Annotated in this window: 49 protein-coding genes and 2 tRNA genes (1 of these 51 running past the window's edge); 28 read left to right on the top strand and 23 right to left on the bottom strand. The window is 63.1% G+C overall.

Annotated features, from left to right (window positions below; all coding sequences use genetic code 11):
* Together carB and greA are read left to right on the top strand one after the other, a co-directional pair.
* Positions 1-1285, top strand: the end of a protein-coding gene (gene carB / locus IEX85_RS22335) for a carbamoyl-phosphate synthase large subunit (protein WP_188862852.1). 1937 nt of this gene lie to the left of the window's left edge; 1285 of the gene's 3222 nt are visible here — the last part of the coding sequence; its start codon lies beyond the left edge, outside the window; it ends in the stop codon at positions 1283-1285.
* A complete protein-coding gene (greA, locus tag IEX85_RS22330; protein ID WP_188862851.1) occupies positions 1282-1758 on the top strand; it encodes a transcription elongation factor GreA in 477 nt (158 codons plus the stop codon). The genes carB and greA overlap by 4 nt, the downstream gene beginning before the upstream one ends.
* A gap of 166 nt (positions 1759-1924) precedes the next feature.
* Here the strand turns inward: greA and IEX85_RS22325 are convergent, their stop codons facing one another.
* Positions 1925-2227, bottom strand: coding sequence for a YhbY family RNA-binding protein (locus IEX85_RS22325; protein ID WP_188862850.1), 303 nt, complete (start codon positions 2225-2227; stop codon positions 1925-1927).
* 138 nt (positions 2228-2365) lie between these two features.
* On the opposite strand from IEX85_RS22325, the gene rlmE reads away from it, so the two are divergent.
* The 15 genes from rlmE (at position 2366) to pnp (ending at position 18035) form a co-directional block, all read left to right on the top strand.
* Positions 2366-2989: a 23S rRNA (uridine(2552)-2'-O)-methyltransferase RlmE gene (gene rlmE / locus IEX85_RS22320; protein ID WP_188862849.1), complete on the top strand. Its 624-nt coding sequence runs from the start codon at positions 2366-2368 to the stop codon at positions 2987-2989.
* 119 nt (positions 2990-3108) lie between these two features.
* Positions 3109-5109, top strand: a complete 2001-nt coding sequence (gene ftsH, locus IEX85_RS22315) for an ATP-dependent zinc metalloprotease FtsH (protein WP_229722066.1) — start codon at positions 3109-3111, stop codon at positions 5107-5109.
* A gap of 208 nt (positions 5110-5317) precedes the next feature.
* Positions 5318-6130, top strand: coding sequence for a dihydropteroate synthase (folP, locus tag IEX85_RS22310; protein ID WP_188862858.1), 813 nt, complete (start codon positions 5318-5320; stop codon positions 6128-6130).
* 100 nt (positions 6131-6230) lie between these two features.
* Complete coding sequence (gene glmM / locus IEX85_RS22305) at positions 6231-7580, top strand: phosphoglucosamine mutase (protein WP_188862848.1); 1350 nt, start codon at positions 6231-6233, stop codon at positions 7578-7580.
* A gap of 45 nt (positions 7581-7625) precedes the next feature.
* Positions 7626-8396, top strand: a complete 771-nt coding sequence (gene tpiA, locus IEX85_RS22300; protein ID WP_188862847.1) for a triose-phosphate isomerase — start codon at positions 7626-7628, stop codon at positions 8394-8396.
* A gap of 4 nt (positions 8397-8400) precedes the next feature.
* A complete protein-coding gene (gene secG / locus IEX85_RS22295; protein WP_188862846.1) occupies positions 8401-8769 on the top strand; it encodes a preprotein translocase subunit SecG in 369 nt (122 codons plus the stop codon).
* A gap of 18 nt (positions 8770-8787) precedes the next feature.
* Positions 8788-8873, top strand: a tRNA-Leu gene (locus IEX85_RS22290).
* Between the two features lie 47 nt (positions 8874-8920).
* Positions 8921-8997: transfer RNA gene (locus IEX85_RS22285), tRNA-Met, on the top strand.
* 310 nt (positions 8998-9307) lie between these two features.
* Entirely contained in the window at positions 9308-9763 is a 456-nt protein-coding gene (rimP, locus tag IEX85_RS22280; protein ID WP_188862845.1) for a ribosome maturation factor RimP, read from the top strand.
* A 31-nt stretch (positions 9764-9794) separates the two neighbouring features.
* Positions 9795-11285 carry a transcription termination factor NusA gene (nusA, locus tag IEX85_RS22275; RefSeq protein ID WP_188862844.1) on the top strand — a complete coding sequence of 497 codons (1491 nt, stop codon included), beginning with the start codon at positions 9795-9797 and terminating at the stop codon, positions 11283-11285.
* Positions 11286-11309: 24 nt separating this feature from the next.
* Positions 11310-13829, top strand: a complete 2520-nt coding sequence (infB, locus tag IEX85_RS22270; RefSeq protein ID WP_188862843.1) for a translation initiation factor IF-2 — start codon at positions 11310-11312, stop codon at positions 13827-13829.
* A gap of 11 nt (positions 13830-13840) precedes the next feature.
* Entirely contained in the window at positions 13841-14236 is a 396-nt protein-coding gene (rbfA, locus tag IEX85_RS22265) for a 30S ribosome-binding factor RbfA (RefSeq protein ID WP_188862842.1), read from the top strand.
* Positions 14237-14239: 3 nt separating this feature from the next.
* Positions 14240-15190, top strand: a complete 951-nt coding sequence (gene truB / locus IEX85_RS22260; RefSeq protein WP_188862841.1) for a tRNA pseudouridine(55) synthase TruB — start codon at positions 14240-14242, stop codon at positions 15188-15190.
* A 138-nt stretch (positions 15191-15328) separates the two neighbouring features.
* On the top strand, positions 15329-15598 hold the full coding sequence (gene rpsO, locus IEX85_RS22255) for a 30S ribosomal protein S15 (RefSeq protein ID WP_188862840.1): 270 nt from the start codon (positions 15329-15331) through the stop codon (positions 15596-15598).
* Positions 15599-15932: 334 nt separating this feature from the next.
* On the top strand, positions 15933-18035 hold the full coding sequence (pnp, locus tag IEX85_RS22250) for a polyribonucleotide nucleotidyltransferase (RefSeq protein WP_188862839.1): 2103 nt from the start codon (positions 15933-15935) through the stop codon (positions 18033-18035).
* A 597-nt stretch (positions 18036-18632) separates the two neighbouring features.
* Here pnp and IEX85_RS22245 read toward each other — a convergent pair.
* From IEX85_RS22245 to rsuA, 3 genes are read right to left on the bottom strand one after another with little or no spacing between them, the layout of a single operon-like run.
* The gene (locus IEX85_RS22245) at positions 18633-19325 is read right to left on the bottom strand and encodes a YciC family protein (RefSeq protein ID WP_188862838.1); all 693 of its coding nucleotides are present in this window, start codon (positions 19323-19325) and stop codon (positions 18633-18635) included.
* Positions 19326-19335: 10 nt separating this feature from the next.
* Complete coding sequence (locus tag IEX85_RS22240; protein WP_188862837.1) at positions 19336-20373, bottom strand: class I SAM-dependent methyltransferase; 1038 nt, start codon at positions 20371-20373, stop codon at positions 19336-19338.
* Positions 20370-21068, bottom strand: a complete 699-nt coding sequence (gene rsuA / locus IEX85_RS22235; RefSeq protein ID WP_188862836.1) for a 16S rRNA pseudouridine(516) synthase RsuA — start codon at positions 21066-21068, stop codon at positions 20370-20372. Before rsuA ends, IEX85_RS22240 begins: the two co-directional genes overlap by 4 nt.
* A gap of 140 nt (positions 21069-21208) precedes the next feature.
* Here rsuA and IEX85_RS22230 point away from each other — a divergent pair, with 140 nt between their 5' ends.
* Entirely contained in the window at positions 21209-22045 is an 837-nt protein-coding gene (locus IEX85_RS22230) for a 6-carboxytetrahydropterin synthase (RefSeq protein ID WP_188862835.1), read from the top strand.
* Positions 22046-22114: 69 nt separating this feature from the next.
* Here the strand turns inward: IEX85_RS22230 and IEX85_RS22225 are convergent, their stop codons facing one another.
* The 11 genes from IEX85_RS22225 to dksA all read right to left on the bottom strand — a co-directional run bounded on the left by IEX85_RS22225 (position 22115) and on the right by dksA (position 37299).
* Complete coding sequence (locus IEX85_RS22225) at positions 22115-24283, bottom strand: DUF6351 family protein (protein WP_188862834.1); 2169 nt, start codon at positions 24281-24283, stop codon at positions 22115-22117.
* Between the two features lie 126 nt (positions 24284-24409).
* The gene (locus IEX85_RS22220) at positions 24410-25591 is read right to left on the bottom strand and encodes an acetyl-CoA C-acetyltransferase (RefSeq protein ID WP_188862833.1); all 1182 of its coding nucleotides are present in this window, start codon (positions 25589-25591) and stop codon (positions 24410-24412) included.
* Positions 25592-26078: 487 nt separating this feature from the next.
* Positions 26079-26927 carry a pantoate--beta-alanine ligase gene (gene panC / locus IEX85_RS22215; RefSeq protein WP_188862832.1) on the bottom strand — a complete coding sequence of 283 codons (849 nt, stop codon included), beginning with the start codon at positions 26925-26927 and terminating at the stop codon, positions 26079-26081.
* A gap of 2 nt (positions 26928-26929) precedes the next feature.
* Positions 26930-27724, bottom strand: a complete 795-nt coding sequence (panB, locus tag IEX85_RS22210) for a 3-methyl-2-oxobutanoate hydroxymethyltransferase (protein ID WP_188862831.1) — start codon at positions 27722-27724, stop codon at positions 26930-26932.
* Positions 27725-27761: 37 nt separating this feature from the next.
* Positions 27762-28253 (bottom strand): 2-amino-4-hydroxy-6-hydroxymethyldihydropteridine diphosphokinase, encoded by a 492-nt coding sequence (folK, locus tag IEX85_RS22205; protein ID WP_188862830.1) that lies wholly within the window; start codon positions 28251-28253, stop codon positions 27762-27764.
* Positions 28246-29676, bottom strand: a complete 1431-nt coding sequence (pcnB, locus tag IEX85_RS22200) for a polynucleotide adenylyltransferase PcnB (protein WP_188862829.1) — start codon at positions 29674-29676, stop codon at positions 28246-28248. The genes folK and pcnB overlap by 8 nt, the downstream gene beginning before the upstream one ends.
* 1721 nt (positions 29677-31397) lie before the next feature.
* Positions 31398-32804 (bottom strand): sigma-54-dependent transcriptional regulator, encoded by a 1407-nt coding sequence (locus tag IEX85_RS22195; RefSeq protein WP_188862828.1) that lies wholly within the window; start codon positions 32802-32804, stop codon positions 31398-31400.
* A 40-nt stretch (positions 32805-32844) separates the two neighbouring features.
* Complete coding sequence (locus IEX85_RS22190; RefSeq protein ID WP_188862827.1) at positions 32845-35748, bottom strand: ATP-binding protein; 2904 nt, start codon at positions 35746-35748, stop codon at positions 32845-32847.
* On the bottom strand, positions 35741-35917 hold the full coding sequence (locus tag IEX85_RS22185) for a hypothetical protein (RefSeq protein WP_188862859.1): 177 nt from the start codon (positions 35915-35917) through the stop codon (positions 35741-35743). The genes IEX85_RS22190 and IEX85_RS22185 overlap by 8 nt, the downstream gene beginning before the upstream one ends.
* Before the next feature lie 10 nt (positions 35918-35927).
* Complete coding sequence (gluQRS, locus tag IEX85_RS22180; RefSeq protein WP_188862826.1) at positions 35928-36812, bottom strand: tRNA glutamyl-Q(34) synthetase GluQRS; 885 nt, start codon at positions 36810-36812, stop codon at positions 35928-35930.
* A 58-nt stretch (positions 36813-36870) separates the two neighbouring features.
* Complete coding sequence (gene dksA, locus IEX85_RS22175) at positions 36871-37299, bottom strand: RNA polymerase-binding protein DksA (RefSeq protein ID WP_188862825.1); 429 nt, start codon at positions 37297-37299, stop codon at positions 36871-36873.
* A gap of 217 nt (positions 37300-37516) precedes the next feature.
* Between dksA and IEX85_RS22170 the strand changes: the two genes are divergently transcribed.
* Complete coding sequence (locus tag IEX85_RS22170; protein ID WP_188862824.1) at positions 37517-38683, top strand: pyridoxal phosphate-dependent aminotransferase; 1167 nt, start codon at positions 37517-37519, stop codon at positions 38681-38683.
* A gap of 2 nt (positions 38684-38685) precedes the next feature.
* On the top strand, positions 38686-39387 hold the full coding sequence (sfsA, locus tag IEX85_RS22165) for a DNA/RNA nuclease SfsA (RefSeq protein WP_188862823.1): 702 nt from the start codon (positions 38686-38688) through the stop codon (positions 39385-39387).
* Between the two features lie 232 nt (positions 39388-39619).
* Here the strand turns inward: sfsA and IEX85_RS22160 are convergent, their stop codons facing one another.
* The gene (locus IEX85_RS22160; RefSeq protein WP_188862822.1) at positions 39620-39940 is read right to left on the bottom strand and encodes a Rieske (2Fe-2S) protein; all 321 of its coding nucleotides are present in this window, start codon (positions 39938-39940) and stop codon (positions 39620-39622) included.
* 159 nt (positions 39941-40099) lie between these two features.
* On the opposite strand from IEX85_RS22160, the gene IEX85_RS22155 reads away from it, so the two are divergent.
* From IEX85_RS22155 to IEX85_RS22145, 3 genes are read left to right on the top strand one after another with little or no spacing between them, the layout of a single operon-like run.
* Positions 40100-40894 (top strand): energy transducer TonB, encoded by a 795-nt coding sequence (locus IEX85_RS22155; protein ID WP_188862821.1) that lies wholly within the window; start codon positions 40100-40102, stop codon positions 40892-40894.
* 14 nt (positions 40895-40908) lie between these two features.
* A complete protein-coding gene (locus IEX85_RS22150) occupies positions 40909-41922 on the top strand; it encodes a FecCD family ABC transporter permease (RefSeq protein ID WP_188862820.1) in 1014 nt (337 codons plus the stop codon).
* The gene (locus IEX85_RS22145; protein ID WP_229722065.1) at positions 41913-42695 is read left to right on the top strand and encodes a heme ABC transporter ATP-binding protein; all 783 of its coding nucleotides are present in this window, start codon (positions 41913-41915) and stop codon (positions 42693-42695) included. Before IEX85_RS22150 ends, IEX85_RS22145 begins: the two co-directional genes overlap by 10 nt.
* On the opposite strand, the gene IEX85_RS22140 is transcribed toward IEX85_RS22145, so the two are convergent.
* The gene (locus IEX85_RS22140) at positions 42663-44195 is read right to left on the bottom strand and encodes a bifunctional aminoglycoside phosphotransferase/ATP-binding protein (RefSeq protein ID WP_188862819.1); all 1533 of its coding nucleotides are present in this window, start codon (positions 44193-44195) and stop codon (positions 42663-42665) included. The genes IEX85_RS22145 and IEX85_RS22140 overlap by 33 nt on opposite strands.
* A gap of 45 nt (positions 44196-44240) precedes the next feature.
* Here IEX85_RS22140 and mrcB point away from each other — a divergent pair, with 45 nt between their 5' ends.
* Both mrcB and IEX85_RS22130 read left to right on the top strand, forming a co-directional pair.
* Positions 44241-46592: a penicillin-binding protein 1B gene (gene mrcB, locus IEX85_RS22135; protein WP_188862818.1), complete on the top strand. Its 2352-nt coding sequence runs from the start codon at positions 44241-44243 to the stop codon at positions 46590-46592.
* Between the two features lie 96 nt (positions 46593-46688).
* Entirely contained in the window at positions 46689-47288 is a 600-nt protein-coding gene (locus IEX85_RS22130) for a tetratricopeptide repeat protein (protein ID WP_188862817.1), read from the top strand.
* A gap of 151 nt (positions 47289-47439) precedes the next feature.
* On the opposite strand, the gene IEX85_RS22125 is transcribed toward IEX85_RS22130, so the two are convergent.
* The 4 genes from IEX85_RS22125 to IEX85_RS22110 are packed head-to-tail and all read right to left on the bottom strand — an operon-like array spanning position 47440 to position 51745.
* Positions 47440-48033 (bottom strand): hypothetical protein, encoded by a 594-nt coding sequence (locus IEX85_RS22125; RefSeq protein ID WP_188862816.1) that lies wholly within the window; start codon positions 48031-48033, stop codon positions 47440-47442.
* Positions 48033-49313, bottom strand: coding sequence for a glutamate-1-semialdehyde 2,1-aminomutase (gene hemL / locus IEX85_RS22120; protein WP_188862815.1), 1281 nt, complete (start codon positions 49311-49313; stop codon positions 48033-48035). Before hemL ends, IEX85_RS22125 begins: the two co-directional genes overlap by 1 nt.
* 21 nt (positions 49314-49334) lie before the next feature.
* Entirely contained in the window at positions 49335-49961 is a 627-nt protein-coding gene (thiE, locus tag IEX85_RS22115; protein WP_188862814.1) for a thiamine phosphate synthase, read from the bottom strand.
* A gap of 35 nt (positions 49962-49996) precedes the next feature.
* Positions 49997-51745, bottom strand: coding sequence for a chloride channel protein (locus tag IEX85_RS22110; protein ID WP_229722064.1), 1749 nt, complete (start codon positions 51743-51745; stop codon positions 49997-49999).
* 134 nt (positions 51746-51879) lie between these two features.
* Here IEX85_RS22110 and argC point away from each other — a divergent pair, with 134 nt between their 5' ends.
* Together argC and erpA are read left to right on the top strand one after the other, a co-directional pair.
* Positions 51880-52911, top strand: a complete 1032-nt coding sequence (argC, locus tag IEX85_RS22105; RefSeq protein ID WP_188862813.1) for an N-acetyl-gamma-glutamyl-phosphate reductase — start codon at positions 51880-51882, stop codon at positions 52909-52911.
* Positions 52912-52985: 74 nt separating this feature from the next.
* Positions 52986-53336, top strand: a complete 351-nt coding sequence (erpA, locus tag IEX85_RS22100; RefSeq protein WP_188862812.1) for an iron-sulfur cluster insertion protein ErpA — start codon at positions 52986-52988, stop codon at positions 53334-53336.
* Positions 53337-53412: 76 nt separating this feature from the next.
* Here erpA and IEX85_RS22095 read toward each other — a convergent pair whose 3' ends face one another.
* Both IEX85_RS22095 and IEX85_RS22090 read right to left on the bottom strand, forming a co-directional pair.
* On the bottom strand, positions 53413-54516 hold the full coding sequence (locus IEX85_RS22095) for an anhydro-N-acetylmuramic acid kinase (protein ID WP_229722063.1): 1104 nt from the start codon (positions 54514-54516) through the stop codon (positions 53413-53415).
* A 7-nt stretch (positions 54517-54523) separates the two neighbouring features.
* Positions 54524-55939: an OapA family protein gene (locus IEX85_RS22090; RefSeq protein WP_229722062.1), complete on the bottom strand. Its 1416-nt coding sequence runs from the start codon at positions 55937-55939 to the stop codon at positions 54524-54526.
* A gap of 197 nt (positions 55940-56136) precedes the next feature.
* Here IEX85_RS22090 and tyrS point away from each other — a divergent pair, with 197 nt between their 5' ends.
* Entirely contained in the window at positions 56137-57438 is a 1302-nt protein-coding gene (gene tyrS / locus IEX85_RS22085) for a tyrosine--tRNA ligase (protein ID WP_308425687.1), read from the top strand.
* The last annotated feature ends 233 nt before the right edge of the window (positions 57439-57671 follow it).

Raw genomic sequence — 57671 nt, 5'->3', positions numbered from 1 at the left:
GCTGAAACTGGCGGTGGCCCTGGAGCAGGCCGGCGTGCCGATCATCGGTACCAGCCCGGAAGCTATCGACCGCGCCGAAGACCGCGAACAGTTCCAGCAGATGCTCAAGCGTCTGGGCCTGAAACAACCGCAGAACGCCACCGTGCGCAGCCTCGAAGAGGCCGTTATCGAAGCGGAGCGCATCGGTTACCCGCTGGTCGTACGCCCGTCCTACGTGCTGGGCGGCCGTGCCATGGAGATCGTCTACAAGGAAGACGAACTGCGGCGCTACATGAACACGGCGGTGCAGGTGTCCAACGACGCCCCGGTGCTGCTCGATCACTTCCTCAATGCCGCCATCGAGGTGGACATCGATGCGGTATCCGACGGCAAGACCGTGGTGATCGGCGCCATCATGCAGCACATCGAGCAGGCCGGCGTCCATTCCGGCGACTCGGCGTGCTCGCTGCCGCCGTACAGCCTGGCGGCCGACGTTCAGGACGAGATGCGCGAGCAGGTCAAGAAAATGGCCATGGAGCTTGGTGTCGTCGGTCTGATGAACGTGCAGCTGGCCTACCAGGACGGTGAAGTCTACGTTATCGAGGTGAACCCGCGCGCCTCCCGTACCGTGCCGTTCGTCTCCAAGTGCATCGGCGTCTCGCTGGCCAAGATCGCGGCGCTGGTCATGACCGGCAGGACCCTCGAGGAGCTCGGTTTCACCGAGGAGATCGTGCCGAAGCACTTCAACGTCAAGGAAGCGGTGTTCCCGTTCAACAAGTTCCCCAGCGTCGACCCGATCCTCGGCCCGGAAATGAAGTCCACCGGCGAGGTGATGGGTGTTGGCGAAAGCTTCGGCGAAGCCTTCATGAAGGCCCAGATCGGTGCCGGCGAGAAGATGCCGAAGAAGGGCAAGGCATTCATTTCGGTCCGCGACGTCGACAAGCAGGGCGCGGTCAAGGTCGCCCGCGACCTGGTCGAACTCGGCTTCTCGCTGGTCGGCACCCGCGGCACCGTCAAGTTGCTCGGGGAGCATGGTGTCCCGGCCGTGGCGGTGAACAAGGTCATGGAAGGCCGGCCGAACATCGTCGACATGATCAAGAACGACGAAATCGTCTACGTAATCAACACCACTGAAGGCCGCAAGGCGATCGCCGACTCCGCCGAGATCCGTCGCAGCGCGCTGCAGCACAAGGTGCCCTACACCACGACTCTGGCCGGTGCCGAAGCCACCGCCATGGCGCTGCAGTTCGGCGAGGAGAAGACGGTTCGACGCCTTCAGGATTTGCATGCAGGTGAGGCAGTATGAAGCGAGTACCGATGACCGTGAACGGCGAGAAGGCTCTGCGCGCAGAGCTGGACCGCCTCAAGTCAGTCGATCGGCCGCGAGTGATCGCGTCAATCGCCGAGGCCCGTGAACACGGGGATCTGAAAGAGAACGCCGAGTACCACGCGGCGCGCGAGCAGCAGGGCTTCATCGAGGGCCGCATTCAGGAACTCGAAGGCAAGCTGTCGCAGTGCCAGGTCATCGATGTCACCAGCATCCCGCACTCGGGCAAGGTGATCTTCGGTACCACCGTGGTGATCGTCAACATCGATACCGATGAAGAGGTGCGCTACCAGATCGTCGGCGATGACGAAGCCGACATCAAGCACCGCAAGATCTCGGTCAATTCGCCGATCGCCCGCGCGCTGATCGGCAAGGAAGAGGGCGATATCGCCTGCGTCGCCACGCCGGGCGGCGAGATCGAGTACGAGATCTCCGAGGTGCTGCATCTCTGATGCATGGAGGGTCAGGTGCGGACGCACCTGACCCCTGCGCAGGTAAAAAAATACCGCCGGATGGCGGTATTTTTGTAATTGGCTGCAGTTGTCCTGCGAGCGCAGGAGGCTGCGGGGCTGCCGTGCCGGGTTTCGCGTTAGGCGTGAGCTGTGATGCGTAATCCGCTCAGCGCAGCAGGTTGGAAAGCTTCGGGTTCGGTTCCGCGGCCCTGCGGTAGATCAGTGCGATATTGCCGATCTCCTGTACCAGAGTGGCTTCGACGATGGCGCAGAGTTCCTGGATCAGCGCCCTCTTGACCTCGCGGTCGCCGACGACGAACTTGACCTTGATCAGCTCGTGATCATCGAGGGCGCGGTCGACTTCCAGCTGAATGTTTTCGGTCAGTCCCTTACCGGCGACGGTCACGATCGGGTTCAGCTTGTGGCCGATGGTCCGCATCTGCTTCTTTTGCTCGGGCGTCAGGCTCATACTAGAATACGTTGCCTCGTGATTGAGTGAGTCCGGTCGGCGCCCCGGCGCCGGTCCGCGATGAAAACAATCAGCCATTTTACCCGAGTTGCCGGAACCTGAGTAGCGCCCGGCCTCCCCATCCTGCTGGAATTCTACGTGGCAAGATCGAAAAGCAGCGGTCGCTGGTTAAAGGAACATTTTGACGACCGCTACGTCAAACAGTCGAAGTCCGATGGTCTGAGATCCCGGGCCAGTTACAAGCTGCAGGAGCTGAACGCGAAGGATCGGCTGTTCCGCCCGGGCATGACCGTGGTTGACCTCGGCGCTGCGCCCGGCGGTTGGTCGCAGGTCGCAAGTGAGCTGGTGGGAGACCACGGACGGGTAGTGGCGTCGGACATACTGGAGATGGATCCGTTGCCGGGCGTCGAGTTCGTGCAGGGCGACTTCACCGAAGAAGCGGTGCTCGAACGCATCCTGGCGGCGCTGGGGGATGCGCCGGCAGACCTTGTAATTTCGGACATGGCCCCCAATATGAGTGGTATGTCCTCGATCGATCAGCCGGCGGCCATGTACCTGGTCGAGCTGGCGCTGGATATGGCGCGCCAGGTGCTGAAACCTGGCGGCACCTTTCTGGTCAAGGTGTTCCAGGGCGAGGGGTTCGATGCCTATCTCGCTGAGATGCGGCAGAGCTTCGGCAAGGTCGTGACCCGCAAGCCGGATGCCTCTCGTGCCCGTTCACGTGAAGTGTACCTGCTCGGAACCGGCTTTAAACCCGTATAAGGCAGTGTTGGCGGGCCCTGGCCGGGTCCGCCGCTTGTAGTCAGGCCAGACAATCTGGTGTACTTTTGAGGCGCAATGTATGCGCTTAAGCGTCAACTGAGGGTAGTCCTTTGAATGATATGGCAAAGAATCTGGTCCTCTGGCTGGTTATTGCGGCGGTTCTGCTGACCGTCTTCAATAACTTCAATGCCGAGGGAGATTCACGCAGACTCACCTATTCCGACTTCGTCGCGGAGGTTCAGGCCGATCGTGTGTCCAAGGTCGTCATCGACGGCTACACCATCTACGGCCAGCGCGAAAACGGCGACCACTTCGAGACGATCCGCCCGGCGCTTCAGGACCCCAAGCTGGTTGACGATCTGCTGCAGCACAATGTCGTGATCGAAGGCAAGCAGCCGGAGCAGCAGAGCATCTGGACTCAGCTGCTGGTGGCGTCGTTCCCGATTCTGGTGATCATTGCCGTGTTCATGTTCTTCATGCGTCAGATGCAGGGCGGCGGCGGCGGCAAGGGTCCGATGTCGTTCGGCAAGTCCAAAGCGCGGATGATGAGCGAAGACCAGATAAAGACCACCTTCGAGGACGTCGCCGGCGTCGAGGAAGCGAAGGAAGAGGTCAAGGAACTGGTCGACTACCTGCGCGATCCCGGCAAGTTCCAGCGGCTGGGTGGCCATATTCCCCGTGGTGTGCTGATGTCCGGTAACCCCGGTACCGGTAAGACCCTGCTGGCGAAAGCCATCGCCGGCGAAGCCAAGGTGCCGTTCTTCAGCATTTCCGGTTCGGACTTCGTCGAGATGTTCGTCGGTGTCGGTGCGTCCCGTGTACGTGACATGTTCGAACAGGCGAAAAAGAACGCGCCCTGCATCATCTTTATCGACGAGATCGATGCCGTCGGTCGTCATCGTGGCGTCGGTCTTGGTGGCGGTAACGACGAGCGTGAGCAGACGCTGAACCAGCTGCTGGTCGAGATGGACGGTTTCGAGGGTACCGAAGGCATTATCGTCATAGCCGCCACCAACCGTCCCGATGTGCTTGACCCGGCGCTGCTGCGTCCCGGCCGTTTCGACCGCCAGGTCAATGTCGGCCTGCCGGATATCCGCGGTCGCGAACAGATTCTCAAGGTCCACATGCGCAAGGTGCCGCTGGGCGATGACGTCAAGCCCGAGCTGATCGCGCGCGGAACCCCCGGCTTCTCCGGCGCTGACCTGGCCAACCTGGTTAACGAGGCGGCGCTGTTTGCGGCCCGTGACAGCAAGCGCACCGTGGGCATGCTGCAGTTCGAGAAGGCCAAGGACAAGATCATGATGGGCGCCGAGCGCAAGTCCATGGTGATGTCCTACAAGGAACGCCTCAACACCGCCTATCACGAAGCCGGTCACGCCATCATCGGCCGCCTGATGCCGGAGCACGACCCGGTGTACAAGGTGTCGATCATTCCCCGCGGCCGCGCGCTGGGCGTAACCATGTTCCTGCCCGAGGAAGACCGTTACAGTCACAGCCGGCAGACGCTGATCTCCAATATCTGCTCGCTCTACGGCGGCCGGCTCGCCGAGGAGATGACGCTGGGCAAGGAGGGCGTGACCACCGGTGCCTCCAACGATATCCAGCGTGCCACCAGTCTGGCGCGCAACATGGTGACCAAGTGGGGTCTTACCGACGAGCTCGGCCCGCTGCTCTACGATGACGAGGACGGCGATCCCTTCACCCGCGGCTACGGCCAGCCGGCGAAGCAGACTTCGGAAGAAACCCAGCGTCAGATCGATACTGTGGTGCGCAAGATCATCGACGACTGCTACGCCAAGGCGCGCAAGCTGCTCGAGGACAATCGTGACATTCTCGATGCCATGGCCCAGGCGCTGATGAAGTACGAGACGATCGACTCCAAGCAGCTCGACGAACTGATGGCTCGCAAGCCCGTCACCCCGCCCGACGGCTGGGTGGACCCGGACGAGAGCGCCGGGCAGGCCGCCTCCGATGCGCGCCCTGAAGAGCGCGACGAGCAGGTAGTCGAACCCGAGCGCGACCAGGGTGCTGCCGGTGATGCCCCGTCCGGGGGATCCGATCAGACGGCCTCGCGTACCGATTCGGACATGAACGGTTCGACCGATCGCAAGTTGCACTGATCCGGACAGTCGGCTAGCAGCCGCCAGAAAGGCCGACCCTGAAAGTCGGCCTTTGTCGTTCTGGGAGTATGATCTGGCAGCGGTGGCGTCTCGCCGATGCCGCCGCCTTTTCCCGGCACCGCGCCGGGTGTTCAACGGGAGACTGCAAGTGAGCGCGAACAATTTGCAATGCGGCGACAGGCGTCTGGACCTGTCCCGTGTGCAGGTCATGGGAATTCTCAACGTCACGCCGGATTCCTTTTCCGATGGCGGCAGCTATCATGACGATGGCCGGCTGGTGGCGGAGAGGGCGCTGCAGCGGGCGGCGGGCATGGTCGCGGAAGGCGCCGGCATCATCGATATCGGTGGCGAGTCGACGCGCCCCGGTGCTGAACCCGTCAGCGTGCAGGAAGAGCTCGACCGGGTATTGCCCGCGGTGGAGTTGATTCGTCGTGAACTGGATGTGGTGATCTCGATCGATTCCAGCACGCCCGAGGTGTTCACAGAGGCTGCGGCGCTGGGCGCTGGGTTGCTGAACGATGTGCGCGCCCTGGCACGCGACGGTGCGGTGGCAGCGGCGGCCGCAACCGGGCTGCCGGTGTGCCTGATGCACATGCAGGGTAATACCCCGGCCGACATGCAGCTGGCGCCACATTACGACGATGTGGTGCAGGAGGTCTCGGCGTTCCTGTCACAGCGGATCGGGGCCTGCGTGGCGGCCGGTATTCCGAGAGAGCGGCTGATACTGGATCCTGGGTTTGGTTTTGGCAAGACGCTGGAGCACAATCTGCGCCTGCTCAATCGCATGGAAGAGCTGCACGAACTGGGTCTGCCGCTGCTGGTGGGTACCTCGCGCAAGACCATGGTGGGCCAGGTGCTGGACCGCCCGGTGGATCAGCGCCTGCACGGCAGCCTTGCTACCGCAGTCATCGCGGTGGGCAAGGGTGCGCGTATCATCCGGGTCCACGATGTCGCGGCGACAGTGGACGCCGTGCGCATGACCGAGGCGGTCCTGCGCGAAGCGAAGGGAGACGTAGAGTGACGAAGCGTTATTTTGGTACCGACGGCATTCGTGGACGCTGGGTTGAACAACAGTTGATGATGCCCCGGTTCGGGCTGAAGCCTGAGCGCGGAGAGCGGGTATGAGCAAACGTTATTTTGGCACCGATGGCATCCGTGGGCGGGTCGGTCAACATCCGATTACGCCGGACTTCGTGCTGAAGCTCGGTTGGGCCGCGGGCAAAGTCTTCGCGCGCTCGGGCCAGCACCGTATTCTGATTGGCAAGGATACCCGCATATCGGGCTACATGTTCGAGTCGGCGCTGGAGGCCGGTCTGTCGGCGGCCGGTGTCGATGTTCTGCTGACCGGCCCCATGCCGACCCCGGCGGTCGCCTATCTGACCAAAACCTTTCGTGCCGACGCCGGAATCGTCATCAGCGCCAGTCACAATCCGTTCTACGACAACGGCATCAAGTTCTTTTCCGCCCGCGGTACCAAGTTGCCCGACGAGATTGAGCATGCCATCGAGGCGCAGATGGACATTGCCATGAGCACGGTGGAGTCACACGAACTGGGCAAGGCGAAGCGCATAGACGATGCGGCCGGTCGCTACATCGAGTTCTGCAAGGGTACCGTCAGTGGCGCGCTGAGCCTGAAGGGGCTGAAGATCGTGCTCGATTGTGCCAACGGCGCCACCTACCATGTCGCGCCCCAGGTCTTCGAGGAGCTGGGCGCGCGGGTGGTGCGTATCGGCACCTCGCCGGACGGTATCAATATCAACGAGCGCTGCGGCGCCACCGATCCGACCCAGCTGCAGCGGCGGGTGCTCGACGAAAAGGCGGACCTCGGCATTGCGCTCGATGGCGACGGTGATCGGATCATCATGGTGGATCATAAAGGAGAGGTGGTCGACGGCGATGAAATACTCTTCATCATCGCCCGTCAGATGCAGCAGCAGGGCAGTCTCAACGGCGGAGTGGTCGGCACCCTGATGAGCAACTTCGGCCTCGAGCGCGCGCTGCGTGAGGCTGAAATCCCCTTCGTTCGCGCCAGGGTCGGCGATCGCTATGTGCTGGAGGAGCTCGACAGTCGCGACTGGCTGCTCGGTGCGGAAAACTCGGGTCACGTGGTCTGCCGCCACCTGACCACGACCGGAGACGGCATCGTTGCCGGCCTGCAGGTACTCAAGGCGATCGCCGACAGCGGTTGCAGTCTGCACGAGTTGAAAGGCGGCATGACCAAGTTGCCGCAGGAGATGATCAACGTGCGGGTGGCGAAGCGCGTCGATATCGACGGTGTCGAGGCGATCGAGCGTGCGGTCGCTCTGGTCGAGCGGCAGCTTGGGGACAGCGGCCGGGTGCTGCTGCGTCCCTCGGGTACCGAACCCGTGGTTCGGGTGATGATCGAAGGCGAGGATCCGGTGCAGGTCAAGGCACTCTGTCGCGATCTTGCAGAGGAGGTCGAAAAAGCGCTGCAAGCGCTTGTATCTTAAAATTAACTCGGTTAAGATTTGCGCCTCTTTCGAGAGGGGAGTTCGATGCGTACAGGTATCGTAGCAGGCAACTGGAAGATGAACGGCAATCTGGCAGCAAACGCCGAACTGATTGCGGGGATTCTGAAAGGCGTTTCAGAATACGATGGCATCGAAGTTCTGGTTTGCCCGCCGGCGGTTTATACCGCCCAGGTTAGCGGGTTGCTGGATGGATCCCGGGTTGCCATTGGCGCCCAGAACGCCTCGGCGTTCGAAGGCGGGGCCTACACAGGTGAGGTCGCGCTGGGCATGCTGAAGGAATTCGGTGTCCGGCACGTGATTGTCGGCCACTCCGAAAGGCGCGCGCTCTTCGCCGAGAGTGATGAGCAGGTGGCGCAGAAGGCAAAAGCCGTATGCGCGGCCGGGATGGTGCCCATTGTCTGTGTGGGCGAGACGCTCGAAGAGCGTGAAGCCGGCAAGACGGTTGAGGTGGTGTCGCACCAGCTGAAAACGGTGCTCGACAGCATTCCTGGTGACGCCTTGGCGCAGGTGGTAGTGGCGTACGAGCCGGTCTGGGCCATAGGTACAGGCAGAACGGCAACGCCGGAACAGGCGCAGGAGGTTCACGCGGCTTTGCGTGAACTGGTAGCCGGAATCGACGCCGAGGCGGCGGGCCGGATGCGCATTCTGTACGGTGGCAGCGTCAACGCGGCCAATGCAGCGCAGCTTTTCGCCAAGCCCGATATCGACGGCGGCCTGGTGGGTGGAGCTTCGCTGAAAGCGAACGAATTTATCGCGATCTGCGGTGCGGCCGCAGACGCAAAAGTGACTGGTTGAGCGAATGGAAACTTTGGTTCTGGTAGCACATGTACTGCTCGCCATCGCGGTGATCGCGCTGGTTCTGTTGCAGCAGGGCAAAGGAGCCGAGGCGGGTGCAGCCTTTGGTGGTGGTGCATCCCAGACCGTGTTCGGCAGTCAGGGAACCAGCAGCTTCCTCGGGCGGATGACCGCTGTGATGGCGGCTGGTATCTTCGCAACAAGTTTTGTGTTGGCCGTGTTCGCAAAGAACAAGGCCGAGTCGATCGGTGATGCCGGCATTCCTGCGGCTGAAGTGATCGAAAGCAGCGCGAGCCAGGAGCCCGAGCTGCCGGTACTCGAACAGCAGGCGCCAGCCGCGCCGGCCGATTCGGATGTGCCGACCGCGGAGTAAGATCCGCAGAAAGAGTTTGCCCAAGTGGTGGAATTGGTAGACACGCTATCTTGAGGGGGTAGTGTCCCTAGGACGTGCCGGTTCGAGTCCGGCCTTGGGCACCATATTGAAATAAAGCAGGTTGTCTGTATAATATGGCACCTGTTTCTGTTGCGGGGTGGAGCAGTCTGGTAGCTCGTCGGGCTCATAACCCGAAGGTCGTTGGTTCAAATCCAGCCCCCGCTACCACTTTCCTGAGTTGTTCTAAGCAGTATTCCCGGGATGATAGCCATCTCGAGAATCTTACTCAGGGTCAGGCGTTCGGTATTTGCGCGCCTGAGTTCGGGCTCACGTAAGGGGTGCCCGGCGGTTAAGGACAAGCAAGATCGTCGTATGGATCCTGCGGCCTTGGCCACCTATTCGTATATTTTCGAAAAGGCCCCTTCAAGGGGCTTTTTCGTAGGTAAATCAAGGCACGGGTGCCGTGATCAGAAATGGGTCCAGATGTGACCCATTTTTTGTTTCAGGCGGTTGCTCAGAACCTTAGTGAGGTTAGCCGGTGTCAGCGAAGCTGAAATTGCTACACGAACTGATAGAGCCCAGCGTCACCGCGCTCGGGTTCGAGCTCTGGGGCATAGAGTACGTCGCCCAGGGCGCTCACAGCGTGCTGCGTATCTACATCGACAGTGAAGACGGAATCAGCGTGGACGACTGCGCCAAGGTGAGTCATCAGGTCAGCGGCATACTCGATGTCGAGGAGCCGATCAGCGGGCAGTACAACCTGGAAGTATCGTCTCCGGGGATGGACCGGCCGTTGTTTACGCTGGAGCAGTTCGCCGCCTGGGCGGGCCATCAGGTGCAGCTGCGTCTGCGCGTTCCTTTCGAGGGCCGGCGCAAGTTCAAGGGGCTGCTGAATGGCGTCGAAGGCGACGAAGTGCTGTTGGTGGTGGATAAAGAAGAATATCTATTGCCGATCGATCTGATCGATCGTGCCAATATAGTTCCGCAGTTCTGAGGAACTGCGACGGGTTTTGCGAGGCAGTGGCATGAATAAAGAGATCCTGTTGGTAGCAGAAGCGGTATCGAACGAAAAGGACGTCCCCAAAGAGGTGATCTTTGAGGCGATCGAACTGGCGCTCGCGACCGCAACCAAGAAGCGTTACGACGAAGAGGCCGACATCCGCGTCGAGATCGACCGGGCGACCGGTGACTACGAGACCTTCCGTCGCTGGCTGGTCGTCAGCAACGAAGAAGTACCGGCACTCGGCACCGAGCTGACGCTGGAAGAAGCGCACGAGCAGGATGTCAATCTGCAGCCCGGCGACATTTACGAAGAGGCGGTGGAATCGGTCAAGTTCGGTCGTATCGCTGCCCAGACCGCGAAGCAGGTTATCGTGCAGAAGGTGCGCGAAGCCGAGCGCGCCAAAGTGGTGGCCCAGTACCAGGAGCATCAGGGCGAGCTGATTTCCGGCAGTGTCAAAAAGGTGACACGGGACAACATTATCGTGGACCTGGGCAACAATGCCGAGGCGCTGCTGCCGCGTGAGCACCTGATCGGTCGCGAGACGTTCCGCATGGGAGATCGCGTGCGCGCCATCCTGCTCGAAGTGCGTGCGGAGGGCCGCGGCCCGCAGCTGGTTCTGAGCCGCAGCTGCCCGGAAATGCTGATCGAACTGTTCCGCATCGAGGTGCCGGAGATCGCCGAGGAGGTGATCGAGATCCGTGCCGCGGCGCGTGATCCCGGCTCCCGCGCCAAGATTGCCGTCAAGACCAACGACGGCCGCATCGACCCGGTCGGTGCCTGTGTCGGTATGCGCGGCGCCCGTGTGCAGGCGGTATCGAACGAACTCAACGGCGAGCGTGTCGACATCATTCTCTGGGACGACAATCCGGCCCAGCTGGTGATCAACGCCATGTCGCCGGCGGAAGTGGCGTCCATCATCATCGATGAGGACTCCCACTCCATGGATGTGGCCGTTGCCCAGGAAGCCCTGGCAATGGCGATTGGCCGTAGTGGCCAGAACGTCCGCCTGGCCAGCGAGCTGACCAAGTGGACACTGAACGTTATGACCGAAGACGAGGCTGCCGAGAAGCAGCAGTCCGAAATCGGCTCCATCATGGAAACCTTCATGAACCACCTCGACGTCGATGAAGATGTCGCCGAGGTCCTGGTCGGTGAAGGCTTTACCTCTCTGGAAGAGGTTGCCTACGTCCCTGTCGACGAAATGCTTGAAATCGACGGGTTCGACGAAGATATCGTTGAAGAGTTGCGCTCCCGGGCCAAGGACGCCCTGCTCAACCTGGCAATCGCCAGCGAAGAGGAACTGGAGAACGCTGAACCGGCTGCAGACCTGCTGGAAATGGACGGTATGGATCGTCACACCGCCTATCTGCTGGCCGCGAAAGGGGTGATCACGATGGAGGATCTGGCCGAACAGGCTGTCGAGGATTTGCTGGATATCGAAGGTATCGACGAAGAGCGTGCCGCGCAGCTGATCATGACCGCCCGGGCCCCCTGGTTTGCGGACAATGAGTAAGGTCAACGGAATAGGAGAACCAATATGGCAGAAGTAACCGTACAGCAGCTTGCCGATGTGGTTGGTGTTTCCGTTGAGCGTTTGCTTAAGCAGATGCTGGAAGCGGGTATCAAAGGTAAAAACGAAGGCTCCAAGGTAAGCGAGGGCGAGCGTCAGGAGCTGTTGACGTACCTCAAGCGCAGCCACGGCGAGAACGCCGAGTCCGGCGAGCCGAAGAAGATCACGCTCAAGCGCAAGACCACCTCTCAGTTGAAGGTGGCGGGCGCTTCGGGCAAGAAGAAAACCATCAATATCGAGGTCCGCAAGAAGCGCACCTACGTCAAGCGCACTCCGACCGAGGACGAGGCCGTTGCTGTCGAGGCGGAAGAGGCCCAGCCGGTAGTCGAGTCGGCCGCGGCCGCTGCGGCTCCCGAAGCGGCCCCGGTCGAGGCACCGGCCGAGCAGCCCCAGGTTGTGGCGCAAGAGGCGCAGCCGGAGCCGCAGATCGAGAAGGCTGTCGAGGTCGAGACCGACGAGCCGCCGGCACCGGCGGCACCCAAGGTCGACCATCGCGAAGAAGCTCAGCGTCGCGAAAAGAAAAAGCAGCAGCAGCAGCAGCGTCGCAACGAAGACAAGAAGCCGGCCCGTGGTGGCAAGGCGGCGGCTGCCCGCACCGGTCGTGGCGGACGTGTCGACGAAGAGCGCGGCGGCGGTCGTCGCGGCGGCAAGCTCAGCCGCGGTCCAGGAAAGGGCCGTGGTCGTGGTGGCAAGCCGAACGTGCACGGTTTCAAAGAGCCGACCGCACCGGTGGTGCACGAGGTGCAGATTCCCGAGAGCATCACCGTGGCGGATCTCGCCAAGAAGATGTCCATCAAGGCGGCCGAGGTCATCAAGGTGATGTTCAAGATGGGCGCCATGGCGACCATCAACCAGGTCATCGACCAGGATACCGCTATCCTCGTCGTCGAGGAGATGGGCCACGTTGCCAAGCCGATGCAGGAGAACGCGGTCGAGGAAGAGCTGATCGAAAGCCTGGCGCAGAACCAGGGCGAGGCCAGCGGCCGCGCACCGGTGGTTACCGTCATGGGTCACGTCGACCACGGCAAGACCTCGCTGCTCGACTACATCCGTACCACCCGCGTCGCCGCGGGCGAGTCCGGCGGTATTACCCAGCATATCGGCGCCTACCACGTCGAAACCGACAACGGCATGATCACCTTCCTGGATACCCCGGGACACGCGGCCTTCACCGCCATGCGTGCCCGCGGTGCCAAGCTGACCGATATCGTCATTCTGGTCGTCGCCGCCGATGACGGCGTCATGCCACAGACCGAAGAAGCGGTACAGCACGCCAAAGCGGCCGGCGTGCCGCTGGTGGTCGCGGTCAACAAGATGGACAAGGAAGACGCCGATCCGGATCGCGTCAAGAACGAGCTGGCGCAGCGCGACGTCATCCCGGAGGACTGGGGCGGCGACGTTCAGTTCGTCAACGTCTCGGCCAAGACCGGTCAGGGCATCGAGGAACTGCTCGAGTCCGTGCTGCTGCAGGCGGAGGTACTGGAACTGACCGCAGTCGACGACGCGCCGGCACAGGGTGTCGTGGTCGAATCGCGCCTGGACAAGGGTCGCGGTTCAGTTTCCACCCTGCTGGTCCAGAACGGTACCCTGCGCAGGGGCGATATCGTGCTGGCCGGTCTGCACTATGGCCGCGTTCGCGCCATGCTGGACGAGGACGGCAACCCGATCGACGAAGCCGGTCCGTCCATTCCGGTCGAGATCCTGGGTCTCGACGGTACGCCGGATGCCGGTGACGACTTCACCGTGGTCAGCAACGAGAAGAAGGCGCGTGAAGTGGCGCTGTTCCGCCAGGGCAAGTACCGCGAGGTCAAGCTGGCGCGGCAGCAGGCATCCAAGCTGGAGAACCTGTTCGCCAACATGCAGGCCGGCGATGTGCAGTCGCTGAACATCGTCCTCAAGGCCGACGTGCGCGGCTCCCTGGAGGCGCTGACCCAGACCCTGGAAGACCTGTCCACCGACGAGGTCAAGGTCAACATCGTCTCCGGCGGTGTCGGCGGTATCTCCGAGACCGAAGCCAACCTGGCGCTGGCGTCCAGCGCCATCGTCATCGGCTTCAACGTCCGTGCCGACAACCAGGCCAAGGCCATCGTCGAACGCGAAGGTATCGAGCTGCGCTACTACAGCGTCATCTACGACATCATCGACGACGTCAAGCAGGCCATGAGCGGTCTGCTGTCGCCGGAGTACCGCGAGCAGATCGTCGGTGTCGCCGAGGTTCGTGATGTGTTCCGCTCGCCGAAGATCGGCGCGGTCGCAGGCTGCATGGTCACCGAGGGTACCATGTACCGCAACAAGCGCATTCGCGTGCTGCGTGACAACGTGGTGATCTACGAAGGCGAACTGGAGTCGCTGCGCCGCTTCAAGGATGCCGTCGCCGAAGTCCGTCAGGGCATGGAGTGCGGTATCGGCGTCAAGAACTACAATGACGTCAAGGTCGGCGACCAGATCGAGGTCTACGACACCATCGAAGTTCAGCGCACGATCTAAGGTCCTGACGAATGGCACGCGAATTCAGTCGCACACAACGGGTGGCGGACCAGATCCAGCGGGATCTGGCCCAGCTCATCCAGTTCGAAATCAAGGACCCGCGTCTGGGCATGGTTACCGTCAGTCATGTACGGGTGGCGAAAGACCTCGGCTATGCCGATGTCTACGTCACCGTCATGCCGCTGAGTGATCAGGATGAGGCGCAGACGGTCAAGGAATCGCTGGCGGTGCTGAACAAGGCCGCCGGATTCCTGCGTCACGAGCTGGCGCGCGGCATCAAGCTGCGGGTCATGCCGCAGCTGCGCTTCCACTTCGACGAAACCGTCGAGCGGGGGCGTCGCCTGCACAGTCTGATCGAGCAGGCGTATCAGCGCGAGAGCAAGGACAGCTCACCGGACGAGGACTGAGCCATGGCCCGAAAGCCCAAGGGACGCATGCTCGATGGTATCCTGCTGGTCGACAAGCCGGCAGGTCTGACCTCGAACGGCGTACTGCAGCGGGTCAAGCGACTCTATGGCGCGGCCAAGGCCGGCCATACCGGCGCGCTGGACCCGTTGGCCACCGGCATGCTGCCGATTACCTTCGGCGAAGCCACCAAGTTCTCGCAGTTTCTGCTGGATGCCGACAAGCGCTATCTGACCACCGCCAAGCTCGGCGTCCGCACGACCACCAGCGATGCCGACGGCGACGTCGTCGAACAGCGCGAGGTGCCGGCGGACCTCGACCGTGCCCGTATCGAAGCCCTGCTCGAAGCGCATTTTCTCGGCGAGATCGAACAGGTTCCGTCGATGTACTCGGCGCTCAAGCACCAGGGGCAGCCGCTGTACAAACTGGCGCGCAAGGGCGTGCAGGTGGAAGTGAAACCGCGGCGCGTGACCATCTACGAGATTCGCATGACCGCCCTGCGCGGTGACGAAATCGACCTGGACATTCGCTGCTCCAAGGGCACCTATATCCGTTCCATCGTCGAGGATCTCGGTTTGCTGCTTGGTTGCGGCGCCCACGTGCAGATGTTGCGCCGGCTCGATACCGGGCCCTACAAGGCCGACATGATGATCGGGCTGGAGCAGCTGCAATCGCTGGCGACGCCGGCCGCCGGGTCGGACGATGAAAAGGGCATACAAGCGCGTCTCGATGCGCTATTATTGCCCGTCACCAGCGCCCTGGAGGACCTCCCGTCGATCGAACTCGAAGCGGAGCAGGCTCAGCGGGTGCTGCAGGGTCAGCGACTTGCGCTGCGTGATGTGGCAGCGGTCGAGCTGATCAAGATTTTCGAGCGCGATAACGGGCGTTTTCTCGGTATTGCGCAGATATCCGATGACGGTGTCCTGAGGCCCCGTCGCCTGCTGGCGACCGCCTGAGACCGGCATCAGTCTGCCCCCGGGCGGACAACACTGACGGTGCACTGAAAATATGCTCGGTGCACCGCGTCTATCAACCCGCGGCTGGCTTGCTGAACTGCTAAATAGCCGCGTGCATATTGAAATCGGAGTTTGAAAATGGCACTTACCGCTGAAAAGAAAGCTGAAATCGTCCAGGAATTCGCCCGCGGCGAAGGCGACACCGGCTCCCCTGAAGTACAGGTTGCCCTGCTGTCCTACAACATCACCGGCCTGCAGGACCACTTCAAGGAACACAAAGGCGATCACCACTCCCGTCGTGGTCTGATCCGCATGGTTAACCAGCGCCGCAAGCTGCTGGACTACCTGAAGAAAAAAGACGCCGATCGCTACCTGCAGCTGATCGGGCGCCTGGGTCTGCGCCGCTAAGAGCAATACCGGGGGCCATACAATGTATGGCCCCTGCTTTATGTACAGGATGTACGGTATGCCGCGAGCGCAGGACGCGCATGAGCGGCGATGTACAGGATGTACAGTCACCGTTTTTTGCTCCTGCAAAAACGGTGTTTCCGACATCCGTGTCGGTCATGCCGCGAGCGCAGGACGCGCATGAGCGGCGAATGTACCTGCGAACTTCCAACTGATTCAGCCGGCCCGTACTCAATTGCGCTTTGCCGCAGAGTGCAACTGAGTACAGGCTATACCGATGGACTGAACGGGCGGTGTTTGCAGGCCGAGACTCACTCGAACGAGGAGACAGATAGTGCAAGCTACTACCAAGACTTTCCAGTACGGCAATCACGAAGTGACCCTGGAGACCGGCCGTATTGCCCGACAGGCTACCGGCGCGGTGATGGTCACCATGGGCGGTGTCCAGGTGCTCTGCACCGTGGTCGGCGCCAAGGAAGCGAAAGAAGGCCAGGACTTCTTCCCGCTGTCCGTGCACTACCAGGAAAAATACTACGCCGTCGGCCGTATCCCGGGTGGTTTCTTCAAGCGTGAAGCCCGTCCGTCCGAGAAGGAAACCCTGACCTCGCGCCTGATCGACCGTCCGATCCGTCCGCTGTTCCCGAAAGGCTACATGAACGAAGTACAGGTCATCTGTACCGTCATGTCCGCCGACAAGGTGAACGATCCTGATATCGCTGCGATGATCGGCACCTCCGCGGCGCTGGCCATTTCCGGCATCCCCTTCCTGGGCCCGATCGGCGGTGCCCGCGTCGGTTTCACCGAAGCCGAAGGCTACATCCTAAACCCGACCTACGAGCAGCTGGCCAGCTCCGAGCTGGACATGGTCGTCGCCGGTACCAGCGATGCCGTGCTGATGGTCGAGTCGGAAGCGAAGGAACTGACCGAAGACGAGATGCTGGGCGCCGTGCTGTTCGCGCACCAGGAAATGCAGGTTGCCGTGCAGGCGATCAACGAGCTGGTCGCCGAAGCGGGCAAGCCGAAGTGGGACTGGCAGCCGGCCGAGAAGAACGAAGCCCTGATCGCTCAGGTACGTGGTCTGGTCGGTGAGGGCATCGCCAGCGCCTACCAGGTCGCCGACAAGATGCAGCGCCAGAACACCCTGGCGAACCTGCGCAGCCAGGCGGTCGCCGAGATCGCCGGCAGCGAAGAAGGGCAGCCGAGCGACAAGGAAGTGGCGGGTATCTTCAGCTCGCTGGAAAAAGAGATCGTGCGTAACCGCATCATCGACGGTGAGCCGCGTATCGACGGTCGCGACAACAAGACCGTGCGTCCGATCAACGTCGAGATCGACCTGCTCAAGGGCGCCCACGGCTCCGCGCTGTTTACCCGTGGCGAGACCCAGGCCATCGCCACCTGTACCCTGGGTACCAGCCGCGACCAGCAGATCATCGACGCCATCGAAGGCGAGCGCAAAGACCCGTTCATGCTGCACTACAACTTCCCGCCGTACTCGGTCGGTGAAGCGGGCCGCATGGGTGGCGCCGGCCGTCGCGAAATCGGTCACGGTCGTCTGGCCCGTCGCGGTGTCGCTGCGGTGCTGCCGAGCCAGGAAGATTTCCCTTACACCATCCGTATCGTTTCGGAAATCACCGAATCCAACGGTTCCAGCTCCATGGCGTCCGTCTGCGGCGCTTCGCTGTCGATGATGGACGCGGGTGTCCCGCTGAAGGCGCCGGTGGCGGGTATCGCCATGGGTCTGGTGAAGGAAGCTGATCGTTTTGCGGTCCTGACCGACATCCTCGGTGACGAGGACCACCTCGGCGACATGGACTTCAAGGTGGCCGGTACCGAGTCCGGTGTCACTGCACTGCAGATGGACATCAAGATCACCGGTATCACCGAAGAGATCATGGAGATCGCGCTGGAGCAGGCTTACCACGCCCGTAAGCACATCCTCGGCGAGATGGCCAAGGTGATCGGTTACGCCCGTCCGGAGCTGCCGGACAACGCGCCGGCAATGACCCTGCTGAAGATCAACCCGGAGAAGATCCGCGACCTGATCGGCAAGGGCGGCGCCACCATCCGCGCGCTGACCGAAGAGACCGGCGCGATGATCGACATCGAGGACGACGGCACCGTTCGCATCTACGCCGACAACAAGCAGAACGCCAAGAACGCCATCGAGCGTGTTCAGGCGATCACTGCCGAGGCGGAAGTGGGCAAGATCTACGAAGGCAAGGTGGTCCGTATCGAGGACTTCGGTGCTTTCGTCAACATCCTGCCGGGCAAGGACGGTCTGGTGCACATCTCGCAGATCGCCGACAAGCGTGTCGAGAAAGTCACCGACTACGTCAAGATGGACGATGTCATCAAGGTCAAGGTGCTGGACGTCGACATGCGCGGCCGCATCAAGCTGTCGATGCGCGACCTGGTCGAAGACGAATCCGCTTCCTGATTGGTCCCTGAAGGAAACCCCCGCGCGTGCATGACCCGCGGGGCAAGTACTCAAGGCAACAAAAAGCCGGCCCTTCGGGGCCGGCTTTTTTGTGGAGGGGATAAAAGTAGGATGGGTGGAGCTGCATTGGTAACGCCTTGCGCGGGATTGACGCGGCGCAACTACCAGGGATTGTGGGAATCCTGATATTGCAGGAGCAAATATCAGGGAACCCATCAATGAGTCGCCCAAGATGGGTTGCTCGACGCCCTGGCCGTAGCAGTGACGGATACGCCGTACCGAGGCGTGGCTCCACCCATCCTACGATTTACGTTTTTCCCGCTAAAGCGTGATGAAACTTTCTTGGGGAGTTGAGTCGGGTGCGGTTGAGCATCGGAGCCTATGCCTTAGGGTGCCGGTAAGCGAAGCGCACCGCACCGCCATATCGGTGCGCTTCGCTGCGCTCAGCAGCACCCTACGGCCGACAGGTGACAGGTGACAGGTGACAGGTGACAGGTGACAGGTGAAACTATTATCCGTAACCCGTAACCCGTAACCCGTAACCCGTAACCCGTAACCCGTAACCCGTAACCCGTAACCCGTAACCCGTAACCCCGGTTATTCCTCGGCAGGCGCGTTGCCTGCGGTCTCTTCCTTCATCAGGCAATACACCCGAAAACCATAGATGGTCACCAGGGTGCCGAGCAGGTCGAAAAGGATGCCCAGTGCGGTATCGAAGGGGGCCATGTCGACGCCGCGCTGGGCAATCAGCGCGAATGGCAGCTCCAGCACGAACAGGCCGCCGAAGATGATCAGCATGCCCTTGAGCAGCAGACCGAAGTAGTCGTTGGTCTGCTGCCAGCTCAGGCGCAGTGATTCGCTTACCTTGCGGTTTTCCAGCACGCAGACATAGTCGGCGAACGACAGCCGAACGCCGGCATAGATACCCGGTATGATCAGCAACAGCAGGCCGATAGTGACCGCGACGACCATTGCCAGGTAGGTAAGTAACAGCCGGCGCCAGTACTTCAGGCTGGCAAGGATCGCTTCCATTGCCCGCAGCGGACGGTTGTCGACCACCGACTGCAGGAACAGGATGGTGGCGCCCCAGTAGATTGGCAGCAGGGTCAGATTCAGCAGTATCAGCAGTGCACCGGCGTTGCGCATCGCCGGTGACTCGGGTGCCAGCGATGACTGGATCAGCCAGCCCACCAGGTTCAGCAGGATGATGAAGGGCAGCTGGATACGGGCGATGACGGCAAAGTTGCTGCGGAAGAAAAACAGGCTTTGGCGGATATATTCGAGTGTCATGGGACTCCGGTCAGGTGGCGTCGGCCAGCAGCACCAGCTTGAAGCTGCCGTCCGTGGCAAGGGTTTCGATACGGCGAAAGCGGCCGGCCGCGCGGCGCTCCAGCATAATATGCCGGTTGACGACGAAACCGGCAACACCGCCCGGTTCCAGTAAGCGGGCGGTGGCGGCGAGAAAGCGCTCGGTGAGGTCGTCCTCGACGCTGAAGCCGGCATGGAAGGGTGGGTTGCAGAGGATCAGCGCGAAGCGCTGGTTGATGCCGTCGCCGCAACTGGCCGGTACGACCTCGGCATCGATGCCGTACTCGGCGACATTGCGGCGACAGGCGGCAATGGCCGCGGCATTGTTATCGGTGGCGACGATCGGTGCGCCGAGCCGGGCGGCCCTGACGGTCAGGTAGCCGTAGCCGCAGCCGAGATCGAGGATACGATCGGGCGGCTCCGGCAACGCCGCGACGAAAGTGTCCAGGTGTTCGATCAGAAAGGCGCTGCCCCTGTCGACCTTGTCCCAGCCGAAGACACCGGGTTTGCTCCAGTACTCGAAGTCGTCGTCGCGACAGGTCGGGCGCAGACGGTCGTAGTCGCGATCGTCCAGCATCTCTCCCGGCTGGTCACTGCGTGTGAACAGGCCGCGCCAGCAGTTGCCGCTGACCTTTTCCACCTCGGCGTTGCCGAACAGTTTCTTCGCCCGCTCCAGATAGCCCTTGATGCCCTCGTTCTTGTCGCCGCTGAGGATCAGTTCGCCGCCGTTGCGCAGCACCCGCCAGGCTTCGTTGATGCAGTGGTGCACCAGGGGCTTTTCCTTGGACACGCGGTAGACCACGCGTGCCACGGAACCCTCGGTGTGGGACGAGAGGTCGAAGTCGCACCAGTCGGCCCGCCAGCCCAGCGCCCGGGCGCTATCCACCAGGTCCAGCCGGTTGCTGATCATCTGTACCGCCGGATCCGGGCGCAGGTTGCTGCCCAGCAGGTTCTCGTCGGCGAGCCAGAGCGTGGGCTGCGGTGCTCCGTGCAGCCAGGGGCGCAGCAGCTCGAAGGAGGGGTCGGTCATGAATAGATACTGTCGATTTCGGATTCGGTGAGCGGGCGGTAGTCGCCGGGTTCCAGCTCGGGGTCGAGATCGATGCTGCCGATCCGTTCCCGGTGCAATGTCACGACCCGGTTGCCGAGCGCCGCGAACATGCGCTTGACCTGGTGGTAGCGCCCTTCGGTGAGCTCAACCAGCGCCTCGCGGGGTGACAGGATCTGCAACCGGGCAGGCAGGGTTCGCCGGAGTTCCCCGTTCAGTTTGAGCCCCTGGTCGAAGGCGCGGATGGCGTCGTCATCGATCGGGTCGGCGGTTTCGACCCTGTAGCGCTTGCTCAGCTTGTGGCGTGGCGAGGTAATGCGGTGCGACCACTGGCCGTCGTCGGTCAGCAGTACCAGGCCGGTGGCGTCGATATCGAGGCGGCCGCAGCAGTGCAGCTCCTCGGCGCGGGGCAGATCGACCAGGCTGTTGACCGTCGGATGGGTCGGGTCGTCGCTGGCGCTGACGTAGCCCTCGGGCTTGTAGAGCATCAGGTAGCGGGGCCCCGGGGCCCCCACCGGCTGGTCGTAAAGGCAGATCTCGTCTTCATCCGGATCGATGTGCAGTGACGGATCCCGCACCGGTTCGCCATTGAGGCTTACCTCGTCGCGGCGCATCAGCCGGCGGATATCCTTGCGGGAAATGCCGGTGGCCTGGGAGAGATACTTGTCCAGTCGCATAACGTCTTTGGGGCCTTGTCGAAAGGGGGCAGTATACCCGAGCAAGGCGGCTTTTTGTCGGCCAGAGCCCGGCTTGCGGCATGAAAAAGTTGACCGTATGGGCTACTATAGCGCCCACTCAACAGGCCAGTGGAACCACCGTGAAACTCTTTGTCGATAACCTGACCAACGTCGATTTTTCCTACCTGCATCCGCACCGGGGGCTGCTGGGCGAGTCCTGGCTGGTGCAGCTGGTACTCGACGGCCGGCTCAACGAGCAGGGTATGATCTGCGACTTCGGCATCGTCAAGAAGGCGGTGAAGGCCTGGATGGACAAGTACATCGACCATGCGCTGCTGGTACCGACCGGCATGCCCAGGCTGTCACACCGCCAGCATGACGGCGAAACCGAGGTTGAGTGGCGTTACCCGGACGGTCGCGGCTTTTACTGCCGCTCGCCCGAGCAGGCCATTACGCTGGTGGGCGAGCCGGAGATTACCGAGCACAGTCTCGCCGGCTGGTGCCGCGAGCAGTTGCTGAAACTCTTTCCCGGCGAAGTCGAGGGACTGGAGCTGGCATTCGTGCCGGAGCGCATCGACGGCGCCTTCTACCACTACAGTCACGGCCTGCATCAGCACGAGGGAAACTGCCAGCGCATCGCCCACGGCCACAGGTCCCGTATCGAGATTCACCTCAACGATCAGCGCGACGAAGCACTGGAAGCGGTCTGGGCCGAGCGGCTGCGGGATATCTATATCGGCACCCGTTCCCATCTGGTCGACAGCGCTAGCGGCATGCACCACTACCGCTATCAGGCGCCCCAGGGCGAATTCGAGCTCAGGTTGCCGGCCGATGTCTGCTACCTGATCGATACCGAAAGCACCGTCGAGCAGATTGCCGTGCACCTGGCCGCCGAGATCAAGCGCGAGCACCCGGACGAGACAGTACTGGTACGCGCCTTCGAAGGCGTGGGCAAGGGCGCGATCGCGACAGCCTGAAGCGTAGGGCACCCTGAGTGTAACGAAGCGTGCCGTCTTCGCGGTGCGGTTCGCAATCTCACCAGCACCCTACGGGGTAATCTGCCCCAGTCCCGGCACGCTGTAGTCGCAGACCCCGTCGGGAAAGATGTGCTGCAGCCGGTTGCGGTAACCGTTCATATCCACGCTGCCGTACAGACCATGGGCCAGGGCGTCGTCGACGCTGACCAGGTGGCACTTGAACAGGTCGCCGCGCAGGTCCTCGCCGGCCACCGTGCGCGGTGTACCGTAGATGGGGTAGCGTTGCATGCAGGTGCCATCCGGCCTGCCATTCCAGCCGCCGTCCCAGACATGCTCTCCTTCCGCCAGCAGCTCGCCGTCTTCGGTGAAACAGGCATCCTGCGCGCTTGCCGGCCTGTGCTCGCTGTCGAGCCATTCCAGCAGTACATCGAAGCCCCGATCCGTCGGGTCATAGGGCTTGGGCGCCATCCAGATCAGCTGATTGGCGGCGTAGCCGCGCAGCTGTAGGCGCAGCCGGGTGCTGAAGGCTGCACTGGCGTGATGCATGTCCAGCGCCGGCTCGAGGTAATGGCGCAGGTCGATGATCGGTATCGGCAGTTCGCCGGTAAATACTATGCCTGCACGTACCGCTGCGCGAATTGCCTCCGGGTCGCCGTGGGTCCGAGGTGCCGGTGTACGGCCGCCGTCGGGTGACAGGCGCATGTTGTGGTGGCTCCAGGGGCTGAAATCCAGCAGGTCTTTGTCGCCGTTGAGGTGCCAGAAGCGCTCTTGCTTCATCTGGCCGGGGTTTTTCCAGCCGCCGATGTTGGCGTTGAGATGGAGGAAGGTGCGCGGGCTCAGCTGACCGTCCCGCAGCGCCTGCAGACCATACTGAACGCCGACGTTGTCCCAGGTCTGACGGGCGTAGCCATTTTCGTCGGCGCCATAAATGCCGCGCAGGTCCTGCCAGTGGGTCCAGTGGACCTGGCGCTGGACCTCTGGCGTGAAACGCGGTGAGAAGTGGACGAAGCGCGGATTGTTCACCAGCGGCGTCAGGCCGCGCCATGCGTGGCTGCATTCACTGCCGCCCAGCGGCCACCTTGGTGCCCGTCCCTGTATCACCATTGCCAGTTCGTAGAGCCAGGTGCGGCTGTCGTGGATGCCGTTGCGGCTGTTGAGACCTGCCACCAGGCGCCGTGACGGCCAGCTCCAGGTGTCGGGCGCCTGCTGGTCGAAATAGTATTCCAGCAGTTCGCAGTCGAAGGCATAGATGGTTTGCGTCAGCATGTCCGGGTAGGCATACAGCGCGAGGCCTGCATCGAGCAGTCCCGAACCGTTCTGCGCGATCAGGTACTGCTGGATGGCGCCGCCGGAGCCGCCGATGCCGAGGGTGTGGCTCGGTTCGCCGTAAAGTGCGCGAAACTGTGACTTGACCCTGAGAGCCGTCTCCTCGGCCAGCCAGATATTGTAGTGGTTGGAGGTCTGGTTGCCGGTGGAATAGGCGATGGCGAAGCCCCGGCGCAGCTGATCGTAGCGCCGCTCCGGCAGGTCGGTTTCGCGCAGGCGTCCCTGTCGGTAGCCGATGCCGACACCGCCGCGGAACTGGTAGATAAGGTTTCGGTTCCAGTAGCTGAGGTCGGGCTGTGCGGCCTCGTCGTCGGGGCCCTTGAGCATGACGATGCTGTAGATGAAACGGTTGATGGTGCCGGTCTCGACCCGGACCACGAAGTCGATCTCACGGTCGCCGAGCCGGATGCGCTCGATATCGCCGTCCGCCTCCTCCAGCGGGAAGAACTGGCGGGTGCCGCTGCGGTTGTAGTAGTAGCGCACGCGGGTGGGGTGCAGGCAGTCCTTGCTGTAGCCGATCACGTCCTTGCTATGGTGTCCTTCGGCGTCCGTGGCGTAGACGCGGATGCCGAAGCCGTCCTGATTGTCGACCAGCGGCTGTCCGAGGCCGGAGTCTTCGCCGTCGCAGGCGAAGGGGTACTGTAGCGGTCCGGCGTAGAGTGGCTGATGCGGTCCGACCTGACCGGGGAGAATCGGATAAGGATACGGATCCTGAGGTCGCGTCCATTCGCTGGGCGGTGGCCCCTGATAGCTGGGCTGGGGCTTATAGGTCAGCGGAGGCGTCCCCACCACGAGGGGCATCTCGAGATAGCGCCGGTTGTTCGGCAGGTAATCGGGAATCTGATACCAGAACCAGGTCGCCAGACCCAGCAGCGGAACCAGGACCAGCAGGGCAATCTTGGTGGCCTTCATAACCGCCTCCGCATAGCGTGGACATAGCTATAGCCTAGTCAAATTTGCGAGGCGTGAGGCGTGAGTAGGCCGGTGGTGGCGAGGGGAAATAGCAGGACCGCCCCGGCGGGGCGGTCCCGGCAGGCGTCAGTCGCGCTCGATGGCCAGGGCGGTACCCATACCGCCACCGATGCAGAGGGTCGCGAGGCCCTTCTTGGCGTCGCGCTTCTCCATCTCGTGGATCAGGGACACCAGGATCCGGGCGCCGGATGCGCCGATCGGGTGACCAAGAGCAATGGCGCCACCGTTGACGTTGACGATGTCGGTGTTCCAGCCCAGGTCCTTGTTGACGGACATGGCCTGGGCCGCGAAGGCTTCGTTGGCTTCGATCAGTTCCAGATCATCGATGCTCCAGCCGGCTTTTTCCAGCGCCTTGGTGGTGGCGCAGATCGGGCCCGTACCCATGATGGCCGGATCGACACCAGCGGAGGCGTAAGCCTTGATGCGGGCCAGCGGCTTGAGGCCGAGGGCTTCGGCTTTCTCGGCGGAGCACAGGATGACCGCGGCAGCGCCGTCGTTGATGGTGGAGCTGTTACCGGCGGTTACGGAGCCGTCGCGCTTGAATGCCGGACGCAGCTTGGCCAGGGCATCGGCGGTTACGCCGAAGCGCGGCTGCTCGTCGGTGTCGAAGACCACCGGGTCGCCCTTACGCTGCGGAATGCTCACCGGAACGATCTCGTCCTTGAAGCGGCCGGAGGTCACGGCGGCTTCGGCCTTGTTCTGCGAAGCGGCGGCGAAGGCGTCCTGATCTTCGCGGCTGAAACCGTACTTCTCGACGATGTTTTCGGTGGTGATACCCATGTGATAGTCATTGAAGGCGTCCCAGAGGCCGTCCTTGATCATGCTATCGACCATTTTCCAGTCGCCCATGCGGGCGCCGTTGCGGGAGTTCGGCACGACGTGGGGGGAAGCGCTCATGTTTTCCTGGCCGCCGGCAATGATGATGTCGGCATCGCCGCAGCGGATCGCCTGGGTGGCCAGCTGCAGAGCCTTGAGGCCCGAGCCGCAGACCTTGTTGATGGTCATTGCCGGAACTTCCTGCGGCAGGCCGCCGTTGATGGTCGCCTGGCGTGCCGGGTTCTGGCCGCAGCCTGCGGTCAGTACCTGGCCGAGGATGACTTCATCGACGTCGGTCGGCTTGACGCCGCTCTTTTCGAGCAGGGAACGGATAACGGTGGCGCCGAGATCGGCGGCGGAAACGCCGGCGAGAGCGCCGCCGAAGGTGCCGATGGCCGTACGGCCTGCAGCTACAATTACAACATCGCGCATAAGGTAAGCCTCTTGATTTTAGAATCGACTACGGGTGCATCCGGGCGTTCGTCCGCTGGTTGCAGGCCGGTTATAATTCGAGGGCGCAGTTTCAGGTGCGCATGCTTCGCCGGGTGCCGCGAAGTGGCTTTTCGTTCACACTCAGGCGCGTCGGTGTCGGTCACCTGGCAGGTTCCCGGCATTGACAGACGGCTGCGATGGCCCTGGCGGGCGGAGTTCGAGAAAGCTGCTTGGCGTTGCGCGTCGGCGGTGCCCCTTGTAGTTTGGCCTGGCCGGACAAATGCCTCCAGCCCGATCATACCGAAGCATTTTGACTCCGATATTGCAGTCATAACCGTTCAGAGGCCTTCGAGGCCGGGCTATGCTGCGTTGCAGCGGGCTGTATCGCCTTATCGTTTTTTAGTTAGCGACCGACCCAGTCTGCGCGAGCGCTTCGCATCTTGTCAAGCTTAGGGGGAGGAGCGGCAGCAGTTGCCGCCCCGCAATGTCAGCGATTGACTTCGATATTGTCGATCAGGCGGGCGGCGCCGAGGTAACCGGCGGAGAGGATAACCAGCTCCCGGTCCTGGCCGGTGGCGGGCTCCAGGTTGCTGCGGCGCAGTATGCGCACGAAATCGCGGCGAAAGCCCGCAGCCTCCAGCTGCTGCTGAGCGTCTTCGGCGAGCCGGTCATAGTCGGTCTCACCGGCCTCGATAGCCGCTGCGGTGTCACGCAGGACTCGGCTCAGGGTCGGCGCTACGGCCAGTTCCTCCGGCGTCAGATAACCGTTGCGCGAGCTCAGTGCCAGACCATGTTCGTCCCGGACAATCGCCACGCCGTGGATCGCGATAGGCAGGCAGAGGTCGGCGACCATGCGCCGGATCACGAGCAGCTGCTGATAGTCCTTGGTCCCGAAGAAGGCGCAGTCGGGCTGAACGATACCGAACAGCTTGCTGACGACGGTGGTGACGCCGCGAAAATGGCCGGGGCGGGTGGCGCCGCAGTGCATGTCCGAGAGGCCGGGGACCTCGACGATGGTCTGGTTCTCGCGGCCATTGGGGTACATCTCGGCTTCGCTTGGCGCGAACAGAAAGTCGCAGCCCTCGGCTTCCAGCCCCGCCTGATCGTCGGCCAGGGTTCTCGGGTAGCTGTCGAGGTCTTCGTTGGCGCCGAACTGCAACGGGTTGACGAAGATGGTGGCGACCACGATGTCGGCGTGGCGCCGGGCTTCCCGAACCAGCTCCAGGTGACCGCGGTGCAGATTGCCCATGGTCGGCACCAGCGCGATGCGCTTCCCGTCGCGGCGCGGCTGGCGCAGTGCCTCGCGCAGATCGGCGATTCGATTGAGCGTCTGCATAATTACTCGAACCCGTGTTTGGCCGTCGGGAAGGCGCCGGAGTGGACCTCGTCAGCGTAAGCCTGAATGGCGCCTCGGATATCGTCCGCTTCGGCCATGTAGTTCTTGACGAAGCGGGGCGTGCGGCCCGGCGAGATGCCCAGGATATCGTGCATCACCAGCACCTGGGCGTCGGTGTCGGGGCCGGCGCCAATACCGATCACCGGAATGTCTACCGCGCGGGAAATTTCGCCGGCCAGCAGCGAGGGCACGCACTCGAGCAGCAGCAGGCTGGCGCCGGCCTGTTCCAGGCGCACCGCGTCTTCGATCATCTGCTTGGCGCTGTCGCGGTCGCGTCCCTGGACGCGATAACCGCCGAGCCGGTTGACCGCCTGCGGGGTCAGGCCCAGATGCGCGCAGACCGGCACGCCGCGATCGGCCAGCAGGCTGATGCTTTCAGCCAGCCATGCGCCGCCTTCGATCTTGATGATATGGGCGCCGGCCTGCATCAGCGCGGCCGCGCTGGCCATCGCCTGCGCCGGAGTTCCGTAGGTCATGAACGGCAAATCGCTCATGATCATCGAGCCCTTGTTGCCGTTGGCGACGGAGCGCGTGTGATAGACCATTTCGTCGAGAGTCACTGGCAGGGTGCTGTCGTGGCCCTGTAGGACCATCCCCAGCGAATCGCCCACCAGAATGACCTCCACACCGGCTTCGCTCACCAGTTGCGCGAAGCATGCATCGTACGCGGTCAGAACCGCGAACTTTTTACCATCCCGCTTGAGAGTGGACAGGGTATGCAGAGTGACGTTCTTCATAGGGCGTTAATCGCGTCAGTGGTTGTAACGTAGCGGATTATACCGGCATCCGCTCAAGAGTGCCCATCGGACACCTTTCGAGCAGTTTCGGCAGCGCTCGGCCGTCGGGGAGTTGCAGTCGGGGCGCAATTTCAGCCAGTGGCCAGAGCACAAATCCACGTTCTGTGAGGTAGGGGTGGGGCACCTGCAGGCGCTCGCTGTCGATGGATTGGTCGCCATAGAGCAGCAGGTCCAGGTCCAGGGTCCGCGGGCCCCAGCGTTCGAGGCGAACGCGCTGGTGGAGCCGTTCCAGTGCCTGCAGTTCATCCAGCAGCGCATGGGCCTCCAGTCGGGTATCGAGGCAGGCCACGGCGTTGACGTAGTCAGGCTGCCCCGGCGGGCCGACGGGGTCGGAGCGGTACAGGCTTGAATGGCAGACCCGGACCGTCCGGGGCAGCCCGGCCAGCTCCTGCAGCGCCCGTTCGACCTGCGCGCGCGGGTCCCCGAGATTGCTGCCGAGGCCGATGTAGCAGCGGATCGCTTCAGTCATTGCGGGCGCGACGCGGACGGCGGCGTCGAGAACGGGGCTTGTGGGCGCCCGGCGGCACTTCGCCCTGCAGCGAGGCGCGGTCGTCCGGATTGGCGGCCTGATAGTCGGTCCACCACTGGCTCAGTCCGCCCAGGTCCTCGCCACTGGTTTCGCGCAGCAGCAGCAGATCGTAGGCGGCGCGGAAGCGCGGATGTTCCATCAGGCGGGCGGCCCGGTTGCCCTGACGCCGTGGCAGTCGCAACTGCAGTTCCCAGATTTCCCGCAGGGGTGTCGAAAAGCGGCGGGGAATGGCGGTGTGGCGAACCTGGACGCCAATGACTTCATTGGCGGCCTCGTGCAGTGCCGGAATCGCCGGCATCCCGTCTTCCATCAGGCGGTTCATGCGCAGCTGCATCGGGTACCAGAGCAGTGCCGCGAAGAGGAACGCCGGTGTGACGCTCTTGCGCTGGGCCAGGCGGCGGTCGGTATTGCGCAGGGCCTTGAGGATCAGCGCCTCTACCGGATATCCCCGCGCTTCACCTTCGGCAATGGCCTGCTGTACCTGCGGGAACAGCGGTTCGAACAGATCGTATGCCTGCATCTGCTTGTAGGCGTCCACGCCATGGCCGGACTGCAGCAGCTTCAGCACTTCGTCGAACATGCGGGCCGAGGCGATATCCCCCAGCAGCGGCGCCAGTTCGCGGATCGGCGCGGCCGTCGCCGGTTCAATGTCGAAGCCGAGCTTGGCCGCAAAGCGCACGGCCCGCAGCATCCTGACCGGGTCCTCGCGGTAGCGCGCTTCCGGGTCGCCGATCATGCGGATGGTGCGTCGCCCCATATCCTGAAAGCCGCCGACAAAGTCGTGGATGCTGTGGTCGCGGGGGCTGTAGTAGAGCGCATTGATGGTGAAGTCGCGGCGCAGGGCGTCTTCTTCCAGCGATCCGTAGACGTTGTCCCGCAGGATCAGGCCGCTTTCGGCCTGGCGGCCATGCTCACCGCCCTGGTTGTCGTCGACGTCGTGGCCGGCGCGGAAAGTCGCGACCTCGATGACGTCGCGTCCGAAACGCACATGGACCAGCTTGAAGCGGCGGCCGATCAGGCGGGCGCGGCGGAAGAGTTCCTCCGCCTCTTCAGGCAGTGCCGACGTCGCGACGTCGAAGTCCTTCGGCCGAAGTCCCAGCAGCAGGTCGCGTATACAGCCGCCTACCAGGTAGGCTTCGTGGCCGTCGTCGTTGAGACGGTGAACGACCTTGAGCGCATTGTCATCGAGATGCTGGCGGGGAATCTGGTGTTCGTCGCGGCTGATGATCCGGATCTGGTGGCCACTGTCGGTGGCGGGGATGTTGTCTTCCGGCTTGGTGGCCATGTGTCGTCTACGCAGCAGCAGGATGGCGCCAATCAGGATAGCCGCAATCACAGCGGCCAAGAACAGGCTCATATCCATAAGTGTTCGTTTTGTGTTCGCCCAGGCGTTGAAAGTGGCGCATCATATCACTGATGCCGGCACAGTATAAGTGCTCGGGAAGCGAGCAGATCAGCGAAGATGGGAACAGATTGCGGAGGAGAAGGAGCGGGTTAGCTGATCGCCGCCGTTGGAGACTTGTCTGTTTTTATTTTTATTCAGACATCGTTCGTCCGGAATCTCGGGGTTGGGGACCATCGTGACACCGGTCGGCGATCAGCTACAGGCCTCGTTGTTATTTTTGTTCGAGGCGGGGACATCGCAAGGCAGGCCTGTTGTTATTTTTATTGCTGGCCTGCTGCTGTGTCCTGTTTATTCGAGTTGTTGTTCGCGCTATTAGAAAGCATGGACTGTGCCAGTTTTATTAAGTTGTTGATAATTATAAAGAATAATTTTTATCGTTACCGGTTGTTACCCTCTGCGCCAGCGGCGGGTGTTACCGATGGAAACGGTCGGGTAGCACTATGTGTGTGTCGGTAACAGAACAGCGGGGCGCAGAAGCGTCTGGCATAGGGGGGGCTGCCGGTGTGGCAGGGTGCCGGGCATACTGATAAGGGATATTGCGGTACGGCTGTCGCGAGTGCGTGAGCAGACGTTCGGGCGCGAGGCCGTGGCGGCCTGACCGGGGGGCGTACAGGAGGTATGGAGGTATTGGGATCTGAGCGGGGGAAGGCAGCAGGCTGACCGCTGGTCCGAATTTTCAGGCCCGGTTTTTGTCTTTATTGGCCGGGCGCTCGATTTGGGGACCATCGTGACACCGCACCAGCGGGTCAGCGCGAGCCTCGTTGTTATTTTTATTCGAGGCGAGGGCCTCCGGTGTCTGTGGCTTGTTGTTTTTATTGCCGGACCCGGGGCGCCGTTGTCTTGTTGTTGTTCGATCATCTTGTTTTTATTGTGCGGCTGTAAAAGCAGAGTGTGTGCCAATATTTTTATCTTATTGATTATTAAGGATAAAATGATTTGTTTTCTATGTTGTTACCTGCGCTACCTGGCGCTTTGTTACGAGGGGTAACACTTTTGTAACCCGGGGTTGGGCGCAACGGTAACATTCTGGGCGAGTGGCGAGTGGCGAGTAGGGCGTGGGTGCCGGTGGCGCGCGACCATCAGATGTGCTGCGGATCCGCGGTCTCGCGCAGTTCGTCATGTTGATCGCATGACAGCACGACAGCGGTGCTCGACACGAATGCAGGGCTTGCCACTTCGTCAGCAGTCTTAGGCTGTGCCACACACCAAATGCCTGGCGCCTGAACGTGCCTAAGCACTTGATCGGAGACAGGTTGTGAGCAGGGAGAGTTCGTGTAGGAGGGGGAGGTACGGGTGGCTGACCACCGATCCGGAATAACGTGACTGCCTGTTTGTTGTTTTTGTTCAGGCACTCGGGCTTGGGGACCGTCGTGACACCGCTCAGCGGTCAGCTCAGGCCTCACTTGTTGTTTTTGTTAGAGGCGGTTACACATCCGGCCGCACCGTTATTATTTTTGTTGCTGGCGGGCCGGCGGTAGGTATTGTTGTTGTTCTTGCTTCTTGTTTTTCTTGTTATCCAAATAACTGCACTCTTTGTGCCGTTATTATTAAGTTGTTGTTTTAAAATATTTTTGTTCCGAAGTGTCCGAACGGTTACCCCAGTTTTCGTCGGCGGTTGTTACCCCCGGGAACGCCTGTTTCCCGGCAGTGTGTACTGAGGTAACACTTCACTCCTTTGCCTACTTGGCGCTACCGCGCGCCTTGCGCGGAATGCCGAGCTTCTGGCGTCGCTCCCACAGGCACTTGCGGCTTACGCCCAGCTTCTTCGCCAGTTCCGTTTCGCTCATGCGGTTCTGGTTTTCCAGTACGAAGCGCTGAAAGTAGTCGTCCAGCGACAGGCCTGCGTTTTGCTCCCGGCGGCTCGTCGATGCCGCGGGTACGGATTCGCCTGCATAGTGTGCATAGTTGCGCTCCAGGCTCTCCAGCCGGTTGGTCTCGAGGTCCAGGCCGAGCAGGTCGAGCGTGATCAGGCGGCCGTCTGCCAGGATCAGGGCCCGTTCTATGGCGTTTTCCAGTTCCCGTACGTTGCCGGGCCAGTGGTAGCTGCGCATGGCTTCGAGGCTGTCGTCGCTGAAGTGCGCATCGGGCAGCCCCATACGGTCACAGGCGCGGCGCAGGAACTTCCTGCTCAGCTCGATAATATCGTCGCCGCGTTCACGCAGCGGTGGCATGCGCAGCTCCATGACATAGAGCCGGTAATAGAGGTCCTCGCGGAAATCGCCGTGACGCGCCATTTCCTTCAGGTTGCGGTGGGTGGCGGCGACCAGCCGCACGTTGACCTTTCTCGACTGTACTGCGCCGACACGCCTGATTTCGCTTTCCTGCAGGAAACGCAGCAGTCGTGCCTGGGCTTCGAGCGGCAGCTCGCCGATCTCGTCAAGAAACAGGGTACCGCCATCGGCGGCTTCTATCAGACCGCTGCGGCTGCTGTTGGCGCCGGTAAAGGCTCCTTTCTCATGCCCGAACAGCTCCGACTCGATCAGGGTTTCGGGAATGGAGGCGCAGTTCACCGAAATCAGCGGGGCGTCGGCGCGGTCGCTTTGCTCGTGGATGGCGCGCGCCACCAGTTCCTTGCCGGTGCCCGACTCGCCCAGTATCAGCACGGTGGCATCGGTACGGGCCACTTTATCGATGCGGCTCAGCAACTCCTGCATCGGCCTGCAGGACCCGATGAGTTCGGTCTTGCTGCGCTTTGGCTGCTGCGCCTCCCCTGTTGCCGCGGCGGGGGCCGGCTCCCGGCGACGGCTGATGACCTGTTCGACGGTGCGCAGCATATCGTCATGATCGAAGGGTTTGGCAATGTAGTCGACGGCGCCCATTTTCATGGCGTCCACGGCCGACCTCAGGCTCGCGTAACTGGTCATGATCAGCACCGGTACCGTGCCGGCCAGAGGGATCAGATCGGTGCCGGGCGCGCCCGGCAGTCGCAGGTCGCTGATGATCAGGCTGTAGTCTTCCAGCTTGAATCGGCTTGTGGCCTCGTCGATGGAGGCGGCGTCATCGACCTGGTAATCATGTTTTTCGAGCAGTCGGCGCAGTGCGGTGCGGATGATTGTTTCGTCTTCGACAATCAGAATACGGCTCATTCGGTTCGACCTTATGTTCTGCAAATGGAGCCCGACGGCGTCAAGGCTGCGACACCGGAGTTCCGGGTAAGGTGATTACCACTAGAGTGCCTTTATTCTGTTTCTTGTTGGCTGGGCTTATGATTTCGATATTACCATAGTGCTCTTCGATAATATTGTAGACAAGCGGCAAACCCAAGCCGGTACCCTTGCCCGGATCCTTGGTCGTGAAGAAGGGTTCGAACAGGCGGTCCTGCAGTTCAGGAGGGATACCCGTGCCTTCATCCAGAATCCTGATGATCACCTTTTCGTCTTCCCGCTCGGCGCTGACGCTGATCAGGCCCTGGTCCGGGGTGGCGTCGCAGGCGTTGTTCAGCAGGTTGACGAATATCTGCAGCAGTTGCTGCGCATCCCCCATCACTTCCAGTCCGACCGGCACCTCGTTGCTGTAGCGCGGGCTGGTTCCACGGCTATCCAGCGAAACCAGGTGGAGCGCCTCGGCGATGCATTCGTGCAGCGACATGGGTTCGTGCTGCCCGCTGTGCTCCTGGCGCCCGGCATGGGCGAAGCGCACCAGCGACTGAACGATACGGCTGATACGCTTGGTCTGGTCGAGGATCTGCTTGCCGGTTTCGAGCACCGGTTCGTCGTCAGACTCCAGCTTCAGATTCTGCGCCAGGCAGGCGATGCCGGTAACGGGGTTGCCGATCTCGTGGGCGACGCCTGCGGCGAAACGGCCGATCGAGGCGAGGCGCTCGTGGTGCGCGAGCTTGTCGGCCAGCAGCAGGGTTTCGGTTTCGTCTTCCAGCAGGATCACCATGCCGGCATGGGATGCCTCTTCGCTGAGCTGGGCCTTGTGCAGGCTGAACCAGCGCGGATGCCCCTTGATCTCGAGCTTGTGGCTGGGTTTGTGGGAAAGGTCGCCATCGGCGAATTCGGTCAGTAGTTTGCCCCAGGGGGCGGGCAGCGACGCCGGGCGCCAGTTCAGGACGTCGTCGGCGCGCAGGTCGGTGTACTGTTCGATTTCTGCGTTCCAGAACAGAATGCGCCCGTCGCTGTCCAGCGTGCATACGCCCACCGGCAGTTTCTGCAGCGTCAGGCGGTGATAGCGGCGCAGTTCGTCCAGTTCGGCGGCGAGTCCGCCCAGACGCTGGTGGTACTGCTCGAGCTGGGACTCGAGCAGGTGCACATCGCGGGCGCGAAAGCCCGCCATCGCGTCCTGTTGCTCAAGCGGCTCCAGCAGGGTCGCGGCCTCGACCGGTCCGAGCAGGCCGGAAAGGTGCTGTTCCAGCTGGGTGCGCAGCCGCAGCAGGTCCAGCGGTGACAGCAGTTCGTGACCGATACCGAGCTGGGCCAGTACGGTCTGCAGTTCCCGGTTGGCGGTTTCGGCGCCGAGTCGGGGGCGCAGCAACGCCTCGAAGTCCTCCACCCGGGTCGCGTTGAGCCTGACACCCACCGGCTGCTGCATGACATTGAGCATGCAGGCGTCACCGGCACGGCGCTCCTCTTCGGTGGTCGGGCACAGTCTCGATCCGAGAACCATCATGACGCAGTTGAGCAAAAGCGACATCACCGCCGACGAGTGCCAGCTGTCGGAGAACAGGTTGAACGCCTGCTTGTCCAGATGATCGCTCAGATACATCGCCAGCAGCCAGCTGCCGATACCGCTGCTCAGGCCCATAACGAAACCCCAGCGGTTGATGCCGGCCCAGAACAGCGTCGCGAGCAGAGCCGGCAGGAAATGCAGGAAAGTCACGAAGGCCAGCAGGCCGATCAGGTAGAGCGCGTCGGGACGGTTCAGCAGCGTGTAGCACAGGTAGCTGCCGGACATCAGTACCAGAATCAGGATGCGTCGCAGCCACAGCAGCCAGTTGTAGAGGCGGATATTGTCCGGCACCTGGGTGATCGGCAGCAACAGGTGGTTCTGCAGCATGGACGCCATCGAAACGGTGGCCACGATGATGATGCCGCTGGCAGCCGAGAGGCCGCCGATAAAGGCCAGCAGGGTGAGCACGTTCGAATGCTGCGCCATGCCGATGTGCAGAATAACGTACTCGGGAGCGCCGGTAATCCCGAGCTTCATGGCGGCCCAGACGATAGGCGGAATCGCCAGCGCCATCAGCAGCAGGTAGAACGGCATCATCCAGGACGCCTTCTGCAGGCTCATGACCGAGGAGTTTTCGGTGAAGGCCAGGTGGAACATGTGCGGCATGAGGATGGCGCTGGAGAAGAATGCCAGCAGCAAGGTATGCCAGTTGTCGCTTTCCGGCAGTTGCTGCACCAGACGCAGTGCTTCGGGATTGTCGGTCAGCCACTGCTGCAGTCCCGACGGTCCGCCCAGCACGCCAAAAATGCCATAGGCGGCGATAGCCAGCAGAACCAGAACCTTGACGACGGACTCCACCGCCATGGCGACGACCAGGCCGGTATTGCGGTTGCGCAGCGATGCGTGGCGGGCGCCGAACAGAATGGCGAACAGCGCCATCACGGCGCAGAAGGTCGCGGCCAGCAGGTTGCGGGGCGCTTCCGGGCTGAGCAAATGCAGCGAGTCGGCGACGGCCTGAATCTGCACGGCGATCAGCGGCAGCGTCGCCATCACCACCAGCAGCGAGGTCAGGGTGCCGATGGGGCCGCTGCGAAAGCGGAAGGCGAAAAGGTCGGCCAGTGAGCTGAGCTGGTGGGTCCGGGTGATGCGCAGAATCGGCACCATGATGGCCGGTGCCAGCACGAAGGCGAAGGTGGCGCCGAGATAGGAGGACAGATAGGCGATGCCGGAATCTAAAATGATCCCGAAGACACCGTAGAAGGTCCAGGCGCTGGCAAAGACGCCAAGCGACAGGGTATGAACCAGAGGATGGTTGACCAGCCGCCGCGGCAGCAGGTCGCGCTCGCTCAGCCAGGCTGTGCCGAACAGGCACAGCAGGTAGAAGACACCGGCGGCGAAAAGCCCCTGGAAGCTAAACATCTTGCCGGCTCCGGCGCAGATCGAGCAGCAGGCAGAACGCAATCAGCAGCAGCCAGATCAGAAAGGGGCGATACCAGGCTGCGCTCGGCGCCAGCCACCAGTCGAGCAGAACCGGCACTGCCAGAAAGCAGCCCAGTATCATCAGCAGCGCGGTTCGATGCAGAAACACAGGCGTATCCTCAGTCCAGGGGAGCGGGTTGCGACAGCATCGGCGGGACCCTGTGCGGTTGCCAGTGATCCACAGCCCATTGCAGCAACTCGCCGGGCGTGCTGTCACGCAGGGCGGCATCGGGCTGCTGTCCGAGAAAGTCGAGCGCCAGCATCAGTGCGGGTTGTGGCCGGCTGTCGTCCAGTGGTGCGGCCCGGGTCTGCTTGCTGAGCTTCTGTCCGTCGGGGGCCGCGGCGACCGGGATGTGACTGTACCGCGGTCTCGGCAGGCCAAGGTAGCGCTGCAGCTGAATCTGCCTCGGTGTTTCGTCGAGCAGGTCGCTGCCGCGCACGATATGGGTGATGCCCTGATCGGCATCGTCGACCACGACCGCCAGCTGATAGGCGAAGAAGCCGTCGCGGCGGCGGATCACGAAGTCGCCGGAGCTGTCGCTCAGGCGATAGCGCCGTGGCCCCTGAATGCTGTCATCGAAGACGATTTCCCCGGCCTCGCAATGCGCACGAATGGCGCAATCGTCGGCGTTGTCGGGCGGGTTGACCAGGCAGTAGCCATCGTAGCGACTGCCGCCGGTACGTTGCTGCAGGCGCTTGCGCGAGCAGCTGCAATAGTAGGCCTGTCGGTTGTCGAGCAGTCTTTGCAGGGCGTTGCGGTACGCGGCCAGGCGCCGGCTCTGAAAGCGGACTTCGCCGTCCCACTCGAAGCCGAAGCTCTCGAGGGTGGCAAGTATCTGCTGGCTGGCGCCGGGTTGTTCTCGGGGAGGATCGAGGTCTTCGATGCGGACCAGCCAGAGGCCCTGGTTGGCGCGGGCATCGGCGTAACTGGCCAGCGCAGCCAGCAGTGAGCCGAAGTGGAGCGGTCCGGTCGGGGAGGGAGCGAAGCGTCCGATGTAGTGCAAGAGTCAGGGTTCCGAGCCGGGGGCCGGCCACGCCGTTGCCGTGGCCGGGCTGCGTCGATCAGCCGCCGAGCTGCTTTTCCTTGATTTCGGCCAGCGTCTTGCAGTCGATGCACATGGTGGCCGTGGGGCGGGCTTCCAGACGTCGGATACCGATCTCGATGCCGCAGGCGTCGCAGAATCCGTATTCGTCGTCGTCGATACGTTCGATCGCTTCGTCGATCTTGCGGATCAGTTTGCGTTCGCGGTCGCGGGTGCGCAGCTCGAGGCTGAATTCCTCCTCCTGGCTGGCGCGGTCGCTGGGATCGGCAAAGTTCGATGCTTCTTCCTGCAGATGGTGGATGGTGCTGTCGACCTCCTCCATCAGCTGACGTTTCCAGGCATTCAGAATGTGTTTGAAATGCTCGCGATGAGCTTCACACATGTACTCTTCGCCCGTATCGAGATCATAGGGCTCAAAGTGCGTAAACTGAGAATCGTTTGCTGGCATAGTCTTGCCTCACTTCTCCGAGTCCTCCGGACGAATGGCCCGGGACGGTTATTCCTGCAACCTGCATCCTGGCGCTGGCGAAGGCTGCGAAGTTACCAGAACCCCGTTCATTAGGCTAGCCTTTATGGCTGATTTCGCCAGTACCGGTTATCGTGCGGCATGCCGCGGCTTCCGGGGTATACTGGCGCCTTTTTCGCAAGCTGAATCGGAATCGGAAATGGCCAAAGACTGGAGCGACAGAGCTCTGGAAATCGAGTCCTTCAAGGTGATGGACCTGCTAAAACGGGCGCGGGAGCTGGAGGCGGCCGGTCATGATGTGGTGCACATGGAAGTCGGTGAGCCGGACTTTCCCACCGCTGAGCCGGTAGCGGCGGCGGCCCGGGCGGCTATCGAGCGGGGCCTGACCCAGTACACACCGGCGGCCGGTGTTCCCGAGCTGCGTCAGGCGATAGCCCGCTTTTACCGCCAGCGTTACGGCCTCGAAATCGCGCCGGAGCGGGTCATTGTCACCGCTGGCGCCTCGGCGGCGCTGCTGATGGTGTTCGCGCTGCTGGCGGATCCCGGCCAGCAGTTCATGATGGCCGATCCGGGTTATCCCTGTAACCGCCAGTTCCTGCGCCTTGTGGAGGCGCGGGGCCAGCTGGTTCCGGTCGATGCCGATACCCGCTTCCAGCTTACCCCCCGGCTGGTGGCCGAGCACTGGCGACCGGAAACCGCCGGCGTGCTGCTGGCATCGCCGGCCAATCCCACCGGGTCGGTGTTGCACCTGGCCGAACTCGAGGCGCTGGCGCAGGCCGTGCGCGGACAGGGCGGTCGGCTGGTGGTCGACGAGCTCTATCATGGCCTGAGCTATGGTATCGAGGCTGCGTCGGTGCTGCAGGCCGATCCGAAGGCATTCGTCATCAACAGCTTCTCCAAGTACTTCGGCATGACCGGCTGGCGTCTGGGCTGGATAGTGGCGCCGGATGATGCGGTGCCGCACCTGGAGCGGCTGGCGCAGAATCTCTATATTTCGCCGACGACGGTGTCGCAGTATGCCGCGCTGGCGGCGTTCGAACCCGAGGCCCTGGCGATTTTCGAAACCCGGCGCCAGGCATTCGCCAAGCGGCGCGACCTGCTGCTGAACGGCTTGCGCGAACTGGGATTCGGCGTACCGGTCGCCCCCGAGGGAGCCTTCTACATTTACGCCGATGTCAGCGGGCTGACCGATAACGCCTTCGAGTTCTGCTGGGATCTGCTCGAACGCGATCACCTGGCGGTCACGCCGGGGCTCGACTTCGGTCGTCATCGAAGCAACGATTTCGTGCGCTTCTCTTACACCACGGCGGCGGATCGCATCGAACTGGGGCTTGAGCGCCTGCGACGCCGACTGCGGGGCGCCTGAGCATGCGCCTGGGCGAACTGATAGAAGGCCGCCTGGTGCGGCGTTACAAGCGATTTCTCGCCGACGTCGAACTGCCCGGGGGCGACCGGGTGACGGCGCACTGCCCCAATACCGGTTCGATGCGCAACTGCGCTGAACCCGGAAGCCGCGTCTGGCTGCACGATAGCTGCAACCCGGCGCGCAAATATCCGCTGGGCTGGAAGCTGGTGGAGGTCGATGGTCGATACCTGACCTGCATCGACACGGGGCTTGCCAACGCGCTGGTGGCCGAGGCGATAGAGGCCGGCGTTATTGGCGAGTTGGCCGGATACCGGAGCCTGCGGCGCGAGGTGCCCTACGGCGCGGAGCGAAGTCGCATCGATCTGCAGCTGAGCGAAGGCGGCCGGCCCGATGCCTGGGTCGAAGTGAAGATGGTCACACTGCTGGAAGATGGCTGGGGCTGCTTTCCCGATGCCGTCACGGCGCGCGGACAGAAGCATCTGCGCGAACTGATGCTGCTGGCCGGGTCCGGACAGCGGGCGGTATTGCTGTTCTGTGTGTCGCACCAGGGTATCGCCAGGGTGCGGCCGGCGGACAGCATCGATCCCGAGTACGGCCGTCTGCTGCGCGCGGCCGCCGGGGCGGGTGTGGAAGTGCTTGCTTACGGCGCAACGCTTTCCGTGGCTGAAGTTCGCCTTGTCGAAAAGCTGCCGGTGGTGCTTTAACGCAGCACCCGGTGCCGGGACAATATCACCCGTACAAGCGGTGTACCGCCGCGAACTAACCACCAAGGTTAAAGGCTTCGCCGCGGGGCGCGGCTACGGGGGCTCAGTCGCTTTCGTGGGCCGCGTACCCAAACTTAGGGGCACTTCCCCGCGGCGAATAGCGGGTGCGAGCGAACGACTGCTTCCGGTCGCCATGTATAGCAGCGCCCGCTTGCGACCCTGAACGCGCCGGTCAGCTGCCGGTCAGTACCAGCGCGCCATCCACCAGATCGAACGGCACTGCCATCAGATGCTGACCGTTGCAGGGGCCTGCGATACACTCGCCGCTGTCGATCTTGAACAGGGCGCCATGGGTCGCGCACTGAATGAAGTTGCGCTCGTAGTCGAGGAACTGATCCGGCAGCCACTCCAGCGGTACGCCACGGTGCGGGCAGCGATTCTCGTAGACGAAATAACGGCCCTGGTGATGCACGGCGAACAGGGCGCGGCCGTCGATCTGGAACCCTCTGGAGCCCGAGTCGGGTATATCGCCGATTTGGCAAAGAACTGTCATCTGCGGTCCGTCGTGAATGAAACAAAAGTGTACTTGAGCGCGGCTCACCCCGAGCCGGCGCGCGGCCCATTATAATAACGTTTTAGGAGCCAATGTCGCCCGTCGCAGGGCCAGCGCTGGCTCTCGTCGGCCTCGATTCAACCCAACCCGGAAGTCCCCGTGTCAAACAGGACCCTGCCACTGTCGTCCCATCCGCTGACAGCGATGCTTCTGCTTTCAGGTGGCCTGCACCTGCTGTTGCTGCAGGGTTGGCCTGTGGTCGATCGACAACCGGCTGCGGCGGGGCCCAAGGACTTGCAGGTCAGTCTGCAGACCGTCCCGGCTATCAGGCCCCGGCCCGACGGGACCACCAGCGGTCCCGAAGCGGTTTCGCCGGGCCAGAACGCAAAGATGCCGTCGACAGCGGCGGCACGGGCCGGCACGGTCGGGGCTGCGAAGAGGGGTTCGCAGCCCGCGTTGTCCGATCGCACGCCCGCCGATTCGTCGGCACCCTCGCCACAGCCACAGCCACAGCCACAGCCACAGCCACAGCCGCCGCGCTCTCCGCTGCCTTCCGCGCCGCCGTCCGAGCCCGAAGACCAGCCCGGGCCAGAGCGGACGCCAGAGCCTGAACGGCCCTTCGACGAGCTGCTGACGGACCAGCGCGAGGCGGTGGCGTCGGTGCACCGGGAGGCGCCGGTCGAGCGCGAGCCGCAGTGGCGACAGCCGCCGGATCCGCCGGTCTACCCGAAGCTGGCGCGCCGGCGGGGGCAGGAAGGCGAGGTGATGCTGCGGCTCGATATCGATCCCCGGGGCGAAGTCGTCGCGGCCAGGGTGCTGGGGTCGTCCGGTTTTCCGATGCTCGATCGCGCGGCCCAGGAGGCGGGGCTTGGCTGGCGACTGGTGCCGGCACGGATCAATGGCATTGCGGTCGCGTCCTATGTGACAATCCCGGTCCAGTTCCGCCTTCACTGACAACAGCATTCTTGATGAACCCTACCGGACGGCTGTCACCGCACCTGCTGCATCGCCTGCTCTGGCTGCTGTTGCCGCCGGTGATGGCGCTGTCGCTTCTGGTGGGGCCCGTGTCGCTGTCGCCCGAGCAGCTAATGACACCGGGCTCCCGCGATTTCCTGATCCTGTTCGAATTGCGTCTGCCGCGTCTGCTGCTGTCGCTGTTTGCCGGCGCACTGCTGGCTCTGACCGGCGCCTCGATCCAGGCGCTGTTCCGCAACCCGCTGGCGGACCCGGGCCTGATCGGCATCAGCGCCGGCGCCGCACTGGCGGCCGTGGCGGCGCTGGTGTTCGGGGGCGGCTGGCTGCTGGGCGCCCTGGGGCCGCTGCTGTTGCCGCTGGCGGCTTTTATCGGCGGCCTGACGGTGACCGCGCTGGTCGCACGCATCGCCCGTACCCCCCGCGGCATTTCCGTCACCACCATGCTGCTGGCGGGCATCGCCCTCAACAGCATCGCCGCTGCGGCCATCGGGGTGATGAAATACTTCAGCGATGATCTGTCGCTGCGCCAGGTGACCTTCTGGCTGCTTGGCAACCTGCATCGCACCGACTGGAACAGCGCGCTGCTGCTGGCGGTGCTGGCGCTGCCGCTGATGGCGTTGCTGCTGCGCGAGGGTCCGCAGCTTAACCTGCTGCTGCTGGGCGAACAGCAGGCGCGCCTGCTGGGGGTGGTGACCCACCGGTTGCAGCGGCGGCTGATCGTGCTGGTGGCGCTGGGTGTCGGCGCCGTGGTTTCGCTGGGAGGCCTGATCGGCTTCGTCGGGCTGGTGGTGCCGCACCTGGTGCGGTTGCTGTGCGGTCCCGATAACCGCGCCCTGATGCCGCTGTCAGCGCTGCTGGGTGCCTTGCTGCTGACGCTGGCGGATGTGCTTGCGCGGCTGTTGGTGAGTCCGGCCGAACTGCCGATCGGTATCGTCACGGCGCTGGTGGGCGGGCCCTTCTTTCTGTTCATGATCCTCTACCGTCAGCGGGGGCGACTGTGGCTTTGATCGCGCAGGGGCTGGAATGGCATCGCCAGGGGCGTCAGGTGCTGCACGGGCTCGACCTGGAGCTGGCCGCGGGCACGCTGACGGTGGTGCTGGGGCCAAACGGCGCCGGCAAGTCGACGCTGCTACAGCTGCTGTCGGGGCTCGAGTCGCCGACCTCGGGCGCGGTGCGTCTCGACGGCGAGGCGCTGCATGGCTGGAGCGAACCGCAGCGGGCGCGCCAGCTGGCGGTGATGACTCAGGATCAACCGCTGGACTTTCCGTTCAGTGTCGAGGAGGTGGTGCGGCTCGGCGCCTGGCCGCTCGGGCTGTCGCCGCAGCAGGAGGCGGATCACGGCCGCCGCTGGTTGCAGCGGCTGGACCTGGCGCAGCTGGCCGGGCGCAACTACCTGCAGCTGTCCGGCGGTGAACGTCAGCGGGTGCAGCTGGCCAGGGTGCTGGCCCAGTGCGGCGAGCAATCCCGGGTGCTGTTGCTGGACGAGCCGGTCAGCGCCATGGACCTGCGGCATCAGCACCTGTGCCTGCGGCAGCTGCGCCGCCTGGCCGACGCAGGGATGGCGGTGCTGCTGATACTGCACGACCTTGCGCTGGCGGCGCAGTACGGCGACCGGGTGCTGCTGCTAAAGGACGGTCGGGCGCTGGCGCAGGGGCCCGTGCCCGAGGTCATGACCGCCGCGTTGCTGAGCCAGCTGTTCGAGGTCGGCGTGGATGTCCGGTTCGAGGACGGCGTGCTGCGCTTCAGCTCATTCGTCGCCGATGACGCCTTCCAGGCGTAGTCGCTCTGTGAGGTGGTCGAGCGCTTCGTCGTCGTCGGTGTAGACGGACAGGGTATAGCCGAGCTCGTTGTCGTCCAGCGGGTGCTGCATCTTCTTTTGCTGGCGCATGACCGTGACGTCGGCGTCGGACGCGTCCTTGCCGCTGGCCTGGCGTCGTTTGAGACGCGCCTCGATCAGCTTCTGTTCACAATGACAGCTGATAATACGGAATGGGATACCCAGTGACTGCGCAAGCTCCGCGTAGCTCAGGCGTGGCCGCTGGCGGATGAAGGTAGCATCGACGATGACGGTGTAGCCGGCGCGCAGCATGGCCCGGGTGGTGTCGAACAGCTGGTGGTAGGTGCGGATGTTCATTTCCTGCCCGTACAGCTCCAGTTTCTCGCCCTTGCGGCTAAGTTCCCGGTACAGGCGCTTGCGTTCGATGTCGGAGCGGATGCGGATGGCGTCGATGCGCTCGACCAGCTGCCCGCTGATATGGCTCTTGCCGCTGCCGGACAGGCCATGCATCAGTAGCAGCGCGGGCTGCGGACGGCGGGCGTAGTGCTGTGCCAGCCGCAGGTAGCGACGGAAGGTGTCGAGGTCCTTGTGCTCTCCAAGCATGGCGACCTTGGCCCGGACCATGGCCCGGTAGGCCTTGTAAAAATTAAGCAATTTCAGGGATTTATAATCGCCGGTCAGCTCCAGATAGCGATTCAGCAGGCGGTGGGCCCAGCGGAACTGGCCGTTGGCCTCCAGATCCATCAGCAGGAATGCCAGGTCGCAGATGGTATCGATCCAGCGGAACTGCAGATTGAACTCGATGCAGTCGAACAGCCGCAGCTTGTCGTGGAACAGGGTGATGTTGGCCAGGTGAAGGTCGCCGTGGCATTCGCAGACGTGGCCCTCGGTCTTGCGCCGGCGGATCACCTCGGTAAGGTCGCGAAACTGCTGCGCGGTCTGCTGTGACAGCTGCTGCACCGCCGACCAGTCGTGGGGATCGTCGAGCACGTCCTGGAGGTGCATGAAGTTGTCCGACACCACCTCCCAGATGGTTTCGGGTTCGCCCCAGGGGCTGTCCGAGGCGACCATCGGCACCTGCTGGTGGAAGGCGGCGATCTGCTCGGCGAGGGTGTCGATCCAGGCCGGTTCGAAGCGTTTTTGCTGCAGCAGCAGATCGAGCCGCAGCTCGGTGTCGAACTGGCGCATGCGCACCGCGTACTCGAAGGCTTCGCCATCGCCGCCCATCCGGGGCTGCGATGGGGTGCCAGTGATGGGCACGAGCTCGAGGTAGATATCGGGCGCCAGGCGACGGTTGAGCCGCAGCTCCTCCTCGCAGAAGTGCTGGCGCTTTTCCAGGCTGGTGAAGTCGAGAAAGCCGAAATCGACCGGCTTTTTCACCTTGTAGGCGTATTCGCCGGTGAGCAGCAGCCAGGAAATGTGCGTTTCGATGACGCGAATGTCGCCGGTGGCGTGAGAATAGGCCGCCGGATCGCGAAGTGATTGAATGAATTCAGGAAACATAGAATCCCGGTATCGCGCGATTGGGTAAGGAATTATACTGAGCCGATGACAAAAAAGAGAGTCTCCTCCGCAAAAGCTTCCCGCTCCCGCCGCAAAGGCAAGAACGCTCGCAAGGCCCCCAGGCGCTCTTTCTGGTCGGCTCTGCTCGGTTTTTTGCTCAAGCTGACGCTGGTTCTGAGCGTCTTCGCCGCCATCGGGCTTGCCTATCTCGACATGCAGGTACGCGAGAAGTTCGAGGGCAAGCGCTGGGCGCTGCCGGCCAAGGTTTACGCCCGGCCGCTGGAACTGTACCCGGGGCAGGCGCTGGCGATGGACGACCTCAAGGCCGAGCTTAACGGTCTCGGCTACCGCTTCGTCAAGAGTGCCAGCGCTCCCGGACAGGCCGAGTGGGCGAGCTCGCGGGTGCGGGTCCAGACCCGCGGTTTCGTCTTCCCGGACAGTAATGAGCCGCCGCGCGATCTGCTGCTGGAGTTCCGTGGCAACAGTCTGTCACGCATTCGCGACGGCAGTGGCAACCTGCCGCTGGCCCGGCTCGAGCCGGTACTGGTCGGCGGCATCTATCCGACCAGCAACGAAGACCGCGACCTGATCCGGCTGTCCGAGGCGCCTCCTTATCTGGTGGAGTCGCTGATCGGTATCGAGGATCGCAGCTTCTACGATCATCACGGCATTTCGCTCAAGGGCATTGCCCGCGCCATGTGGGTCAACATCCAGGCCGGACGCTTCGTCCAGGGCGGCAGTACCCTGACACAGCAGCTGATCAAGAACTTCTACCTCACCGCCGATCGCACCCTGGCGCGCAAGCTGCTGGAAATGCCGATGGCGGTGCTGCTGGAGCTGCATTACAGCAAGGACGAGATCCTCGAGGCCTACCTCAACGAGGTCTACCTCGGTCAGTCCGGTGCCCGCGCCATTCATGGTTTCGGGCTGGGCAGCCAGTACTTTTTCGGCCGCCCGCTGCAGGAGCTGCAGCTGCATCAGGTGGCGCTGCTGGCCGGCATGGTCAAGGGGCCTTCCTATTACGACCCGAGGCGCCATCCCGAGCGCGCCCGGGCACGTCGCAACCTGGTGCTGTCGATTCTCGCGGAGCGCGGCGTGATCACGCCGCAGCAGCTGGAAGAGGCCCAGGCCCGGGATCTCGATGTGGTCAAGAGCAAGAGCCTGCACAAGGGGGCTTATCCGGCCTACCTCGACCTGGTCAAACGGCAGCTGCGTCAGGACTACCGCGAAGAGGACCTCGGCTCCGAAGGTCTGCGCGTCTTCACCAGCCTGGATCCGATCGTACACCGGCGCGCCGAAACGGCGATGGTGGAAACCACCGAGCAGCTGGTCAGGAAGTATGGCAAGAAACTCGAGGGCCTGCAGGGCAGCATGGTGGTGACAGACCCCCAGACCGGCGATGCGTTGGCAATCATCGGTGGCCGCGACACCCGCTACCAGGGATTCAACCGGGCGCTCGACGCCAATCGCTCGATCGGCTCGCTGGTGAAGCCGGCGGTCTATCTGGCGGCGCTGGAGCAGGGCTACACCCTGGCAAGCCGCATCGAGGACGAACCGGTGCGACTGCAAATGCCCAATGGCGACGTCTGGGCGCCGGACAACTTCGATCACCAGGCCCACGGCGAGGTGCCGCTGCATCGGGCGCTGGCCAAGTCCTACAACCTCGCAACCGCGCGGCTGGGGCTCGACATCGGCGTCGACAAGGTGGTCGATATGCTGCACAGGCTGGGGCTGGAAAGGGATATCAATGCCTATCCGGCGCTGCTGCTCGGCGGGGAGACGATGTCTCCGGTGGAGGTGGCGAACATTTACCAGACCCTCGCCGCGAACGGTTTCCAGACGCCTCTGCGGGCTATCCGCATGGTCACCGACGCCGACGGTCAGGAACTGTCGCGCTATCCGTTCAAGGTGCGCCAGACCGTGCCGGTGGAACTGGTTCACCTGATTCAGTACGCGATGCAGGAGGTGGCCCGCGAGGGCACCGCGCGCTACGCCTACAGCCAGTTGCCGGCGGACCTCAACATCGCCGGCAAGACCGGAACCTCGAACAACCAGCGTGACAGCTGGTTTGCCGGCTTCACCGGCAATCGCCTGGCGGTGGTGTGGCTCGGACGGGACGACAACGCGCCGATGCCGATCACCGGCTCCAGTGGCGCTTTGCGCGTCTGGACCGACTTCATGCGTCGCGAGCATCCGCAGCCCTATCTGGCGAGGCGGCCGGACGATATCGAATACGTCTGGGTCGATGACGCCACCGGCCTGCGTTCGGATCAGCGTTGCGAAGGCTCGCGACAGTTGCCGTTCCTGGTCGGCACGGCGCCGCTTCAGGGTGTCGACTGCGGCTATGGCAGCCCGGTACAGCGCTCGGTCGACTGGTTCCGCAGCTGGTTTCGCTGAGGGGCCGCAGGACGCTGCGCGCAGGTTCCAGGTTGCATCCCGCCCGCTGCGGTGCAACAGTAGCCCACCGACGAGTTTACTAACGGGAAGAAGACGATGTACCGAATGAGACTGGGGTTCCTCGCGGGCGTGGCGTTGCTGGCCGGTTGTTCCGGTCCCTACGTCTATCAGCCGCCGGTGGAGGACCGTAGTGGTAATGCGCCGCCGCCGGCGGTGGAGCGCGATACCGGCGTGACCGTGACGCCGATCTACGACGAGCCGGTAATCAGCCGGCAGCGGACCGACGGCGGGTCCGGCCTCTCGGTGCAGCCATTGCCTGTGCCGGATGATTCGCCGGCGTCGATCCCGACGCCGCAGGCCGCAGCGCCCGTATCCGGCAATCCTGCCGTGGTGGCGCTGCTCGACAGCGCCCGCCAGCAGCAGTCCGCAGGCTCGCTGGGGGCGGCCCAGAGCAGTCTGGAGCGCGCGCAGCGCATTGCGCCGCGGGACCCGCAGGTCTACTACCAACTGGCGGAAATCCAGCGTCAGATGCAGAAGTACGACGAGGCCGAGCAACTGGCGCGCCGGGGCGTCGCCCTGGCCGGCGGACAGCCGGAGTCGCTGCGCCGGCTGTGGCTGCTGATCGCCAATATCCGCAAGGATGCGGGCGATCTGAGCGGTGCGCGCGAGGCGCTGGAGCAGGCCCGGCGCTATTGACACCGGGCCCTGTCGTCCGGGGCGCAACCCCGGAGGTATCAGTTCAGCACCGCGTCAGCCGACGTCATCGATGGAGTGGCGATGCCCAGGCCGGGTCGCTGCACGGGTATTCCATGCCCGGGCATCGTTTCACCCATCCTGCGAGTGAGGGTCAGCTGCGCCGCAGGCTGACGCCGGCACTGGTCAGCGGCAGAAAAGCGGCAAGGGCCAGCAGGTAGAGGGCTTCGTGCCGCGATTCCGGCACCAGGGTGCCCGGGCCGAACAGCAGCAGCCCGGCGCCTGCGGCCAGTGCGCCGGTCAGCGCCAGCAACCGCGAACCGCCGCGTTCCCCTTTGACGATCCCCACCACCATCGCCAGGCAGATGAACGCCGCCAGTCCCTGCATGTACTGCTCCCCCGTGCCGAAGCGGCGGCAGAGTTCAAACAGTCCGAAGCAGCCCAGCAGCCAGCGCCCCCAGGCGGCTCTTGACCAGTCCCACCCGAAACCGCGGGCCAGCACCGCCAGCGCGAACAGCGGCAGACCGGCATAGAAGGCGAGGTTGTCCAGCATCAGCCGCAACGTCTGCGTGTCTGCGCCGCTGCCGGACAGCAGCAGCCGGCCCATCATGGCCAGCACCAGCGACAGGGCGCCGAGGCTCATCACGCCCAAAGTTGTCGCCTGGGTATCCGACTGCGCCTTGCGGTAGAGCAGGGCGCTGCTTGCCAGCGCGCTGCCCAGCAGCACCAGTTGGGACAGCAGTACCATCAGAGGCGGCTGAATACGCGATCGGCGGCGGCGAGGGTGGCCTCGATATCCTGCTGGCTGTGCGCGGCCGACACGAAGCCTGCTTCGAAGGCCGACGGGGCCAGGTAGACGCCTTCCTCCAGCATGCCGTGGAAGAAGCGGCCGAAGCGTTCGGCGTCGCAGGCGGTTGCCTGGCCGAAGCTCGTGACCTGCGGCTGGTCGGTAAAGAAGAGACCGAACATGCCGCCGACCTGGCTGGTGGTAAAGGGAACCCGGTGGCTCAGCGCGACGGCTTCCAGCCCCTGGGTCAGCAGCTCGGCTTTGGCGCTGAGCTGCTCGTGGAAACCGGGCGTCGAAATGGCATTGAGCATGGTCAGGCCCGCCGCCATGGCCAGCGGGTTGCCCGACAGGGTGCCAGCCTGATAGACCGGCCCCAGTGGCGCGATGTACTCCATGATCTCGCGCTTGCCGCCGAAGGCACCGACCGGCAGGCCGCCGCCGATGACCTTGCCCAGGGTGGTCAGGTCCGGTTTGATGCCGTAGTGCGCCTGGGCGCCGCCCAGCGCGACGCGAAAGCCGGTCATCACCTCGTCGAAGATCAGCACGCTGCCGTACTCGTCGCACAGCTCGCGCAGGCCCTCGAGGAAGCCGGGCTGGGGCGGGATGCAGTTCATGTTGCCGGCGACCGGCTCGACGATGATACAGGCGACCTGGTCGCCGACTTCGGCAAAGGCCTGGCGTACGTTGTCGATGTCGTTGAAGTTCAGGGTGATGGTGTGTTCGGCCAGGGATGCCGGCACTCCCGGTGAGTTGGGTTCGCCCAGGGTCAGGGCGCCGGAGCCGGCTTTGACCAGCAGCGAGTCGGAATGGCCGTGGTAGCAGCCTTCGAACTTGACGATCTTGTCACGGCCGGTGTAACCGCGGGCCAGGCGGATGGCGCTCATGGTGGCTTCGGTACCGGAGTTGACCATGCGCACCATTTCGAGCGACGGCATCAGCTCGCAGACCTTGTCCGCCATCTCGATTTCGATGGCGGTGGGGGCGCCAAAGCCGGTGCCGTGGTCCAGTGCGGCGCGAATGGCATCGATCACCTCGGGCGCGTTGTGGCCCAGGATCATCGGGCCCCAGGAGCCGACATAGTCGATGTAGCGCTTGTCGTCCTCGTCGAACAGATAGGCGCCTTCGCCGTGCTTGAAGAACAACGGAGTGCCACCGACGCCCTTGAAGGCGCGGACCGGCGAGTTCACGCCGCCGGGGATGTGTTGCTGGGCGGCCTGGAACAGGGCTTCGGAACGGGACATGCGGATACCTTCCCTCTGAGATCAGAACTGTTGGCGGAAGCGCTGCGCCTGGCGACGGATATCGGCCGCGGCGAAGAGCGCGTGAATCACGGCGATCATGCTGGCGCCGGCTTCGGTTACCTGGCGGGCATTATCCACGCTAATGCCGCCAATCGCCACCACCGGCAGGCCGACCTCGTCGGCGGCGCGGGGCAGCAGCGACAGCGGGGCGGGTTTGGCTCCGGGCTTGGTGCGGGACGGGAAAAAGGCGCCGAAAGCGACGTAGTCGGCGCCCTGATCGCGCGCCTCGAGCGCCAGTGCCAGGCTGTCGTGGCAGGTCGCGCCGATGACTGCATCCGGCCCCAGGCGCTCGCGCGCGGCGGCGACGGAGCCGTCGCTCTGGCCAAGGTGCACGCCATGGGCGCCGCTGGCGACCGCGAGCTCGAGGTCGTCGTTGATCAGCAACGGGCGTTCGAAGCGCTGGCACAGGTCGCGCAGCAGCAGCGCCTGGCGCAGACGGCGCTCGGCATCCTGGCTCTTGTCGCGGTACTGAACGGCGGCAGCGCCGCCTTCGAGGGCGGCCTCGACGCTGGCGATGAGGGTACGGTCATCGGGCATCAGCTGGCTGTCGGTGATAGCGTAGAGGCCGTGCAGGCTAAAAGCGGTCATGGTGGAGTCCTGGGGATAAGGGTGTTCAAGGGCTGTCAGAGGGCCTGTTTGCGCAGGTAGTAAGCTTCCAGCTGGGCGCGGGTCAGCAGGCCGATAATGTCGCCGCGGTTGCTGCTGACGCAGAGGATATCGGTTTCGCGCTGGCGCATGCAATCGGCGGCTTCCTGCAGCGTGGCGCGAAAGCTGATGGTGACCGCGTCGCGTCGATGGGCCGGGATCTCGAGCAGCTTCAGTTCGTCGCTCTCGCCCTCATGCTGCTCGAGCCAGAGCGTCAGATCGGTACGTGGCAGCAAAGCGCGGGGTTCGTCATCGAGTACCAGGATCCAGCTGGCGTCCTGTTGCGACAGTTCGGCAGCGCGCAGGCGGCTTTCGGTGGATGTGGCTTTGAGAAAATTGCGCGACATCAGGCTGCCGACGGCAGCCCGGGACAGTACCTGTGCCAGCGGCTCCTGGCGATAGTCCAGGCCCTGGGCCTGCAGCAGCGACTGGAAGATCGACGGCAGCCCGAAAAAGGCACGCACCGTGAGATTGCTGATCACGATCGCGAGCATGCCCGGCAGAATGATATGGGGGTTCCCGGTCAGTTCCAGCAGTGCGATCAGCGCCGCCAGTGGCGCATTCAGCACCGCTCCCATCATGGCGCCCATGCCGATCATGGCGTACAGGCCGGTGTGCGACAGGGTGTCCGGGCTGAGCATCTGCCCCAGGTTCCCGAGCAGAGCGCCGGCCAGCGCGCCAATGACGAAGGTCGGGCCGATCAGGCCTGCGGGAATACCGAGCCCGAGTACGACCGGTGTCAGCAGCCACTTGGCCAGCAGCAGACCCGCCAGCAGCAGCAGTTCCTTGTGGCCCAGCAGGGTCGCCTGAAGGGTGTCGTAGCCGACGCCCATCACCTGGGGGAAAATACAGGCGACGGCGCCGGTCAGTACCCCGGCGAGCAGCAGGCGGACGTACAAAGGCAGCTTTGTCTGCAGGGAAACGGTGCCCAGCATCAGGCGGTTGAAGCCGCCGGCCAGCAGTCCGATCAGCAGGCCGAGGAGCATTACCATGGGGATTTCGCTGAGGGTGCCGATTCCGAGCGCCGGCACGTCGAGCAAGGGCCCCGCGCCGAGGCTGGCGCGCATCACCAGATCGGCGGTTACCGCGGCAACAATGACCGGTGTAAAGCCGAGTACGGTGTACTCCAGCAGTACCACTTCCATGGCGAAGACGACACCGGCCAGCGGCGTGCTGAATGCCGCGGAGATTCCGGCGGCAGTGCCGCAGGCGACCAGCAGGCGCATGCAATTGTTCGGCACCCGCATCCACTGGCCGACGAGACTGGCGCCGCCGGCGCCGAGGTGAATTGCAGGTCCTTCACGGCCGACCGAGTGGCCGCTCAACAGGGCGATGGCGGCGGTGGCGAACTGCGCCAGCAGGTTCCCGGCCGGCAGGTGTCCCTGGTGGTAGCGCAGACGCTCGAGTACGTGCACCACGCCAACTTTGCGCCGAGCCGGTGCGAGCCGCCAGATCAGCAGGCACAGCAGCAGGCTGCCGGCGACGGGCAGCACCGCACGAACCTCGATGGAGAGGCCCTCGAAGTTTTCCGGGTCGCCGCCGGGCAGGTAAAGTGACAGGGGAATGTCGACGACAAGGCGGAATGCCAGAATGATAAGGCCGGCCACGAGCCCTGACAGCACGCCGAGGGTCAGCAACTGGGGCAGGGAGTCGATATGGGACAGACGGTCGCGAAAATGTTCGAGTGACAGGAGGTCCTTGCGAATCAATGGGCTCAGGTCCGGCAAGGGAGATTGCGAACAATGATGTCGCAGGCTCCGTGGTTTTTAGGGTTGGTGCTTTGTATCATTAAGGAGTCGGTGAGGAGCGTCAACTCGGGCACCGGCGTCAATTCAGGTTTCGACTTTTATGCGAGGTTGATGTGATCAAGGTAGGTATCGTGGGCGGCACCGGCTACACCGGCGTCGAACTGTTGCGGATTCTGGCGAATCACCCCGAGGTCCGGGTGGACGTCATCACGTCGCGATCCGAAGAGGGCATCCGCATCGCGGACATGTACCCGAACCTGCGCGGTCACTACGACCTCGCCTTTACGGTGCCGGATGTCGAACGGCTGGCGGACTGCGATGCGGTGTTCTTCGCCACGCCCCATGGCGTCGCCATGAGCATGGCGCCGGAGCTGGTCGAGCGCGGCGTCAAGGTGATCGATCTGGGTGCGGATTTCCGCATCAAGGATCTCGAACTCTGGTCTCGCTGGTACGGCATGGAGCATACCGCGCCGGAGCTGGCCGCCGAGGCGGTGTACGGGCTGCCGGAGGTGAATCGCGAGCAGATTCGCAATGCGCGCATGATCGCCTGCCCGGGCTGCTACCCGACCGCGGTGCAGCTGGGCTACCTGCCGCTGATCGAGAATGCGCTGGTGGATCATCGCCGGCTGATCGCGGACTGCAAGTCCGGCGTCAGCGGCGCAGGTCGTGGCGCCAATGTCGGTTCGCTGCTGTGCGAGGCCAGCGAAAGCTTCAAGGCCTACGGCGCGGCAGGGCACCGCCATCTGCCGGAGATCAAGCAGGGGCTTGGCGTCGCCGCCGGCCGCCCCGTCGGGCTGACGTTCGTGCCGCACCTGACGCCGATGATCCGCGGTATTCACGCTACCCTGTACAGCGTGCTGAAGGACCCGACGGACGGGCTGCAGGCGCTGTTCGAGGAGCGTTACGCCGATGAGCCCTTCGTCGACGTGATGCCGGCGGGCAGCCATCCGGAAACCCGCAGCGTGAAGGGCGCCAACGTCTGCCGGATCAGTGTTGTCCGGCCGCAGGACGACGATACGGTGGTGGTGCTGTCGGTTATCGACAATCTGGTCAAGGGCGCCGCGGGTCAGGCGGTGCAGAACCTGAACATCCTGTTCGGCCTGGAGGAGACTGCCGGCCTCGGTATCGTCGCTTTGATGCCCTGAGTGACGGGCAATACTTGACTACTTTGGTCGGTTAAGAAAGAATAGCCGCCAGTTCGTAATATGTGGGAGTGGGTATGACTGAGTCCTTTGAGCAGAATCCTCCGCTGGTGTTTACCGAAGCGGCGGCTGCGAAGGTGAAAAGTCTGATGGAGGAAGAGGACAATGCCAACCTCAAGCTCCGGGTCTATATCACCGGCGGGGGCTGTGCTGGCTTCTCCTATGGCTTTACCTTCGATGAAGCGATGGCGGAAGACGATACCGCGGTCGACAAAGATGGCGTGACGCTGGTGGTGGATGCGATGAGCTTCCAGTACCTGGCAGGAGCTGAAGTGGACTACCGGGAAGGTCTGCAGGGCTCGCAGTTCGTCATCAACAACCCCAACGCCACCACTACCTGTGGTTGTGGCTCGTCCTTCTCGATCTGAAACCTGTCGGATGGCCCGTCCGGGCCATCCCGCTTTTTCGCAAGCAGGCCGTTCAGGCCTCACCGGAAGAACCCGTTCAGGGCTGGTAGATGGCGCCGAGGATGCGCTCGCCCCTGGCGCCGGTAACCGCCGGCAGATTGCCGCTTTGCCCCTCCAGAGTACGCGCCGCCAGCCAGGCGAAGGCGCAGGCCTCGACCCAGTCCGGATCCTGTCCCAGGGCCGCCGTTGTCCTCACCTCATAAGGTTCCAGCAGCGCTTGCAGGCGTTGCAGCAGATATTTGTTATGGCTGCCCCCTCCGCAGAGATATATCTCTCCCCCCGCATCGAGAGATGCCCCGATCTCCCGGCTTAGCGAGCGCGCGGTCAGCTCCAGCAGAGTGGCCTGCACATCGGCCGGTTGGGCCTGTCCGCAGTCGGCATCCCGGATGCAGGCGTCCAGCCAGTTCGGATTGAATTGTTCACGTCCGGTGCTCTTGGGGGCGGGGGCGTCGAAGAAGGGCAGATCCAGTAGTCGTTCGAGCAGTGTCGGCAGTATCTGGCCAGAAGCCGCCCAGGCGCCGTCGCGGTCGTATTCGAGTTGCCGGTGCCTACCGATCCAGCTGTCGAGCAGCACATTGCCGGGGCCTGTGTCGTAGCCGGTCACGGGATGAGAGCTATCGGCGCGCAGCAGTGTGACGTTGGCCATGCCGCCGATGTTGGCGATGATCCGGTCGACGCCTGCGTCATGGAACAGCGCGCGGTGGTAGGCCGGTACCAGCGGGGCGCCCTGGCCGCCGGCGGCCATGTCGCGGCGCCGGAAGTCCGCGACCAGCGTGATTCCGGTGCGTTCTGCGATCAGGTTGGGGTCGCCGATTTGCAGTGTGAAGCCGGCGTCGGGCCGATGGCGAACGGTCTGGCCATGGCTGCCGATGGCGCGGATCGAGCTACGCTCGAGCGAGGTGGCATCGATCAGGTTGTTGGCGGCGCGGGCAAAGAGTTCTGCAAGCTCGAGATCGAGCCGGCCCAGGCGTTCGATCTCGTCGTCGCCGGGGTGCATCAGCGCGAGAGTGCGGTGGCGCAGGTCGGATGGGAAGGGTTCGCTGTGGCTGGCGATGAGATCGAGATCGCGGCCGTTGTATTCGACAACGACCGCGTCCACGCTGTCGAGGCTGGTGCCCGACATCAGGCCGAGGTAGCGCATCGGGCGCTTACTCGGCCAGCGCAACCTGGGTTGCGGAGTACTTGTCGAGCTGGGCCAGCAGCGTCTGGGAGACCGACTGGAAGGCGGCACGCTCGCTCTTGGGCAGCGGGTCGGCATGCGGCAGCTTCACGGTAACGGGGTTCTTGTGCACGCCGTTGACGCGGAATTCGTAGTGCAGGTGCGGGCCGGTCACCATGCCAGACATGCCGACATAGCCGATCAGCTGACCCTGCTTCACCCGGCTGCCAACCGAAAGCCCTTTCTTGAAGCGCGACATATGCGCATACAGGGTGGTGATGTTCTGGCCGTGCTGCAGGATGATGACGTTGCCGTAGCCGCCCTTGACGCCACGGAAGATAATCTTGCCGTCACCGGCGGCCTTGATCGGTGTTCCGGTACTGGCGGCGTAGTCGACCCCTTTGTGTGCACGGATTCTGTTCAGCACCGGATGCTTGCGATTGGGATTGAACGGCGAGCTGATGCGGGCGAAATCGACCGGGGTACGCAGGAAGGCCTTGCGCATGCTGTTGCCTTCCGGTGTGAAATAGTTGGTGTTGCCCTTGGAGTCGGTGTAGCGCAGGGCGCGGAACACATCGCCGCGGTTGACGAACTCGGCGGCCACGATGTTGCCGGTGCCGATCTTCTTGCCGTCGAGAACTTTCTCTTCGTAGATCACACGGAAGGTGTCGCCCTTGCGGATATCGAGTGCGAAGTCGATATCCCAGCCGAAGATGGCCGCCAGCTGCATGATGGTGTTGTTGGACATGCCGGCGCGGCTGCCATCGAGGAACAGGGAATTCTCGATGGTGCCTTCGGCGAACTGATGCTGGATTTTGGGTTCGCGCTCGACGAATTCGGTGCGGTAGCTGTCGCCGTCCCGCTCGAGCAGGACCTGCTTCAGCGGGCCGGCAACATGCTTGAGTTTCTTCAGTTCGCCGCCCTCGATCAGGAACGACAGGGTCTCTCCCGGGTAAATGCGTGACAGCGCCTTGTTCTCACGGGTGGCCTGTGTCACCTGGTGAACGTCGAGTGCGGAAAGGCCGGCGCGCTTGAACAGGGAGCTGAGGTTGTCGCCGCTGTTGACCTTGTAGTCGACCCAGTTCTCGACGGGTTCTGCGGGCGCTTCGGCAACGGCAGGGGGTTCGGGCGCCTGCTCGGCGGTGTTGCCGGCTGCTTCATTCGAAACGCTTTCTTCCTGCAGGGTGGGCAGCATCTCGGTATCGGTCTCTTCGCTCAGATTCAGCTCGAGCTTGACCGTATCCTGACTCAAGGCGCCGCTTTCGGGACGGTCGCCGCGCGTGGCGGAGACTTTTTCCGAGGGCACCAGCATCAGGGTGATGCCGATGATGACGACGCAGATGGAGACTGCGACCAGATGGACGGTCGGCAGGCGGTTACCGATAATCTTAATGACATTAAACACTATGCTACCCATAAAAATAGAATAACCGTACAGTGAGGTATTTAAGCCTAAACCATAAGGGTATTGCAAAAAGAATATCGGCAGCTGGGTGAAAAAGTTAAAGTGTTTTCTTACATGCGAATTTGTTCGCGGCCCGGAGCGGCGGTAGAATACGCTCCCTTTATAGACAATAGCCGGTTCAAGGGTATTCGAAAGCGATGAGCGACATGACACTGTTACAGGATCTCAAGGCCCGCGGGTTGATCGCGCAGACAACCAGCGAGGAAGAGCTGGAACAACATCTGGCAGAGAACAGTGTTACCCTGTATTGCGGCTTCGACCCGACGGCGGACAGTCTGCACCTCGGTCACCTGGTGCCGTTGCTGATGCTCAAGCGCTTCCAGGAATACGGCCATCGTCCCATTGCTCTGGTGGGCGGAGCAACCGGCATGATCGGGGATCCCAGCTTTAAGGATCAGGAGCGCTCGCTGAACTCGGCCGAAGTGGTGCAGCAGTGGAGCGACTGCCTTAAAGCCCAGATTGGCCGTTTCATCGAGTTTGGTGACCAGGAAGGCGGCGCCATTCTGGCGAACAACTACGACTGGACCGCCAGTGTCGATGTGCTGTCCTTCCTGCGCGATATCGGCAAGCACTTCACCGTCAACAAGATGATCGCCAAGGAGTCCGTGCGCCAGCGTATCGAGCGCGAGGGTTCCGGCATTTCCTTCACGGAATTTACCTACCAGATTCTGCAGTCTTACGACTATCAGTTCCTCAACAAGGAATATGGCTGTACGTTGCAGATCGGTGGCTCTGACCAGTGGGGCAACATCACCGGCGGTATCGACCTGACACGGCGGGTAAACGGTGCGCATGTCCATGGCCTGACCCTGCCGCTGATCACCAAGTCCGACGGCACCAAGTTTGGCAAGACCGAGGGCGGCGCCGTCTGGCTCGACGAGAAGAAGACCTCGCCCTATGCCTTCTACCAGTTCTGGCTGCAGACCCCGGACGCCGACGTTTACCGTTTCCTGAAGTTCTTTACCTTCCTGTCGGTGGCTGAGATCGACGCGATAGAGAAAGCCGATGCCGAGCGCCAGGGGCGTCCCGAGGCGCAGGCCGTGCTCGCCCGTGAAGTCACCCGTCTCGTGCACGGCGAGGAAGGTCTGGCTGCAGCAGAGCGGATCACCGAGGCGCTGTTCTCCGGCGACCTTTCGAGCCTTGGCGAAAACGACTACGCACAGTTGAGCCTGGACGGACTGCCGTCGTCGGAACTGGCGGCGGCGGAGCTGGCCGAGAAACCGCTGACGACATTGCTGTCTGAAGCCGGTCTTGCCGCCTCGGGCAAGCAGATCAAGGACGCTTTGCAGCGTAAGGCTGTTATCGTCAACGGCGTGGAGGCGGGCGTGGAAGACAATATGAATGCGCCGGAAGTATTTGGCGCGGACCGGGCGCTGTTCGGTCGGTACTTTCTCGTCAAGCTGGGCAAAAAGAAGCACCACCTGTTTGTCGCCGCCTGAGTCCTAAATGCAGTGACCGGAAAGGGGCGCCAGCGGCGCCCCTTTTCTTTTAGTGCTCTGTTGCCGGTAGCCTTATTACAGGCATGTCGTTTAGGTGGTTGAAAATTGTACAGGAATAAGGGGGTTTTCGTTTTTTTGGAGTTTTTTTACAAAGGCTGTTGACTCTCCCGCTCATGGCTGTAGAATTCGCCTCCTCGCTTGGGGAGACAGCCGGAAACGGCAGTCGGGACCAG

This window comes from Marinobacterium nitratireducens (genome assembly GCF_014645375.1).
GTDB lineage: Bacteria > Pseudomonadota > Gammaproteobacteria > Pseudomonadales > Balneatricaceae > Marinobacterium_A > Marinobacterium_A nitratireducens.
Note: the sequence above shows the minus strand (reverse complement) of the source record. Positions and strands in the feature narration are given on the sequence as shown.

Excerpts from the sequence above, each read along its gene's own strand:
- greA (WP_188862851.1), top strand. The coding sequence starts at position 1,282 with ATGAAGCGAGTACCGATGACCGTGAACGGCGAGAAGGCTCTGCGCGCA.
- IEX85_RS22325 (WP_188862850.1), bottom strand. The coding sequence starts at position 2,227 with ATGAGCCTGACGCCCGAGCAAAAGAAGCAGATGCGGACCATCGGCCAC.
- ftsH (WP_229722066.1), top strand. The coding sequence starts at position 3,109 with ATGGCAAAGAATCTGGTCCTCTGGCTGGTTATTGCGGCGGTTCTGCTG.
- folP (WP_188862858.1), top strand. The coding sequence starts at position 5,318 with ATGGGAATTCTCAACGTCACGCCGGATTCCTTTTCCGATGGCGGCAGC.
- glmM (WP_188862848.1), top strand. The coding sequence starts at position 6,231 with ATGAGCAAACGTTATTTTGGCACCGATGGCATCCGTGGGCGGGTCGGT.
- tpiA (WP_188862847.1), top strand. The coding sequence starts at position 7,626 with ATGCGTACAGGTATCGTAGCAGGCAACTGGAAGATGAACGGCAATCTG.
- secG (WP_188862846.1), top strand. The coding sequence starts at position 8,401 with ATGGAAACTTTGGTTCTGGTAGCACATGTACTGCTCGCCATCGCGGTG.
- nusA (WP_188862844.1), top strand. The coding sequence starts at position 9,795 with ATGAATAAAGAGATCCTGTTGGTAGCAGAAGCGGTATCGAACGAAAAG.
- infB (WP_188862843.1), top strand. The coding sequence starts at position 11,310 with ATGGCAGAAGTAACCGTACAGCAGCTTGCCGATGTGGTTGGTGTTTCC.
- rbfA (WP_188862842.1), top strand. The coding sequence starts at position 13,841 with ATGGCACGCGAATTCAGTCGCACACAACGGGTGGCGGACCAGATCCAG.
- truB (WP_188862841.1), top strand. The coding sequence starts at position 14,240 with ATGGCCCGAAAGCCCAAGGGACGCATGCTCGATGGTATCCTGCTGGTC.
- rpsO (WP_188862840.1), top strand. The coding sequence starts at position 15,329 with ATGGCACTTACCGCTGAAAAGAAAGCTGAAATCGTCCAGGAATTCGCC.
- IEX85_RS22245 (WP_188862838.1), bottom strand. The coding sequence starts at position 19,325 with ATGACACTCGAATATATCCGCCAAAGCCTGTTTTTCTTCCGCAGCAAC.
- IEX85_RS22240 (WP_188862837.1), bottom strand. The coding sequence starts at position 20,373 with ATGACCGACCCCTCCTTCGAGCTGCTGCGCCCCTGGCTGCACGGAGCA.
- rsuA (WP_188862836.1), bottom strand. The coding sequence starts at position 21,068 with ATGCGACTGGACAAGTATCTCTCCCAGGCCACCGGCATTTCCCGCAAG.
- IEX85_RS22225 (WP_188862834.1), bottom strand. The coding sequence starts at position 24,283 with ATGAAGGCCACCAAGATTGCCCTGCTGGTCCTGGTTCCGCTGCTGGGT.
- IEX85_RS22220 (WP_188862833.1), bottom strand. The coding sequence starts at position 25,591 with ATGCGCGATGTTGTAATTGTAGCTGCAGGCCGTACGGCCATCGGCACC.
- panC (WP_188862832.1), bottom strand. The coding sequence starts at position 26,927 with ATGCAGACGCTCAATCGAATCGCCGATCTGCGCGAGGCACTGCGCCAG.
- panB (WP_188862831.1), bottom strand. The coding sequence starts at position 27,724 with ATGAAGAACGTCACTCTGCATACCCTGTCCACTCTCAAGCGGGATGGT.
- folK (WP_188862830.1), bottom strand. The coding sequence starts at position 28,253 with ATGACTGAAGCGATCCGCTGCTACATCGGCCTCGGCAGCAATCTCGGG.
- pcnB (WP_188862829.1), bottom strand. The coding sequence starts at position 29,676 with ATGGATATGAGCCTGTTCTTGGCCGCTGTGATTGCGGCTATCCTGATT.
- IEX85_RS22195 (WP_188862828.1), bottom strand. The coding sequence starts at position 32,804 with ATGAGCCGTATTCTGATTGTCGAAGACGAAACAATCATCCGCACCGCA.
- IEX85_RS22190 (WP_188862827.1), bottom strand. The coding sequence starts at position 35,748 with ATGTTTAGCTTCCAGGGGCTTTTCGCCGCCGGTGTCTTCTACCTGCTG.
- dksA (WP_188862825.1), bottom strand. The coding sequence starts at position 37,299 with ATGCCAGCAAACGATTCTCAGTTTACGCACTTTGAGCCCTATGATCTC.
- IEX85_RS22170 (WP_188862824.1), top strand. The coding sequence starts at position 37,517 with ATGGCCAAAGACTGGAGCGACAGAGCTCTGGAAATCGAGTCCTTCAAG.
- sfsA (WP_188862823.1), top strand. The coding sequence starts at position 38,686 with ATGCGCCTGGGCGAACTGATAGAAGGCCGCCTGGTGCGGCGTTACAAG.
- IEX85_RS22160 (WP_188862822.1), bottom strand. The coding sequence starts at position 39,940 with ATGACAGTTCTTTGCCAAATCGGCGATATACCCGACTCGGGCTCCAGA.
- IEX85_RS22150 (WP_188862820.1), top strand. The coding sequence starts at position 40,909 with ATGAACCCTACCGGACGGCTGTCACCGCACCTGCTGCATCGCCTGCTC.
- IEX85_RS22140 (WP_188862819.1), bottom strand. The coding sequence starts at position 44,195 with ATGTTTCCTGAATTCATTCAATCACTTCGCGATCCGGCGGCCTATTCT.
- mrcB (WP_188862818.1), top strand. The coding sequence starts at position 44,241 with ATGACAAAAAAGAGAGTCTCCTCCGCAAAAGCTTCCCGCTCCCGCCGC.
- IEX85_RS22130 (WP_188862817.1), top strand. The coding sequence starts at position 46,689 with ATGTACCGAATGAGACTGGGGTTCCTCGCGGGCGTGGCGTTGCTGGCC.
- IEX85_RS22125 (WP_188862816.1), bottom strand. The coding sequence starts at position 48,033 with ATGGTACTGCTGTCCCAACTGGTGCTGCTGGGCAGCGCGCTGGCAAGC.
- hemL (WP_188862815.1), bottom strand. The coding sequence starts at position 49,313 with ATGTCCCGTTCCGAAGCCCTGTTCCAGGCCGCCCAGCAACACATCCCC.
- thiE (WP_188862814.1), bottom strand. The coding sequence starts at position 49,961 with ATGACCGCTTTTAGCCTGCACGGCCTCTACGCTATCACCGACAGCCAG.
- erpA (WP_188862812.1), top strand. The coding sequence starts at position 52,986 with ATGACTGAGTCCTTTGAGCAGAATCCTCCGCTGGTGTTTACCGAAGCG.
- IEX85_RS22095 (WP_229722063.1), bottom strand. The coding sequence starts at position 54,516 with ATGCGCTACCTCGGCCTGATGTCGGGCACCAGCCTCGACAGCGTGGAC.
- tyrS (WP_308425687.1), top strand. The coding sequence starts at position 56,137 with ATGAGCGACATGACACTGTTACAGGATCTCAAGGCCCGCGGGTTGATC.